This is a genomic window from Sphingopyxis sp. MWB1, assembly GCF_000763945.1.
Classification (GTDB): Bacteria; Pseudomonadota; Alphaproteobacteria; order Sphingomonadales; family Sphingomonadaceae; genus Sphingopyxis.
In genome coordinates, this window is sequence record NZ_JQFJ01000002.1 from 1,644,598 (window position 1) to 1,702,268 (window position 57,671).

Sequence of the window (57,671 nt, forward strand, 5' to 3'; positions counted from 1 at the left end):
GATGCCGATATGCCGGCGAACGAGTGGATGTGGCAGGTCGCATCCGGGCCGCTGGTCTTTGCGCCCTTCAAGGCCGATAGCGACTATTTCCCCGCTGACCGGCAGTTCATGATCAATTTGCGCGTCGACGACCTCGACGCCGTGCTGGCGCCCTTTCGCGCTGCGGGCGAGGAGATCATCACCAAGAAGGAATGGGACGACCCCGCCATCGGACGCTTTGCCCGCGTCCATGATCCGGAAGGCAATCCGATCGAATTATGGGAGCCGCCAACGGGTTGATGCCTGTCTGGCTGACGCCGGAAGCCGCACCGGCCCACTGGTGAAAATATCAACGCCCCTGGCTACGCCAGCGCTTGACCACCCGGTCGAGAATTTCCACCTCGCCGCCCGTGTCGCGCCACAGGCTGGAAAATAGCGGATCATTGGATGCTGGGCGCTTATCCTGTTCCAGCGTATCAAGCTGTAAACGGATCGGAATCGACACGCCCTCCCCGCACACAATACATTCGCGGTTACGCAGCGCGGGGATGGAATCGACAAAGCCGCGCGACCCTTCGGGCATGGCGGCTTTCACATATTGCTGGTCGCGCTCGTTGTTGAGCCGCATCGAAATGATCGTGCCGCATTGCGACAGCACCCCTTCGGCAAGGTCCGACGGACGCTGGGTAATCAGGCCAAGCGACACACCATATTTGCGCCCTTCCTTGGCGATGCGCTCCAAAATCTTGCGGACCGCCTGCCCCTGTCCCTGATCCTTGGAGGGGATATAGCGATGCGCTTCCTCGCAAACGAGCATGATCGGGCGCTGCGGCTCGCCGCGCGACCAGATGGCATAATCAAAGGTCAGACGTGCCAGCACAGCGACCACCACCCCCGTTATGTCCGAAGGCACGCCCGACACGTCGATGATCGAAATGGGGCGTCCGTCCGAGGGAAGGCGGAAAATCTTGCCCAGAAAGCTGGTCATCGTGTCCGCGACCAACATGCCGGAGAACATGAAATTATAGCGCGGATCCGCGCGCATTTCCTCGATCTTGCCCTTGATACGCATAAAAGGCGCCGACGATGTCGCCTTGTCGAGCTTGCCCATTTCATTCTGCAAAATGCTGAGCAGGTCGGACAGCAGATAGGGGATGGGCGAATCGACGGTGATCTTGCTCATGCCTTCGGCAAGGCGGTTTTTCTGCCGCGCCTGTAACAGACAGCGCGCGAGAATATCGCAATCCCCTTGCCGCTCGCGCCCTTCGCTGGTGATGAAGACTTCGCAATGCTCCTCAAAGTTCATCAACCAATAAGGCATCGCAAGATTATCGACGTCAAAGAGAGCGCCGCTGCCCTTGAAGGCCGCCGAATATTCACCGTGCGGATCGACCATCACAATATGGCCCTGCGGGGCCAGTTCGCAAATCTTGTGGAGGACCAGCGCCACCGCGGTCGATTTCCCCGTGCCCGTCGAACCAAGAAGCGCAAAATGCTTGCCGAGCAGGGCATCGACATAGAGTGAACCGCGAATGTCGCGCGTCGGGAAAATGGTGCCGATTTCAACATGCGCCCGTTCGTCGGCGGCATAAATTTGTTTGAGGTCCGAACTGGTCGCAGCGTAAACTTGACCGCCGGGGATGGGGAAACGCGTGACCCCACGCCGGAAATTATGAATGCGACCGGTGATTTTTTCCTCATCACCTTCGCCCAGAAAATCAATGGCCGCGAGAATCAAGCTCTCGCCTTGTTCGTGAAGTTGCTGGTCGCGAATGCTGCCGAGCAGCCAGACCGATCCGACACGAATTTTCACCTGCGCGCCAACCTGCCCTGCCATGGCAACGGCAGGATCGTTCGACCCCGACAAATTGGCCAGCACAGTGGCATCCAGCAACAATCGGGCCGATGCGCCCGATACTTCGATGACCTCCCCGATCAGAAGCTCGTCGCGCCCATGCTGGACCGTCGGCATGGCCGAAACGCTCCCCCCGCCGGTCAGGCGAACCTGCTGTGCGGCCATCATCTCTCCGGTGCCGAAGCCGCCGCCCTGAACGTCCATAGTCGCCCCGTCTTGTCTAATCCCCGTTTAGCTATGCCAGCGGAGGGTAAATAAAGCGCTTATGACGATGCGTCAGAAGTTAACGGCGACGGAAGAGGGCCGAGGCGCCATAGCCCAATATCAAAGACAAGAGGACCGCGCTCAGACCATATAGAAAGCCATGATGTTCGGCCGCTTGGGCAACAAAGCGTTCGAACCCCGCTTTGCGGATTTGCACATCGCGCGAGGCAACGGCGAGGACGCGGCCCTCGCTGACCAAGAAAGTTTCCGCCCGATAGGTGCCAACCGGCACCCGCGCGGGAACCGGAATCCGGGCGCGATACAGAACGCCTTCGGTAATTTCGACGGCCGAGGGATTTTCATAGAAAAGCCCCATGCGCGTATAAAGGTCGATCAGCCCCGCTTCAAAACGAGCCAAGGTCTTTGCTTCGGAAAAACCGGTGGGCGACATGGACAGATTGACAAGGCCCAGTTCGAAAATGGCTGCCGTGCGCTCATCCACCAGTTCGGCGACAGGACGGGAGGAACCAATGGCGTAAAAGCCGGGCGCCGTGCGCAATCGGATGCTGCTGGCATTGACCCATATTCCGGCAACGCGGCGCTTTTCCCGCAATATGATCGGCTGAACCGGCCCTTTCAGGACGACGACAATATCGGCGCGATCCTCCGGCAGGCGCTGGCCGGGATAAAGGATGGCGCCAAAGAGCAGCAGTTCCTCCCCGGTGAAACTATACTGGATATTGATCGTGCGGTTCGACACATCGGGGACGAGCCGCGGGTCCGCCGCCCCGGCTTCACGGCAAGAGAAAAAAAACAGCAGCAGGATGCCGCCGATCAAGACCATGATCCGGGTCATTGCACCGTGTAAATCTCATCGGGCCGCACAAACAAACCGACTGCCATTTGCAAGGCAACAAGCAGCACGATAGCTGCCAGCGCGAGCCGCAAATATTCCGGACGCGCCTTTTGCGCGAAACGCGCGCCAATCTGTGCACCGACCACGCTGCCCAGCAGCAGGAGCCCGGCGAGGACAATATCGACCGCGCCCGTCGTCATCGCATGCACCATTGTCGTCGCAATGGTGACGAATAAGATCTGGAACAGCGACGTTCCCACCACAACCTGCGTTCCCATACCGAGCAGGTAAAGCATGGCAGGCACCATGATAAATCCGCCGCCAACGCCGAGCAGCATCGTCAATATGCCAACCACCATGCCCAGAATGAGCGGCGCCAGCGGCGATATATAGAGCCCCGAACGATAGAAACGCCAACGCAGCGGAAGGTTGGAGACCATCGGATGGTGGCGCCGACGCCGTGCAGGAGGCGGCAAACCCTCCTTCGATGCCCGGAAAGCGCCCCAGGCTTCGCGTCCCATGATCATGCCCACCGTTCCAAGCAGCACGACATAGAGAACCGCAATGACCGTATCAATTTGCCCCCAGGCGGTCAGCAATTCGAACAAAGCGGCGCCCATCAGCGACCCGATCAGACCGCCGACCACCAGCACCGCCCCCATGCGCAAATCGACACCGTCGCGATCGAGATGGGCCATGACGCCCGAGACGCTGGCCCCTGTCACCTGTGTCGCCGCTGAAGCGGCGGCGACCGTTGGTGGAATGCCGTAAAAGATCAAAAGCGGCGTGGTGAGAAAGCCCCCGCCGACGCCGAACATACCCGACAGGAACCCCACTCCGCCGCCAAGCATGATGATGACCAGAGCATTGACCGACAAATTTGCGACAGGAAGATAAAGATCCATGAGTCCGAACAAAGATTGCGGCCCGGTGGACCGTTAACGCCATCCCTAGACCCGCCACCCCTTTCTGGGGAAGGGGAAATAGCGTGACGATAGCCGAAATCAGATCAAAAGTCTGCCGCCAGGCTGAGCGCTATGCCGCTGTCGGGCGCGGCCTTCCCCGCCACGCGTTCGCGCCAATCGAGGGCAAGGCGCGCGCCCTGCCCCACCCCCGGCAAGCGCAGCGTCGCGCGCGGCCCGACGTCCATTCGCGTTGCACCCGGCTGCCCGGCTGCTGCCGCCATCAGCCCCAGGCGCAAGGGCGCATTTTCATTTTTCCCCAGCGCGCGATCAACAACTATTGCCCCGCTTCCAAACAGATCGCGGCGCCGCGCGCCCACCACCCCGGCCTGTCCATAGGCCTCCAACCTGAAATTGGCCGGCATCGATATATTATCAACACCCGCCACCATCATCGCCGCCAAGGCGGTCCGCCCCGCGTCCCCCACGGCGATGCGTTGTTCCACCGCAATATCGACCGGCAGTCCCGGCACCGGTGCCGCGGCCAGACCAAATGCCAGTTCGCGTTGGCTGGGATGTTCCATGGCGATTGTCGCGCGGCTATAGGCCCGCACGCTTGCCTCGCTTCCAAAACCATAAGCCAGGCGCGCGCCCGCCTGACTGGCGCCCAGTTGATGAACAGGGGCTATAGTGGGCGAAGCCGCCGTGGAACCGCGATGAAGAAACATCCAGCCACTCAGGGACCAGCCCGCACGCGGATCTCGCGGGGCCGCCATCCGGCGACCAGGTGCGGCCAGGGCGCCCCTTTCGGGTGCAGGAGCAACAAGGGACCCCGGCTCCGGGGCTGCCAGACGCGTGGGGGATTCAAAACCGACTGGGAACCTTGGCTGCGCCGCCGCGGGGAAAAGGGATGCCGACCCGCCATTCCAAGGCGGGAAAGCCGCTGCGCCATCAGACTTGTCGAAATTTTGCGCCTCTTTCCCCATCGGCTCCGGCCGCGGGAAAAAAAGCGAAGTGAAAGCTGGGGTGGCGGCGGCAGGCGGTTTGACGGGGAGCGAGAAAGGCGGTCGCTTTTCCACCGGATAGAGCAAAATCTTCGATGAAGAAGGCAGCGCTTTCAAGCCGGGAGCAGGCAGGCCGCCTGGCGCGGTGAAAGGCGCTGTGGCCCCCAACTGCGCGACAGACCGCACCGCGCCCCATCCTATAAGGAAGAGAAGCAAAAAACGTAGCGCTGGAGCCTCCGGCTTTCCCAGCCGGCCCGCGAAAGCCCCGATCATTGGACAGGACGCTCCTGCCAACCAATCCCATCATCATAAACATGATGCGAGGTTTTATCCCAATATATCCGTCCGGAACGGAGCATCTGGCAATAGGTGACAAGCGCCCGACCCGCAGCAAAGATAGCGATAAAATTCGCCACAAAAGCCCGCGGCAACGCCAACCAGGCCTGTTTCCAGCCATACCAGCGGCCGGTGAAATGACCGCGTATTCCCAATCGCCAGATCAGCAAGGCGGCGTTGAGCAAAAGCAATCCACTCATAGCCACGTCCCATGGCCGCGTTGGCCACCCCAGGAAATGCTGCCCCAGCAAATCCAGTGCGCCAAGGACAAGAGCGACATAAGCGGCCAAAATGACAATAGCGGCCAAGGGCGCGCGCCGGTCGCGCCACAGCATCCACCGCGTCAGCCACACTCGCTTGCCGCGCCAGCGAAATACCTGGCCCTTGGTCGTAGGCCAGCCAAGCTGCGCCCACCCGGCAAGCGCAATCCCGGTAATCCATCGTGCTTTCTGCCGTATGGCGGCCCGCATATCGCCCGGAAAACTCCCCCGCGAAACAATATGATCCCCCTCCGCGCCGTACCGGTCCGCAAAACAGGATTTCAGTCCATAAGCGCCGATCAAGACGCCAATCTCATAATCCTCTGTCAGGCTTTCGACACGAAAGGGCTGCCCCCCTCGTTCCAGCGCCAGAAGCGCCATGGCATTGCGCGTTATGGCGCAGCCCACCCCAGCAGAGGGAATGGGAAGGCCGAGCGCAGAGCGCAGCACCAATTCTTTCCCATGCGCTTCGGCAAACTCATCGCCATAATGCCCGCCCACCCATCGGCTGCGGGGATCCAGAAACGGCACAACCGGTATCTGAACCATCGCATTCGACACCAGCATCCGCCGATAGAGCGCCAGTTCCTCGGCATGAACATAATCTTCGGCATCGTGAAGGACCACGGCGACGTAGCGCTTATCTTCCACCTGCTCGTCAGCACAGAGTGCATCCCAAAGCCGGTTGAGATTATCTCCTTTCGTGGTCGGTCCGTCGTGCGGGCCAATCACAAGACGGATGCGTGGATCGTGTCGGACCAGACGGGCAATGGAAAAGAGCGTAGCCGAATCATTTGGATAGCAACCAAGATAGATTCGGAAATCATCCCCCCTCCAGGCGTCGAGGGCGCGGCGCAGCATGAGGGGGAGAACCCCTGCTTCATCCCAAGCCGCCACAAAGATCGCAATCCGCCCTTCCAGAGCGGGCATGTCATGGAGCGGCCCCTTCTTCTTCCTCCCGTGCCCTTGCTTCAGCAGCCACAAGATATCAAAAAGCAGATCATCCAACCCGATGACTAATATGCCCACTGAGGCGAACAATAGTAGTTCATGCCCGCTCCATCGGGTGAGCCAGCCAAGCCATTCGACCAGATATTCCATGCGACCCCCACCTGTTACACGAAAATTTCTATCCATAATGACGTCATGGCGCCGAAATGAGGGGGGTAATCATCCCTGTTTTTTTGTAAAGGGTGACGACAAAGACACAGCGCGCTAGTAGATGACGCAACCATCCAACAGACTGAATGAGGCTGCGTATACATGCCCCGAATTGCCCCGACACGCTCAGCATTGCGCGATTTTCTCGAAAGCGAAGCAGCCGGCGGAATGCTGCTGATTTTCGCCGCCATTTTGGCGATGATCGTTGCCAATTCGGGCCTTTATGAAGCCTACAGCCATTTCATTCATGCCGAGACCGGTCCGGTCCTCACCGACAAGCTGGGCCCCATGACGATTCACCTCTGGATCAATGACGGGCTGATGGCGATTTTCTTCCTGCTCGTCGGTCTGGAAATTAAACGCGAATTTGTCGATGGCCGCCTTGCCAGCTGGGAAAGGCGAGTTTTGCCGATGATCGCGGCTGCAGCCGGCATGGCGGTTCCCGCTGCCCTTTATATGATGTCGGCTGGCGACACGCCGGGATTGGCGCAAGGCTGGGCGATTCCGGCGGCGACAGACATCGCCTTTGCCATGGGGGTATTGGCGCTTCTAGGCAAGCGGGCGCCCACTTCGCTCAAGCTCTTCCTCGTGACGGTCGCCATTGTCGATGACATGGGCGCTGTCGCGATTATCGCCCTTTTCTATACGGCCGAGATCAACGTCACCGCGCTGGGTGCCGGGGCGGCCATTCTGGCGGTCATGTATGCAATGAACCGGATGGGTGTCAAAAGCCTCGTCATCTATTTACTGTTCTTTCTGCTGCTTTGGTATGCCACCCTGCTTTCGGGCGTCCACGCGACCATCGCGGGTGTGCTGGCGGCGATGACAATCCCCTTTGAACGCACGATTGCCGCGCCCGACAGCCCGACCTCGCCGCTGCACCGGCTGGAACATGCGCTGCATCCCTGGGTCGCTTTTGCCATTGTTCCGCTCTTTGGCTTTGCCAATGCCGGGGTCAATCTTGGCGGGCTCACCACTGAACAGATTTTTGCGCCGCTGCCGCTTGGCATTGCCGCAGGCCTTTTCTTTGGCAAGCAGATCGGCATTTTCGGCAGCGTCTGGCTGAGCGTGAAGCTCGGCATTGCGAGCAAATTGCGCGGCGCGACCTGGCTGCAAATCTATGGCGTCTCCATGCTATGCGGCATCGGCTTCACCATGAGCCTCTTTATCGGCGGCCTCGCTTTTCCTGGAAATGTCCTGCTGATCGAAGAGGCAAAGATCGGCATTTTGATGGGTTCGCTCGCCGCGGCCCTTGCAGGCTTTGCCGTGCTGCGTTTCGCTCCCCCGCATCGCGACCAGGAGGAGGTCGAGCAGAAAGTGGCGGCCGAAATTAGCCGCGACGGCGATGCCGCTGGTATCACAAGGCCGGAGCCCTCAAAATGATACGGCACCGCATTTCCGCCGCCAGCCTGTTCCTGATAACGGGCGCGGCCCTTGCCGGATGTAGCGCCGCCCCCAAAGGCGGGATTGAGTCTCCAGCCAATGTTGCCAGCATCGAGGTACGCCGCACGCCGCTGTCACCCGCCATTGACGCCATATCCGATGCCTATCTGCGGCTGACATTGGAAGCGGGCACGCATGAAGCGGGCTATATCGACGCCTATTATGGCCCGCCCGAGCTGATGGATGCAGCCAAGGCAGCACCGCGTGACAAGGCCGCGCTGATCAGTGAAGCGCAAAGCCTGATGCAGCGGCTTGATAGCTTGGGCCCGCGCGTCACCGACAAGATGGAAAAGCGCCGCGTCGCCTTTCTGCGCGCGCAGCTTCGCGCCGCCGAAACGCGGCTTTTGATGATGCAGGGGGAGCGCTTTTCCTTTGCGGACGAGGCCGAGCGATTATTCGGGGTGCGTCCTACACTCCATCCGCTCAGCCATTATGACCCGGCGCTCGCCAGGATTGAAGCGCTGGTGCCCGGCGACGGCCCGCTTGCCGACCGGGTCGAGACCTATCTCGACGCCTTTACCATCACCAAGGATCGGCTCCGCCCTGTTTTCGACGCCGCCATCGCCCGGTGTCGCAGCCGCAGCGCCGCCCATATTCCAATGCCCGCGGACGAAAGTTTCCGGCTGGAATTTGTCACCGACAAAAGCTGGAGCGGATATAATTATTATCAGGGCAATTATCACAGCCTGATCGAGGTCAATACCGACCTTCCCATTCGCCTGTCGCGCGCCCTCGATCTCGGGTGCCACGAAGGCTATCCGGGCCATCATCTTTTCAACATGAAGCTCGAAGAAAAGCTGGTCCATGAGCGCGGCTGGAAGGAGTTCAGCGTCTATCCGCTCTACAGCCCGCAAAGCCTGATCGCCGAAGGGTCGGCCAATTATGGCATCAGCCTGTCCTTCCCCGGCCCCGCCAAGGCGGAGAACGAGCGCGATATTTTGATGCCCATCGCCGGAATCGCGGTTCCGGCCGATAATCGCTATTGGGAACTGCTCGATGCGATGAAGGCCTTGAGCGGCGCGCGGCTGACCATTGCACAGCAATATCTGGACGGCGAAATCGACCGCGATACCGCCATTGCCCTGACCCAGAAATATCAGCTCGTCTCCGCCAAGCGCGCAGCCCAGTCCGTCAGCTTCACCGATCAATATCGCAGCTATGTGATCAACTATGGGCTGGGCGAAGCCATGGTGCGCGCGCATGTCGAGCGCGGCGATCCAGGCCGGGATGAAATGTGGCGCCGCATGGCGCATATCGTCAGCGAGCCGACGCTGCCATCGGATCTGAAGACACGGTGAAAAAGGCATTGCCTCTCCTGTGGCTGGGGCAGGCGGGTTCGCCCCGCCGCCCGCCCGCAGGCGTGGCTCCCCGGCGGTGAAGAACCGGGCGCTGCAGGCGCCCCCGTTCATTCATCATCTTCAGGGGAATACCCATGCTTTTGGATAAAGAGGAAGTTCACCGCCGCATCGAAACGCCTGACATGAAGGATTATGGCGTTTACCTCGCGGTCGATACATTGTTGTCGTGCCAGAAACCGCTCGCGGCGCTTTGCACACCCGACGAATTGCAGTTCCAGATCGTCCATCAGGTCGAGGAATTGTGGATGAAGCTCATCGCCTTCACCCTCGCCGAGATCGACGGCCATATGGCGGCTGGCGAAACGATGCGCGTGCTGACCCTGTTCGACCGCGTCCACCGGCTGATGCGGCTGATGACCGACCAGCTATCGCTGCTCGAAACGATGAGCCCCTTTGACTATCAGTCCATCCGCCTGCAGCTCGGCAACGGGTCGGGACAGGAAAGCCCCGGCTTTCAAATGCTGCTCAGCCTGCCGCTGCCCCTCTGGACGCGATATAAAGCCGTCTATCTGGAGCCGCAGGGGCGCAGCGTCGCCGATGTCTATGACACAGGTTATCAGCATGACGACGCCTATATGGTCGCCGAGGCGCTGATCGAATTTGACGAATTGTTCCAGCATTTCCGCGCGCGCCATATCCAGCTCATCCACCGTTCGATCGGCATGGGATCCAAGTCGCTGAAGGGCCGTCCGGTCGAATTGCTCAACGCCGGGGCACGCCACCGCTTCTTCCCCGAACTATGGGATATTCGCGCCGAGATGACCGACCGCTGGGGCGCCGAATATGGGGTGAAGCGCGACAGTATCAGCGGCGGTGCGCCGGGTCATGGCGCTGGACTGTGACCGAGGCCTTGCTTCCCGAAGGCGTCGCGGCGCGCTTTCATTTCCCGCCCGGCGCCACCTACCTTAAAAGTCACAGCGTCGGATGCCAGCCGCGCGAGGCTGGCGCGCTGCTGCAACAACATTATCTCGGTCCCTGGGCGGAAACGGGCGAAGCCTGGCCGCACTGGCTGGAGGCCATCGACGGCTGGCGGGCCGCGCTGGCGGGCTTGATCGGGGCCGCGCCGCAGCATCTGTGCCCGGCGACCAATGTCAGTGCAGCGCTCTCGCGCTATCTCTCGGCGCTGGGCGCGGCAACCGAACGGCGGACCATATTGTTCGCGCCCAGCGCCTTTCCCACGATCGGCTATGTCGCGAGCGGACTCGCGGCGGAGGGCTGGCGGACGCGGATGCTGCCCGCCGACGCCGATGTGCGGGACGCCGCCCATTGGGCCGCGGCGCTGGATGAGGATGTGGCGCTTGCCATCCCGATGCATGTCAGTTCGAACAGCGGGGCGCTTGCCGACATCGCTGGCATTGCCGCCGCCGCCCGCTCCGCCGGTGCGCGCTGTATCGTCGATTGCGCCCAGTCGGTCGGGATCGTCCCCGTCGCGCCCGCCGCATGGGGCGTCGATGCCGCCATTGGCACCAGCGTCAAATGGCTGTGCGGCGGCCCCGGCGCGGCATGGCTGTGGGTGGCGCCGCACGGCGACGCACTCGAACCAACCGAACGCGGCTGGTGGAGCCACGCCAATCCCTTTGAGATGGATATTGGCGATTTCCGCTACGCCCCCGACGCGCGCCGCTGGTGGGGCGGAACCCCCGATGTCGCACCCTTCATCCTGTCCACAGCAGGCATTGCCGAGATTAAGGCGATCGGCGTCGACGCCGTGCGCGCGCATAACCGGGCTTTGCAGGCGATGGTGCGCCGCGCGCTGGAGGATCGGACGCCGCAATGGAGCTGGCCAACGGGCGCCATCGGCGGAACCCTGTGCATCGACACGGGTATCGACCAGCCGCGCGTCGCCGCCGCGCTGGACGCGCACGCCGTCAAGGCCGACTTCCGGAGGACGATCCTGCGATTATCCTTCCACGCCTATAATGGCGCGCGCGATGCCGAGCGCCTGATCGCGGCGCTTTCGGCCCGCTGACATTCCGCGAGGCGCTAAATTTTGAAGCGCACCCGGTTCACATAATAAGAAGCGATCGGCTTTCCGGCGGCATCGAGCGCAGGATGAAAACTGGCCCGGCGCATGATCCCCTTGCACACCGCTTTGTCGAAATCCTCGGGCCGGGTGGATTGCTGAATATGACAGCTTTTCGGCTGGCCTGCCTCATCAACGATCAGGCGAAACCGCACGATCGCCTGCTGGCCTGTCCAGCGCATCGCGGCTGGATAATCTCCGCTGGAAAGCCAATCACGCGGATTCTCGGCCGGCATGGCAGGTCGCATAAGGCTTTGATGCGCCTCGGCATCAATGCCCCACCCCTTGATCAGATTGGACGTGCATTGGCTGAGCGCTTCCAAGGGCGCTCCCATTTTTCCCGTCTGCAGACGGAGGGAGGAACGTCCGGCGACGCGCACATCGATAAAGCTTATACCATCCGCCCGGCTCCGCATTTCTTCAGGTGAGAGCTTGCCGGGATCTTCCGCTTGGGCCTCGGCTTCTTCATCGGAAACATCCGGCGATGTCGGCTTGGCGACCGCCCGCAAGGCACCATTGACCATGATCGCGGGAAGCTTGTTCTCCATTTCCCCCGTCGCAAAGCTGCGCTTCTGTTCCGCGCCCTGTTCGCTAAACTGGAAAATGACCTTCCCTTCGCCCACGGGAGCGCGAACAGGCCGGCCAATCAGCGTCGCATTAAGCGCCGGGCCGGGCCGGAAGCGGTCAAACATCAGCAGGACCTGGGCGTTGCCCGTGCCAAAAGCGCGGGCCAGCCGGCAGCTGTCATCGGCGTAATTAACCACCCATTTGGATGAAGGATTCAAAATCGTCGGCTCTTTTGCGAAAGCATAATTCGGTAAAGCCGTTCCAGATACGGCGAAAAGAATAATTCCGGCGACAGCGTTTCGCATATTTACTCCGATCGTTACACCCGGTTCAGCTAATTCTATTCCAGTGCCGGCTTCATTCAGATGAGCCACTGTGCCTGATCTGAATCAAAGATGGAAGAGAAAGCGCCGGTGCATCGGCTTTCAGAGCGCGCCCCATGATGTATAATCTTCCACATGCGCGTTAGGGCGCTGAAAATTGGTAAAGCTCATGCTCGCCGATAGGTCGAGCGCTTCGACCTGATGCCACCAGCCGACAGGAAGAAAGATTGCTTCGCCGGGCTCAATCACCGCTTCAAGCACCGGAGGCCGATACTCATCGCCCGGTCCCGCGGGCAGGGGATAATTTTCCCAATCCGAAAAACAATGCCGACTGTTTCGCATGCGCTCAAAGGCCCAGGGGGGCGCCAGGCGCACAAGTTTGCGCCCCACCACCTGAACCAGCAAATTATTGGTCAAATCATGGTGCCAGGGCGTGAGAGTCCCGCGCGGTCCCAACCAGAAAAAGCCGTCCCGCTCTGCTTTGGGAGTGAGCAGGTCGATAGGCTCCAGATCATCCCATAGCGGCGCCAAGGCGGCGGCGTTCACGCCGCTGTTATATGCCGTCAGATAAATGTCGTTGCTGCTTTCATCCCGGCGAAGCCAGTCAATCAATTCATCGAAACGGATTTTCTTTCGATGCTTGTCCTTGGTCAGCTCATAATCCGGATCCGCTTCTCGCTCGACCTGGGCTTCAACAATGACCCCTCCGGCCACAGCCGAAAAATGCTCCAACGACCAGCGTGACAGCGCAGGCCAGTGGTCAACCAGCCCCCTGATTTTTGCAGGGCGGTTCGCTTCATAATAAAAGCGGTAAAAATCATCCCCACACGGCTTAACTATTGTATCGAGCCGAAATCCCCTTTCTCCCTCGGTCGCCAGCCGCTGCTGATTGGCGAAGAGCCAAGCCTGTTTCGCGGCTTTCGCCGCTTGGCGACGCAAGGTGGTGGCCATGGGGTCCTTGGCGAGCCGGCCGATCTCATATTTTGCCGAGGCGGCCGATATGCCCGCAGCCACCAGCCGCGCGTGCAGGCCAGCATCATCTTCGCCCGCCGCCAATCCTTCGGCCAATAGCTGGCGTTTATCGGGCTGTCCCAAGCGATACTCCCCTAATTTGCGCTACGACCCGCACCGGACTTGCCCCAAGCGCAGGATAATGACAGCCAAATGACACCGGCTAGTGAGAGGACGGCATTCCGTACGAAGTCTCGGCAACTCTGCTTCGAAATTGGGAGCGTCTCGACGTCGCCACTATCCGTCTTCCTGCCCGCCTCGCGCAGCAGAAAAGATCAGGAAAGGCCGATCCTTGTCGCCAACATCTATGGTACGTCGCCCTGTTTAACCCTCTACGGGCTTTGCTCTGCCGTCTCATCTGCGGCGATGCTCGGGGGTTCTTCAGCCGGAGTCAAAACTCCATTTTCAATCAGCCATTGAGGATATTTGGCCTGCACGGACGCGATGATGCGATCCACAGCCGCTGCGACCTGTTCGCCTTCCGCCTCCCGGTCGCGTTGAACGATAACGCGGCGTGCCTGTCCGTCGACCAAGATATGGTCGCGGGGGACGAGATCGCCGACGACAATGCCTTCGATGATCTTGCGGCTGTCATCCTCACGCTGTTCGAGCGTCGCCAACCTGCGATTGATCTGCTCTTCATATTGAGCCGCGGCGTTCGTCTGTTGGCGAAGCTGGACAATATTGACCCGGACTTTCCGGTCGAGCTTCTTGCCAGCAACAGCGGCAAGCTCCCTGTTGAGGCGCGAGGCGTATTGATCGACGAGCACCACGCCATCGACCGCGACATCCTCTCCCTCCATTCGAACGTTCAGGCTGTCGACGCGGTCATCCTTGCCAAGCAACTCGCTCAATTCCGATTGCACCGTCGTGCGCGCGCCAATCTCCCGCACGATGCTGTTGAGCGAAAGCCCCAGCGGAATCGAAAGGATGCCAAGCGTCGCCAGAATCCCGGCGGCCTGCATCGCGGTATGCTGCGGAGTGAGCGAGGGCCCGAAATGGTTGAGCCGCGCCACAATCGTCGCCGCAAAGGCAATCGCCAGCGTATTGGTCAAAAAGAGAAGGGCTGCACCCAGTGCAAAATCAAACCGCCCCGTCGCCAGACCAAAGCCGATGGTTGAGAGCGGCGGCACCAGCGCCGTGGCGATGGCCACGCCGACCATGACGCCCGACAGTTTGCGCATGATCGCATAGACGCCAGCGATACCGCCAACGACCGCTACTCCAAGGTCCAGCAATGTCGGCTGGGTTCGCGCGCGGATTTCAGGCGTGACGTCCTTGATCGGCGACAGCCAGATGATGAGCATGCCCACCAGAATGGCGACCGCCATTCCCGCCGCCATGGTGACGAGGGACCGCTTGATGAGATTGGTTTCCAGCGTGGCCAGTCCAAACCCGACCCCCATGATGGGGCCGAGCAGCGGGGACACGAGCATGGCGCCGATCACCACGGCCGTGGAGCTTTGCAGCAAGCCCAATGTGGCAATGGCAGCCGAGAGGGTGATCAGAAGCAGGAACTTCTGATTGAGCCGCGCGTCACGCGCGACGCTTGCCAGAATCAGGGAGTGACTGCCGACATCGTCCTTGTGCAGGCCGGTGTCATCGTCGTCCACTTCGCGGCCCGGACCTGGCCTGGCGGACCGGCGACCACCGGCGTTGAACGGTGCGTCGCCCAGTCCGGGCACTCCGGGATGATGACCGGCCATGGCGCGAAAGCGTCAGATCTTACCGGTCAGTTCGGGAACGGCGCTGAACAAGTCAGCGACGAGACCGAAATCTGCGACCTGGAAAATGGGGGCGTCTTCATCCTTGTTGATCGCAACGATCGTCTTTGAATCCTTCATCCCTGCAAGATGCTGGATCGCGCCTGAAATGCCGATAGCGAAATAGACTTCGGGAGCGACGATCTTGCCGGTTTGACCGACCTGATAATCATTGGGGACATAGCCCGCATCAACCGCCGCACGGCTTGCACCGAGGGCAGCGCCCAACTTGTCGGCGAGGGGGACGATGACTTCTTCATATTTCTCGCTCGACCCAAGCGCGCGGCCGCCTGAAACGATCACCTTGGCGCTCGTCAGCTCGGGACGTTCGGACTTGGCGATTTCAGCGCCGACGAAAGAGGAAATGCCCGCATCGCCGCCGCCCGACACGGCTTCGATCGTGCCCGATCCGCCGGTCACAGCGGCCTTTTCGAAAGCCGTGCCGCGAACGGTCAGCACCAACTTCGCATCCGAGCTTTCGACCGTCGCAATGGCGTTGCCGGCATAGATGGGGCGGGTGAAGCTTTTCTCGCCTTCGACCGAGAGAATGTCCGAAATTTGCATCACGTCGAGCAGGGCCGCGACGCGCGGCGCGATATTCTTGCCCGTCGTCGTTGCAGGGGACACAAATGCATCGTGGCTGCCCATCAGATCGGCGATCAGCGGCGCAACATTTTCGGGCAGAGCATGACCGAAAGCAGCATTGTCCGCGACATGCACCTTTTGCACGCCAGCGATTTCAGCGGCCGCCTTGGCAACGCCATCGACGCCCTCACCCGCGACGAGAAGATGAACTTCGCCCAGTTTCGACGCAGCGGTCACCGCCGCGAGCGTAGCATCCTTGACCGACGAACCGTCATGTTCGACCCAAACCAGAGTTTTCATGATCCTGTTTCCTTTACTTCGTCGGGGCTCAGCTATGAACGCCCAGGGCCTTCAGCTTGGCGACCAGCTCATCCACGTCAGCGACCTTGATACCGGCCTGACGCACAGGCGGTTCGGACACTTTGACGGTCTTGATGCGCGGGCTCGTGTCGACGCCATAATCGGCGGGCGACTTGGTATCGAGCGGCTTTGACTTGGCCTTCATGATATTCGGCAGCGACGCATAGCGCGGCTCGTTCAAGCGAAGATCAGTCGTGACAATGGCAGGAAGCTTGAGCTTCACCGTTTCCAGACCGCCATCAACCTCGCGGGTGACGCTGACCTGATCGCCTTCGACTTCGACCTTGCTCGCAAAGGTGCCCTGCGCCCAGCCGGTGAGCGCGGCGAGCATCTGGCCCGTCTGATTATTGTCGCCGTCGATCGCCTGCTTACCCAAAATCACCAGATTCGGCGTTTCGGCATCGGCAATCGCTTTCAGTATCTTCGCTACCGCCAGCGGTTCGACTTCATCGTCGGTCTGGACGAGGATCGCGCGGTCGGCGCCCATGGCAAGCGCGGTACGCAGCGTTTCCTGCGCCTTTGCCGGACCGATGGAGACAGCGACAATCTCGGTCGCGACGCCCTTTTCCTTCAAACGGATCGCTTCTTCGACCGCAATCTCGTCAAAAGGGTTCATCGACATTTTGACGTTCGCCAGATCGACGCCGCTGCCGTCGGCCTTGACCCGCGGCTTCACATTATAATCGAGCACCCGCTTTACGGGGACGAGGATTTTCATGGGCTCAAAGCTCCTCTCAATAAATTGTGCGTCGCGTCATAATTGGCGTTTACGTAAACGTCAAGCACACCTCCTCCACCCTGGAGGAGGTGTGTGGGGCCTTCTACGATCAGGCGGCCTTTGCCACTTCGGCAACAATCTTCTTGGCGGCGTCGCCCAGATCATTGGCGGCAACGATGGGCAGCCCTGACCCCGCAAGAATTTCCTTGCCCTGTTCGACATTGGTGCCTTCGAGGCGGACGACGAGCGGAACCGACAGATTCACTTCCTTCGCCGCCGCGACAATGCCGTCAGCGATGATGTCGCACTTCATGATGCCGCCGAAAATATTGACGAGAATGCCTTCGACCGCGGGGTCCTTGAGGATGATCTTGAACGCTGCGGTGACCTTTTCCTTGCTGGCGCCGCCACCCACGTCGAGGAAGTTGGCGGGGAAAGCGCCATTGAGCTTGATGATGTCCATCGTCGCCATGGCAAGGCCCGCGCCATTGACCATGCAGCCGATGTTGCCGTCGAGCTTGATATAGGCAAGGTCATATTCCGACGCTTCGACCTCGGCCGGATCTTCTTCGGTCAGGTCTCGGAGCTCAGCGATATCGGGATGGCGGAACATGGCATTGCCATCAAAGCCCAGCTTGGCATCGAGCACCAGCAGTTCATCGCCATTGGCGCCTTCGCAGACCGCGAGCGGGTTGATTTCAATCTGCTCGGCGTCGGTCGCAAGGAAAGCCCTGTAGAGACCGGCGAGCGTTTTCGCTGCCTGCTTCGCCAGATCGCCTTCCAGCTCCAGCGCGGCGGCAACGCTGCGACCATGATGCGGCATCAGCCCGGTTGCGGGGTCGATGACGATGGTGTGGATCTTGTCGGGCGTATTGTGCGCGACGGTTTCAATGTCCATCCCGCCTTCGGTCGAGGCGACAACCGAGATACGGCTGGTCGCGCGATCGACGAGGAGCGCCAGATAATATTCCTTTTTAATGTCGGCGCCGTCGGTGATGTAGAGGCGGTTGACCTGCTTGCCGGCTTCGCCCGTCTGGATGGTGACAAGCGTGTTGCCGAGCATGTCCTTGGCATGCGCTTCGACTTCCTCGATGCTTTTGGCGAGGCGAACGCCGCCCTTGGCATCGGGGCCAAGCTCCTTGAACTTGCCCTTGCCGCGGCCGCCGGCATGTATCTGCGATTTCACGACATAAAGCGGCCCGGGAAGCTGCTTTGCGGCAGCAACCGCCTCTTCAACGCTCATCGCGGCAATCCCCTTGGGGACAGCAACGCCAAATTTCGCGAGCAATTCTTTCGCCTGATATTCGTGAATGTTCATGGGATCTGCCGGGCCTTTCGAGTCTGGGGCGGTGACAATTGGCGCCGCCTAAGCACAAGTTTCGCGGCAAGGCTACCCCCACCGCGCCCGCTTTATCCTGTGAAGCCCCCGAAATCGGTGCAATTCAGCCTGACACAGCAGCGCTAGTGCGCGCGACCTAACGCACAGAGCAAATGGCGCCCGAACTGACCGTGACCGCCAATATCTCCGGGTCCTTGAGCGCGCGCACCTTGTGCAGGAAGCGGTCGAACGACAGTTCATCGACCCGCTTTTCCTTCAGGCTGGCAAGCGAGTCGAGACGGCGCAATTGCACCAGCGACAGGCGGTCGATCATTCGTTCGGCCATGCAGGCCGCGATCGTCTTGGAAAGGCCAGCATTTACCAGCCCGTTGCGCAGGCGCGTTTCCGGGGTGGCGCAGGCCGCCAGCATCAGGCTGAGGCCGAGAGGGGCCGCGAACCATTTCATCGCCGTCATCGCCCGTGAAACTCCGCAACGGCGCCCGACACCGCCTGCATCAGCGACATGCGCTCAGGCACCGACGCGGTGGTGTTACCAAGAAGGACGACAATTGCATATCGGGTTCCGTCGGGCGCCGTCGCAATGCCGATATCATTATAGCCCGCCGTCATGCCCTGAAAATTCTGGCCCGTTCCAGTTTTGTGGCCAAATTTCCAGCCCGGCGGCAGCCCCGCCTTCAACCGCTGCGGCCCGCTGCGCGTGCGGCTCATCACATCGAGCAGATAGGATGTCGATTCGGCGGACAGCAACTCCCCGCGCGCGAGCCGCGTCAACGCCGCGGCAATGGCTGCGGGCGAGGCCCCATCGACTGGATCGGCAAGATAACGCTCCATCGCTTCGGCGCGGGTCGATTGCGGCAGCGCCGCCCGCGCCTGTTCAAAAGCACGCCCCACCGAATAGGCCTGCCGCCAACTCAGTCCCGCCGTCCCGCTTTGCAGCAGACGCTCGCCGGGGCCGAAACGAATGGCGCCCAGGTCGTTTTTCCGAATAAAGCTGCGTACGGTATCGGGGCCGCCGATGGTCCAGAGCAGCTTGTCATTCGCCGTATTGTCACTGCGGGTAATAGCGGTTTCGATCAGTTCGCGGACCGTCATCGTTACCGAGCCTTCGGCGCGGACCCGTGCGGCAAGCGGCTGATAAAAAAGCGTCAGGTCATCGGGACCGATGCGCACCGACCGGTCGAAGCTCAAGCGCCCCTGATCAATCGCGTCAAGCGCCGCCAAGGCAACCCAAAGCTTTGACACACTTTGCTGGGGAAAGAGATCGTCGCCGCGCTGCGCCAGCGCCCATTCGCCATCAATACGCTGGACCGCAACGCCGGTTTTCCCGGGGAAGGTGCGCCAAAGCTGAAACAGCCGATCCTCCAGCCCGGGCGGCGGACGGTGAAAACCGGGATCGACAGGCGCCTGCGCCGCACGTGCGGGGGAGATACCTGCGCGCGCGATGGCGGGAGGAGCATTCACTCCGGCGCGCGCGCCCTCGCGTGGCGTCGGCACCACGCCGCTGCCTACGCAGCCAGTCAGGAGCACCGCGCTGGCGATTGCCGCTACGAGCGGCTTCATCCTGCTTGCAAATCGCATTTGCCCCCCGCTGGTTGATGTGCTTCTCGTCCTCACCTGCATGGCCGGGACCGGCGGCGCCAGTCCTTTGCGATGAATGATTCCCCGCATGCGATCAGCGGCGGAACCGCCTGCCATCCAAAATCCGGGGCGCGCCCTGTCGGCTGCCCCTGGCCGGGTCACAAAACCCCGGCGAGCGCCGGCTGCTGAAAGAGAACAAGCAAGCCGCCGACGATAAAGCCGCCGAGCATCACGGGAAACCAATCGGAACGGAGCAAGGACATCATAGGGGGAGAGCCTTATTCATTATCAATTTTCAGGTTCGCGGGCGTCACTCCGCTGCCCGCGCCTGCCTTCTGGCAGAGCTGTCGTGCAGCGATACGTGCCTTTTACCGAACCAGGATTACCAGGTCGTGAACCGCGCCCTTAGCCGCCGTTCAGGCAGGCAGATGGGATCGGTCCGTCTTGATCGCAAGACACCACCACGCAAGATTTGCTATGGACGGCCCGTCTTGCCCTTTAGCAGATCCTTCAGCTGAGCGCGGCGCAAGCCTGCTGAATCCGCACGCATGCCTCCTTGAGCACCGCTTCGGACGTAGCATAGGAGACACGGAAAGCCGGCGACAGGCCAAAAGCCGCACCATGTACCGCCGCAACGCGCGCGGAATCGAGGAAATAGTCGATCAGTGCGGCATCGCTGTCGATCACCACGCCCGCAGGCGTTGTCTTGCCCATGCAGCCGCTAGCATCGGGATAGACGTAAAAGGCGCCATCAGGGACCGGACAGCTGAGGCCAGGGGCGTCGTTGAGCATCGCCACGACCATATCGCGCCGCTTGCGAAACGCCGCATTGCGTTCGTCGAGAAACTGCTGCGGCCCGCCCAGCGCCGCCGCCGCCGCCGCCTGCGCAATCGAGCAGGGGTTCGACGTCGATTGCGACTGCAACTTGCCCATCGCCTTGATCAGCCAGGCCGGACCGCCCGCATAGCCGATCCGCCAGCCGGTCATCGCATAGGCCTTGGAACAGCCATTAACCGTCAGGATGCGGTCAATCAGATCGGGGCAGCGCTGCGCCAATGTCGAAAATGCAAAATCGGCATACCAGATATGCTCATACATATCATCGCACATGACCATGACATGCGGGTGCCGCCGAATGACCTCGCCCAGCGCGTCCATCTCTTCGGGCGAATAGGCCGCGCCCGAGGGATTGGAAGGCGAGTTGAACATCACCCAGCGTGTTTTCGGCGTGATCGCAGCGTCAAGCTGTTCGGGCGTAATCTTGTAATGCTGGTCGGCCGAGGCCTCGATGATCACCGGCTTGCCGCCGCAAAAAGCGACAATGTCGGGATAGCTCACCCAATAAGGAGCGGGGATGATCACCTCGTCGCCGGCATCGACCGTCGCGACAAGCGCGTTGAACAAGGTGTGCTTCCCGCCGACATTGACGCTGATCTGGTCAAGCCCGAAATCCAGCCCATTGTCCCGGCGGAATTTGCCCCGGATCGCTTCTTTCAGCGCGACCGTTCCATCGACCAGCGTATATTTGGTCTGCCCCGCACGAATCGCTTCAATTGCCGCTTCCTTCACGAAATCGGGCGTGTCGAAATCGGGCTCCCCTGCGCTCAGTCCGATAACATCGACGCCATCGGCCTTCAGCTTGGCAACGCGGGCGGTCATCGCCAACGTGGCGGAGGGCTGGATACGCCCAAGGGCAGCGGAGATATGCGGCTGAAGCGACATGAACAGGCTCTTCCTAGCTAGGCAGGCAGACAAAGATTGACAGAAAGTTGCGCGGACGCTGCGCGTAAAGCCTCCTTTGGCAAATCGCAAGCGTCGCTGTGGGTTTTAGCTATGCAAAACCGGCGATACACCCATGATAGGCTCGGCCATCACATCCAGCCGGGCCGGAACAAGTCCCCGCAGGGAGTTTCCAATAAAAAATCCCTGCTCCAGATCGCTCAGGCGCAAGTGCGATTCCACCGCCCGTCCTTTTTCGATCAGTTCCTGTCGCAACACGCCGGGAAGCAGGCCCAGCGACAAGGGCGGAGTTAAAAGCATCCCATCGCGCTCGACGAAAATATTGCTCCAGCTCCCCTCGGTCACGAATCCGGGTTCGTCGACAAAGATGACTTCCACCGCGCCGCTTTGCCGCCGCAGTTCATCATAGGCTTCGCGCTGACTGGTTTTGTGCGACAGACGATAGTCGCCGGGACGCAGCGGCGCGGCACAATATGCTACGCGAACCGGAAGCTCAGCAAGCCGCGGCACCGGCGTCACTTCAATCGCGAGCGCCCCCGACGGCCCCAGACGCATCCTTATACGCGCCGCGTGACGCAGCCGAAACGTTGCCGATTGCAGGCTATTGCGCGCGCCATGCCGGTCAAAGGAAAACCCAAAGCTTTGCGCACTTGCTTTCATGCGTGCCAGATGCGCTTCCAGCCGTTGAATCCCGTCGACAGGATCGAAATGCATCGTTTCCAGAAGGTCGAAGCTTTCGCCCGCTGCGTTCACAAATTCCCCCTTGGCCAGACATTCGCGCCATTCATCGCCGGGCACGCTGTCGGCCACAATTCCGGACCCCAGCCCCAGCGTGGCGCAAGACACCCCTTGGTGCAACCCGCTAGACGGCGGAAAGACCAAGGTGCGGATGGCGACATTGAACGCCGCTTCACCCGTCGGTTCGATAAAGCCGATCGACCCGGTGTAAACTCCCCGCGCCCCCTCCTCCAGCTCGTCGATAATCTCCATGGCGCGAATCTTGGGCGCGCCCGTGATCGAGCCACAGGGAAAAGCCCCCGCCAGCACATCCACCGCGCCCGCGCCTTCGGGCAGGCGCGCGGTGACATCGGATACAAGCTGGTGAATGGTCGGATAGGTTTCGACCCGGAATAATTCGGGAACCGCAACCGTCCCCGGCTCGGCCACGCGCGACAGATCGTTACGCAACAGATCGACGATCATCAGATTTTCCGCGCGCTGCTTGGGGTCCTCGGCCAACTCCCGCGCGGCGCGGCGATCCGCTTCGGCTTCGGCCTGCCGCGCCGCCGTCCCCTTCATGGGACGCGCCAACACCGCGCCGCCGCGCACCGAAAAGAAAAGTTCGGGCGACAGCGAGGCAATCGCCTGCTCCCCCGTCCAGATAAAGCCGCCATAGCCCGCCTTTGCCGTGCGCCGCAGCCGTGCATAGACCGCAAGGGGGCTGCCCGCAAAAGGCACATCGGCACGAAAGGTCAGATTCGCCTGATAAATATCGCCTGCATGGATATATTCGCGAACGCGCGAGACGCTGGTTTCATATTGGTTACGCGTGATGCGGGGATGAACTTTCCCTAACCAGGCGCTGTCGGGGTCAGGCAATTTTTCAGCCACGCCACCGGGAGCAATTCTCTCCATATGTTCGAATAGGCCGAACCAGGCCAGAAGCCCTTCGATGGGCTTGTCGGCGCTGTCCCTCTGCTGGGCAATCAGCGCCTCTCCCGCTTCATAGGCCATATAGCCGGCGACATGCAGCCCGCGCGCTGCCGCGCCGCGCAGTGTCTCCAGCAATGCGGCTATCTGCGTGCGATCATGGGCAACGAGAATATCGACAGGCGCGCTGAAAAAACGGCATGGCTTGCCGCCCTCACTGCGCTCATCCTCGAGCAACACAAAGGGCGGCGCGTCCGTTCCTAACGATGAAAGGCCGTCATCCGGCATCGCGCCTCAAACCATCAACCGAAATGGGGAGGATAAAGGCGGCGGCCCGACATTTATTGCTCGCGCTTGGCGCGAACCGAGGTGCGCCCCTCGACGCTCAGGAAATAGCTACCAAGGGCACCTGCCTTGATGCGTACCGCATCGCCCACTTCGGGATCGCGGGCCAGATTGCGGCTTTCGGTCTGCAGCCAGACCGAGCCATCGGCCATCTTCATGCGAAAGCGGCCACCGCCAACCGGTGATAACGCGGCGATGCTGGTTTCCACCTCACGAATTTCCTCGCCATCCTTATCGCCGAACAGCGCACCTACATTGGGGAGGGAAAATCCGAACAGCCCGCGCCGCCGCTCTTCCATCGCCGCGCGATCGGAAAAGCTGATATCTCCGCGCAATTCCGCGCCCTTCATCTCATCCACTGCGGCATCATAACAACGCAGCCGGGCATCCGCCTCGCCCAAGGCCCGGCAATCATATATTTGGGCAATCGCTGCCGGCGGATTTTTGGAAGCCTCCTTGGCCATTGCCGACATGGGCAGGACCAGGGCGCTCACAACAAGGAAAGCGGGTATTGAATGAGAATGAAACATGGGGCCTCCCGCATAAAATCATCATCTGGACTAAGCTCCACAGGGAGGAAGCGCAACCAGCACATTGCAGGGCCAGCTTATTTACCCTAATGTAAAAAGCTGGGACGAGGATGAGAAGAGGACTTCGATGACGCAGCGTTTTAACTGGTCCACCCATTATAATCACCCGGTGCCCTGGGATCAGTCCTTCGCTCCCCTGTCCCTGCCCGACATGTTCGCCGCCAGCGTCGCACGGCGCAAGGATGCGGTGATGCTCGATTTTCTGGGACGGCATTTCAGCTATGACGAGGTTGCCAAGGGCGCCGCACGGGTGGCCAAGGGCCTGCAACAGCGCGGCATTGGCAAGGGAAGCCGGGTTGGCCTGTTCCTTCCCAATGTCCCCCATTATGTCGCGGCTTATTATGGCGCCATGTCCATCGGCGCGACCGTGGTCAATTTCTCGCCGCTTTACACGGTGGCCGAACTGGCGGCGCAGGTCGAGGATTCGGGGACCGACACGCTCTTCACCCTCAGCGCGTCGGCGCTGCTGCCCACCGCCATGGCGGTGCTCGACGGATCAAGTCTCAGGCAACTGGTCGTCGGATCGGTTGCGGGGGGATTACCGACCGCAAAATCCATCCTCTACCGCCTGTTTCGCCGCAGCGAAGTCGCGCCGCTTCCCGACGATCCGCGCGTCATCCGTTTTTCGGCGCTGGTCGATAATGATGGCAAGCCGGAACCGGTCGCCATCGACCCCGAAAAGGATATTGCGCTCATCCAATATACCGGGGGAACGACCGGTACGCCCAAGGGCGCGATGCTCTCGCACCAGAATCTGACCGCCAATGCGCGGCAGGTGAACAGTATCGACCCCGACCATGATGCCGAGGACCGGATTTTGGGCGTCCTGCCCTTCTTCCACGTCTTTGCGAATACCTGCGTTCTCAACCGGACAGTCCTGAACGGCGGGTCGATCACCATGTTGCCGCGCTTCGATGCCAAGCAGGCGCTCGCGGCGATCACCCGGACACGCACCACCGCGCTTCCCGGCGTTCCGACCATGTATCAGGCGATGCTCGACCATCCCGATCTTGGCAAAACTGATTTTTCCAGCCTTCGCGCGTGCATTTCGGGCGGCGCCCCCATGGCGGCGGAGCTTCGCGAAAAATTTGTGGGACGCACGGGCGCCTCGCTCGTCGAGGGCTATGGGCTGACCGAAAGCTCGGGCGTGGTCTCCACCAACCCCTATCATGGCCCGGTCAAGGCGGGGACGATCGGGCAGCCGCTGCCCGCGACACGCATCCGCCTGCTCGACAAGGAAGACCCCGGCCGCGACGCGCCCGATGGGGAGCCGGGCGAGCTGGCGGTCAAGGGACCGCAGATCATGCAGGGCTATTGGAACCGGCCCGACGCCGACAAGGACAGTTTCACCGACGACGGCTGGCTGCGCACCGGCGATGTCGCAACCGTCGATGATGATGGCTATATCCGCATCGTCGACCGGCTGAAGGATATGATCTCGGTCGGCGGCTTCAAAGTCTATCCGAGCGTGATCGAGGCGCATCTTTACGAGCATCCCGCGGTCAAGGAAGCCATCGTGCTCGGCGTTCCCGACGCCTATCGCGGTGAGGCGCCCAAGGCCTTCGTCACGCTGGAGGAAGGCTTTGAAGTGACGGGCGAGGCGCTGGCGGGCTGGCTCAACCCCCAGCTTGGCAAGCATGAGCGGGTTCAGGGCGTCGAGGTCCGCAGCGAGCTTCCCAAGACGATGATCGGAAAGCTCGACCGCAAGGCGTTGCGCGCAGAGCAGGGATAGCCCGCTACGCCGCGCGGCGCCTGCGGATCAGCGAAGGCGCGTCCAGACTTTCGTGCGGCAGAAAAAGGCGACGCAACCTTTCAGTTCCAGCTTGTTGTCGGACAGCAGCTTCAGATAGCCGGTCTTCGCGCCGTCGCCCGATTCCGGGTCATAAACCGGCCCGCCCTTCCATTCGCGCGGCCCCCCGGTGAAGCCCTGGAGCACCACCAGCCCCTTCAGCCGCCGGTCGCGCAGTGCGGGGTTGGAATTGCGTACATCGCGCAGGTCCGGGTTGATGCGCAGCCGCGCCGCGTCGGCGACCCGCCCGCAATAAGCCTTGCCGCAGCGATAGATTTCGACGCGCCCGCCCTCGCTGCCCGTTGCCCACAGACCCGTAATGTCGGCGGCCAATGCGGGCGATGTGGTCGCGGCCGCCGCAGCGGCAAGGGCAAAGAAGCGCGCGCTCATACCCGCTGCACCTTGGCAGCAGGCACGCGCAGGCTCGCGAGCGACTGGGTGACCAGCGCGCGGTCATCGAGCTCCCAGGGATGAAAACCCGGCCGGATATAGGTGAAAACCCCTTTCAGCAGCAGGCGCATCGTGCCGGGCCTGCCGTAGAGAAAGGCCAGCAGTTTGCGCCAGGTCGCGAAATCATTGCGCCCATCCTGGCGCAGCAGATCGGCGGTGTTGCGGAAAATGACATAGTGAAAGCGCAGCGTGGTCACCCCCATGACGATGCTGCGCTTCAGCCAGCGGCGAAAGGGCGTCATGTGCCGGGTGGCGTGCAAATAGGTGTCGAACGCAACCGCCTTATGCTCCACCTCCTCGATCGCATGCCATTGCCACATGCGCCGCGCCTCCTCGCTCGCGCCCGCCAGATGTTCAGGATTGGCGAGCGCATCATGGGCCAGCGTGGCGGTGAAATGTTCAAGCGCGCAGGTCGCGGCCAATTGCTGCAGCGGCGAACGCCGTTTGACCCAGGCAATGGTGCGCCGCGCGCGATCTTCCAGCGGCGCGATGTCGAAACCGGCATCTTCGGCCTGCCGGTTGAACACGACATGTTCACGCGTGTGCATCGATTCCTGATAGAGAAAATCGTCAATCTGTCCGCGCAAGGGCTGGGGCGTCCCCTCCCGATAATGGCGCACCGCCGTCATGAAAAACTTCTCCCCCACCGGAAAGGTCGAAGACAGAGCGTTAAAAAAGGCCGTACGCCCCACATCCCCCCCGTGCCACCAGCGGGGTGGCGGGTCGTTGCGTCCGAATTTCAGGTCGCGCTTCTCAATATGCAAATCAGCAGGTGTGCGAGTGGAAATCGACATGGGCATCTCCGATGCGAATCATTACATTTACGTCAATGTAAATATCATGCTTTCATCGCACGAGCAAGGGAGGCGGGACCACCATTATTTTCCTTCATTTGCCTCGCTCCCTTCCATCCCCGACCGAACTAAAAGCGAAAATGTGACATTCTCACCCGTTGCTTTAAGAGGTCCGTTAAGCAGGCCCTTGTGGCGGTGCGAGGAAAGACAAAATTATGTACAAGCAAGCGCGACCCCATCAGAAGCGCCGCAAGCGGGCGGGCGCTGAAGTGCGCGAAGAGGGGCTGGCCGCAGCGCGCGCTTTGTTGCTCGAAGGCGGACCGGGGGCCGTCACCTTGGCCGCAGTCGGCCAACGCCTCGGTATGTCACACGCCAATGTGCTCCATCATTTTGGCTCTGCTGCCGCCCTGCAATCGGCACTGATGGGATCGATGATCAACGATCTCACCACGGCGCTGGACGATGTCGTGCGCCTGCTCAAAACCGATGCAGCAGCGCCGCGTACGGTGGCCGATATGGTTTTTGATGCCTTCGATAAGGGGGGCGCGGGCCCTTTGGCCGCGTGGATCGTCTTGTCCGGCGATGTCCAGCAACTGGAACCGGTCCGCGAGGCGGTGCGCGCACTGGTCGCCGCCATCGTCGGCCAGGCCAAGGATGAAGGCGCGCCTGATCGCGTCCGCCTTGCCGTGCTGATGATGGCCGTCACCGCCTTTGGCGATGCGGTTATCGGGCCCCATGTGCGCGACATGCTCAATCAGCAAGACGATGCGATGCGGGATTTGATTGCGCGGATATTACCGCTCTTTCTGCTTCCCGGGGGTATTCCGCCGGCGCTGCCGCCTGCCCCGTCCGACGGCGCGGAATGATATAATATTGCTTCCAGGGTCATGTTATGCCATATCCTTAAGGCTATCGCTCGCCTTGGAGACTGGATTGACCCTCGCCGCTGCCTCTTTCCCGCTTATGGCGCGCCTTGGCGCGCGGGTGCGGGCTGCGCGCGATTCGGGGCCGCTGGCGGCGCTCGACGGCGACCGGCTGGCGATGGGTGTGTCGGGGCTTTGCATCCTTCATTGTCTGGCGACGACGATTTTCTTCGCCTCCATCGCCTCGGTCGGCGGCGTGCTGTTCGACAATCATCTGTTCCACGAGATCGGCCTGGTCGTGGCGGTCGTCTTTGCCCTGCTTACGCTGATTTCGGGCGTATTGAGCCATGGCTATATGATGCCCTTTGCCATCGGCAGCTTTGGCATCGGCATCATGGCGGGCGCCCTGGCGCGCCCGCATGACGGAAGCGAGATCCTCGCCACGATGATCGGCGTCGCGATTGTGGCGCTGGGCCATGATCTTAACCGCCGCGCGCGCCGCGGCTGACCGCCCTCCGCCCGGCCATGCTTGCGAGCATGCGGCAAAAGGCCTACATCCCATAAAGATGTTGACCCCCCGCGCGCCTTGTCGCCCGCGCAAAGGAAAAACCGATGGGCAAGCATGATCATCCGCATGTCGAAGCGAGCGGTGCCTCGCTCGCCAAGGCGGCGCAGGCTGCACTGGAACAGTCCGGCGAGGCCTGGACCGATATGCGCGCGCAGATTTTTGCCGTGGTCGCCGAAATCGGCAAACCAGCGAGCGCCTATGACATTGCCGACATCGTTTCGCAAAAACGCGGCAAGCGCGTTGCCCCGAACAGCGTTTACCGCATCCTCGACCTGTTCGTCGCCAATAACCTCGTCCGCCGGGTCGAAAGCGCCAATGCCTTTGTCGCCAACAGCCACCCCGGCTGCCTGCATGACTGTATTTTCCTGATCTGCGACCATTGCGGCGCGGCGGTGCATGTCGATGACGACAAGCTGGCAAGCGGCGTCCGCGCCGCTGCCGAAGCCACCGGCTTTGCCGCTGAACGCCCGGTGATCGAAGTGCGGGGCAAGTGCACCGACTGCCAATAGGCGCGCGCACCCCGCTTTCCCGCCAGCCAGTCAATTCTGTCCGCCCCCTTTTCGCGGGCCGTTGCCGGGTCTAGGGATGCCCCCGAATCCGAAGAACGGACAAGTAAGGGCTGCACGCATGAACACCGTCATCATCCGCGAAGACGATCTGATCGAAACGATCGCCGACGCGCTCCAGTACATCAGCTATTTCCACCCGATGGATTATATCCGCGCGCTGGGCGCGGCCTATGAGCGCGAAGTGTCGCCCGCCGCCAAGGATGCGATGGCGCAGATTTTGTCGAACAGCCGTATGTGCGCCGAGGGGCACCGCCCGATCTGCCAGGACACCGGCATTGTCACCGTCTTCATCAAATGGGGCATGGACTGCCGCCTCGACAGCCCGCGCAGCCTGCAACAGGTCGTCGACGAAGGCGTGCGCCGCGCCTATCTCCACCCCGAAAACAAGCTCCGCGCCTCGATCTTGGCCGACCCCGCCTTCAGCCGCGTGAACACCAAGGACAACACGCCCTCGGTGCTCAACGTCGAGATGGTGCCGGGCGCCAAGGTGCAAATCGACGTCGCGGCCAAGGGCGGCGGCAGCGAGAACAAGTCGAAGTTCAAGATGATGAACCCCAGCGACTCGATCGTCGACTGGGTGCTCGAAATGGTCCCGCAAATGGGCGCGGGCTGGTGCCCGCCCGGGATGCTCGGCATCGGCATCGGCGGCACCGCCGAAAAGGCGATGCTGCTCGCGAAACAGTCGCTGATGGACCCGATCGACATGACCGAGCTGCTCGCGCGCGGACCCGCCAACCCGACCGAGGAGCTGCGCATCGAGCTCTATGAAAAGGTCAATGCGCTCGGCATCGGCGCGCAGGGGCTGGGCGGCCTCGCCACCGTGCTCGACGTCAAGATCGCCGACTGGCCGACGCACGCGGCGTCGAAACCGGTGGCGATGATCCCCAATTGCGCCGCGACCCGCCATGCGCATGTGACGCTCGACGGCTCGGGTCCCGCCTATCTCGAGCCGCCGGTGCTGGCAGACTATCCCCAGATCGACTGGGCGCCCGACAGCGCGGCAAAGCGCGTCGACCTTGACACGCTGACGCCCGAAACCGTCGCGAGCTGGAAACAGGGCGACCGCCTGCTCCTCAATGGCAAGATGCTCACCGGCCGCGACGCGGCGCACAAGCGCATCGCCGACATGCTGGCGAAGGGCGAGCAATTGCCCGTCGAATTCAAGGGCCGCGTCATCTATTACGTCGGCCCGGTCGATCCGGTCGGCGAGGAAATCGTCGGCCCCGCCGGCCCGACCACCGCGACGCGCATGGACAAGTTCATGGACATGATGCTGGGCCAGGGCCTGCTCGCCTGCGTCGGCAAGGCCGAACGCGGACCCGCCGCGACCCAATCGATCGCCAAGCACAAGAGCGCCTATCTGATGGCGGTCGGCGGCGCCGCCTACCTCGTCGCGCGCGCGATCAAGGGCAGCAAGGTCGTCGGCTTCGCCGACCTCGGCATGGAGGCGATCTACGAATTCGAGGTCCAGGACTTCCCCGTCACCGTCGCGGTCGACAGCGAAGGCCAGAATGTCCACGTCAACGCACCCTCGCTGTGGCAAAAGCGGATCAAGGACGAAGGGCTACTCGAACGCACCTGACGGGAGCAAGCGGCTCAAACCAACAAAAAGGGGGCGGGTGCCATTGGCACCCGCCCCAAATTCCCGGCTGCCCCGACAGGGCCCCTTCCCCAGGACAGCCGGGGCCGGGTCAACCGATGGTCACGCGGCCGCCGCGATAACCTTTGCGGCGCATCTTTTTCACATAATCCTTGTCGGCATCGACGACCTCGCCTGCCCATTCTTCCCAAGCGTCGCGGCGATCCTCGGCATCGGTCGCGCGCATCAGATCGCTGCCCAATTCCTTTTCCGCCTCCAGAATGTCGGCGCGATAATTATACCAATATTTATTATAGACCCCCGCGATCGGGTGATCGCGAATGGTGGGGGTTTCAAACCCTGCCGGCGGCGCATAGCGCATGTCGGCTGCAACGGCGGCGCTGGCCGGAAGCGCAAAAAGCAGGGCGAGAGCAGTCCATTTTTTCATTGTCGATCTCCTCAGCAATACGCCCGCAGGGGGCGCCCGGAGAGAGAACGAGACGCGGTGATATTTTATTCCGCGGCGCGTGAAAAAATCGTCACCGGCAAAGGCGCCTGCTTTTCAGAGCGCGGCCAGAAAGGCGTGCATGGCACCCGCCGTCGCGCGCGGCGCCTCGATCATCGGCACATGGCCGACATCTTCGAAAATATGGCTTTGGCTATTCGCTATACCTTGTTCGAGCACAGGGACGCAGCTTGCGTCGATCACCTGATCATGCCGGCCCCACAGGATCAGCGTCGGCGCCCTCACCTCCCCCAGCCGGTCATTGAGCGGCTGGTCGCGATTCTCGCGCGCGATGATCCAGAAAATATGGTCGAGCTGATCGCGATAGCGCAGCGCCTTGGCATAAAAGGCGGGTTTGAGCCGGGGGAGCATATAGGGCGGTTTATGCACCACCAGCGCGACCAGCCGCTCGGCATCTTCCAGATTGGCGAGGACGAGCGGATTATAGCTTTCATCCGCCGCCAATTCTTCGAGCAGGCTTTGCCCCTCCCCCCGCACGCCCGCGCTGTCGAGCAGGATCAGCGCGCCGAGACCGGCCGGATAGTCGAGCGCATAGCGCAGCGCGATCCAGCCGCCCATGCTGTTGCCCGCGATATGCGGACGCTTGAGCCCCAGCGCATCGACAAAGGCCTTCAGCCGCGCGGTCTGCGCCGCAATATCATAGGCGATCGTGGTGCTGCGTTCATTGTCGCCAAAACCGGGAAGGTCAGGCGCGATGAGATGATAGTCGTGCTTCAGATAGCGCGCGATCATCGGCCAATGGTCCTTGTCGGCGCCAAAACCATGGACGAGCAATAGGGTCGGTTTTGCCGGGTTGCCGCCCTCCAGATAGGGCCAGCTTCGCCCGTCGACCGAGACCATTCGCCGCCGCATTCCGCCCCGAACGCGAAGCAGCGCGCGCATCAGCGCCACCAGCCGGTCGGGAAAGAGGGAATAAAGCAGCAAAAGCGCGATCAGCAGCGCGCCGACCAGCCACAAGAGCAACGTCATAGGGTCGCGGGCCTTTCGATATGGCTGTCGAACCAGCGAACCAGTTCGTTGAGCACCGCCTCGCGTTCGGGCTCATTATAGATTTCATGGAACAGGCCCGGATAGAGTTTGAGCTGTTTCTGTTCGGAACCCAGCCGGTCGAACAGATTTTGCGACCCGGCAGGATCGGCGAGCCGATCCTCTGCGCCATGCTGGATGAAAATGGGCAGCTTGATATGCTGCGCCAATTGCTGGGCGCGGTTCATCGCCTCCAGCAATTCCTGTCCCAGCCGCGCGCCGATCCGCCCGCGATAAACCAGCGGGTCGGCGTGATAGGCCGCGACCACATCGGGATCGCGGCTGACCGCGCTCGCATCAAGCGATGCCACCCCCATATGTGGAAAAAAGCGGGACAAAAGCCCGCTGAGCGCCAGCAGGAAGCGTGATGGCGGCTGCGCGGGCTGGATCGCCGGCCCCGACAGCGCCGCGGCGGCGAAGGTGGACTGGCGTGCGGCAAGCACATGGGTAGCAATAAGCCCGCCCATGCTGTGCCCCAGAAGCAGGCGCGGCAGCGCGGGATGCTGACGCTCCACCCAGAGGATCAGTTCCGCCAGCCCATCGGTAAAGGCCGAAAAGCGCGGTACATGGCCCGCGCGTCCGTCCGAGCGGCCATGACCCCAATGATCGATGGCATAAATGGCATAGCCCGCATCATTCAGCCGCCGGGCGACATGAGCGTAGCGCCCGGCATGTTCACCATAGCCATGCGACAGCAGCACGACGGCTTTCGCTTCCTCCTTCGGCATCCAGCGATGAATATGGAGCCGCGCCCCGGCGCCCGCGCTGTGCCGGGGCAGCCGGATCGAAGGGGCGCTCACCGTCGAGGCTCCGCTGAGGGTTGATCCATCATCTCTCCCTCCCTCTCGGCCACCGGGGAGGCGGACCATGACAGCCTATGCGGATTCGCGCAAATATCGGGGCCGCGCGCCGCGCGCGCCTTCGCTCAGCCGGTGGCCAGCGCCGCCGCCTCGCGCGCCAGCGATTCGACTTTTGCAGGGTCGAGCGGACCCGACGGCACAACCCAGCTTCCCCCAACACACAGCACGGCATCGAGAGCGAGCCATTCGGGCGCGCTGGCGGGCGTGATGCCGCCGGTCGGGCAGAAACGCGCCTGACCGAACGGCCCTGCGAGCGCTTTCAGCGCTGGGATGCCGCCGCTGGTTGCGGCAGGGAAGAATTTGAAGCGGTCGAGCCCCAGGTCCATGCCGCGCATGATATCGCCCGCATTGGCGATGCCCGGGAGGAAGGGGATGCCGCTCTCCACCGCCGCCTTGCCGAGATTGTCGGTGAGGCCGGGCGAGACGATAAACTCCGCGCCCGCCGCAATCGCGCCGTTCAGCATCGCGGGGTTGAGCACGGTGCCCGCACCCACGACCGCGCCCTTGACCGCTTTCATCGCCGTCAGCGCATCGAGCGCGGCGGGGGTGCGCAGCGTGACCTCGAGCACGGGCAGGCCGCCCGCGACGAGCGCCTCGGCCATCGGCACGGCGTCTTCGGCCCGGTCGATGACGATCACCGGTATGACGGGCGCAAGGCGCATGATTTGGTCGATGGAGTGGTCGGTCATATTATTTCCTTCGGCGCCCCCGTGAAGCAGAGGCCATTAACAGGGTGGCGCAAGGCCGATGGCGGCCCCGCTTGTGCGGGGGCGACGGTTAAACGACTTGCTCCATCGCCGCCAAAATCGCCGACCCGCCCTTTTCGGCTTCGTCGGCGTGGTGGCGAAAGAGCGCGAAAAGTTCGCGGCCGACGCCGAGCGCGGGCGGCGGGGCCGTGGCGGGGGTGCGCGCGGCCCATTCGGCCTCGTCGACGAGCGCAACGACCTCTCCCTTGCGGGCGCAGACGCGCACCATGTCGCCGTCCTGCAGATAGGCGATCGGACCGCTGGCGCCCTCTGCGCCGGGCAATGCCTCCGGCGACAGGTGGATCACCGCGGGGACCTTGCCGCTCGCGCCCGACATGCGCCCGTCGGTGAGCAGCGCGACGCGAAAGCCCTTGTCCTGGAGCACGCCCAAGGCAGGGGTCAGCTTGTGGAGTTCGGGCATGCCGTTCGCGCGCGGCCCCTGGAAGCGGACGACGACGACGACATCGCATTCGAGTTCGCCGGCCTTGAAGGCGGCGAGCACCTGGTTCTGATCGTCGAAGATGCGGGCCGGCGCCTCGATCGTCCAGCGATCCTCGTCGACCGCGCTTGTCTTGAGGATCGCGCGGCCCAGATTGCCCGCAAGCAGGCGCATGCCGCCATCGGGTGAAAAGGGTGCGGCGACGGGGCGCAGCATCGTGTCGTCGCGCGTTTCGGCGGGCGCTGCCTGCCAGTGCAACTCCTCGTCGACGAGGCGCGGCTCGGCGGCATAATCCGCCATCGTTCCGCCGATGGTCAGAATGTCGCCGTGGAGCAAGCCGGCGTCCAGCAGCTCGCGGACGACAAAGCCGATCCCGCCAGCGGCGTGGAAATGGTTCACGTCGCCCGCACCGTTGGGATAGACGCGCGCGAGCAACGGGACGACGCGGCTCAGCTCGTCGAAATCCTGCCAGTCGATGACGATGCCCGCCGCGCGTGCGATGGCGGGCAGGTGAATCGCATGGTTGGTCGAACCGCCCGTCGCGAGCAGGCCGATAACCGCATTGACGATCGCCTTTTCGTCGACGCAGCGCGCGAGCGGACGATAATCGTCACCGTCCCACCCGATCTCGGCGAGGCGGTGCGTCGCGGCGCGCGTCAGCTGCTGGCGCAGCTTCATTCCCGGATTGACGAAGGCGCTGCCGGGGACGTGCAGCCCCATCAGTTCCATCATCATCTGGTTCGAATTGGCGGTGCCGTAAAAGGTGCAGGTGCCCGCGCTGTGATAGCTCGCCGCCTCGGCCTCGAGCAGTTCGTCGCGCGTCGCCTTCCCCTCGGCATATAGCTGGCGCACGCGCTGCTTTTCCTTGTTCGCGAGGCCCGAAGGCATTGGTCCCGCGGGAACAAGGATCTGCGGCAGATGGCCAAATCGCAGCGCGCCGATCAACAGCCCCGGAACGATCTTGTCGCAGATGCCGAGCAGCAGCGCGCCCTCGAACATCGCGTGGCTCAATGCAATCACCGTGGCCTGCGCGATATTGTCGCGGCTGAACAGCGACAGGTCCATGCCGGCCTGCCCCTGCGTCACCCCGTCGCACATCGCGGGAACGCCGCCCGCGACCTGCGCGGTTGCGCCGACCTCGCGCGCGAACAGCTTTATCTGTTCGGGATAGCGGCCATAGGGCTGATGCGCCGAGAGCATGTCATTATAGGCGGTGACGATCCCGATATTCATCGCGGCGCCGGTACGAATGACGGGCTTGTCGTCGCCCGCCGCGGCAAAACCATGCGCGAGGTTGCCGCACGACAGCATCCCGCGGTTGGTCCCGGCATCGCGCTGGCGATCCATCAGGTCCAGATAGGCGGCGCGGTTGGCCGCGCTGCGTTTGACAATGCGGTCAGTGACCGCAGCGATGGTGGGGTGAAGCTTCGTCATAAATATTCCTTGTCATCCCGGTCCGCGCCGGGATCGCATTGGCCCAAGGGCCGCTCAATCATCCCAGCTTGCGCCGTCGCGCTCGATCAGCGCGATGGAGGAGCTGGGCCCCCAGCTTCCCGCCGTGTAGCTTTGGGGTGTCATATCGACCGCCGCCCAGGCGTCACGGATGGCGTCGATCCACTCCCATTGCGCCTCGACCTCGTCCCGGCGAACGAAGAGCGTCTGGTCGCCCTCGATAAAATCGAGCAGCAACCGCTCATAAGCGATGCGCCGCCGTTCCCCGGCAAAGCTGTGCGAGAGCGAGACGTCGAGATTGACGTCGCGCAGCTTGACGCCCTCGCGGTCCAGTCCGGGCTGTTTCGCCATGACGCGAACGCGAATATTCTCCTCGGGCTGAAGGTTGATCACCATCAGATTGGCATCGAGCTTGGGCGCGCCCACGCGCGCGAAAATATTGTGCGGCACGGGCTTGAACTGGATCAGCACCTCGGATTTGCGGCGCGGCATGCGCTTGCCGGTGCGCAGGTAAAAGGGCACACCCTTCCACCGCCAATTGTCGATATAGGCCTTCAGCGCCACAAAGGTTTCGGTATTCGACGCATCGCCCAGCTCGTCGGCATAGCCCGCGACCGCTTCACCGCCGACCGCGCCCGCAGCATATTGCCCCTTCACACTGTGCGTGCGCACATCGGCCTCGGTCAGCTTGCGCAGGCTGCGCAGCAGCTTGACCTTTTCATCGCGCACCGCGGTCGAACTGACGCTGGCGGGCGGCTCCATCGCGATGATGGCGAGAAGCTGGAGCATATGATTTTGCACCATGTCGCGCAGCGCGCCAACGCCGTCATAATAGGAAACGCGCCCTTCCAGCCCGACGGTTTCCGCAACCGTAATCTGGACATGGTCGATCGCCTGTGCATTCCAGAGCGGCTCGAAAAGCATGTTGGCAAAGCGCAGCGCGAGCAGATTCTGCACCGTTTCCTTGCCCAGATAATGATCGATACGGAAAATCCGATCCTCGGCGAAAGCCGAACCGACGTCGGCATTGACTTGCCGCGAGGAGGCAAGATCATGGCCGATGGGCTTTTCCATCGCGATACGGCATTCGGCGCAGGCGATGCCGGCATCGTTCAGCCCCCGGGCAATGGGACCGAACATGGAAGGCGGGGTCGAGAGATAAACGCCGATGGGCCGCTCCATCCGCGCGCCCAAAAGCGCGGCGAGATCGTCATAGCCCGTGGCGGCCTTGGCATCGATGGCGCAATATTCGATCCGCGCGAGGAAGGCATCGGCAACCGTGCTGTCGAACCGGTCCTGCGCCAGATATTCCGCCAGGCTGGCGCGCACCTGGTCCTGAAAGGCGGCGCGCTCCATCTGCGAGCGGCCCGAAGCGATGATCGTCAGCCCATCGGCGAGCAGCCCGTCCATGTGGAGATTATAGAGGGAGGGGAAGAGCATCCGCTGCGCGAGGTCGCCCGTGGCCCCGAACAACACCAATGTTTCAACTTTGACGCTCACAAAATTCCCCTTGGATATACTTATGCAAAATTGGCGGATGCGCCCCGCGATTGCAACGCGCATACGTAAGCCGGTCTATGCGCTTATTATCAAAGGATCGCGTGCAAAAATGGTTCAATCATCGGCGCGCGGCGATTAGGAAGCTTTGAATGGCAATGGCAGATGCACCTTCCCCCTATGACCTGATCGTGATCGGCGGCGGCGTGAATGGCGCCGGGGTTGCGCGCGATGCGGCGGGGCGCGGGGCGCGCGTCCTACTCCTCGAACAAGATGACCTCGCCGCCGGGACATCCTCCGCCTCGACCAAGCTCATCCATGGCGGACTGCGCTATCTGGAACATTATGAATTTGCGCTGGTGCGCGAGGCGCTGAAGGAACGCGAGATCCTGTGGGGAATCGCTCCGCACATCATCTGGCCGATGCGCTTCATCCTGCCCTATCGCGATGGCCTGCGCCCGCGCTGGCTGCTGCGGCTCGGCCTGTTCCTCTATGATCATATCGGCGGGCGCAGGAAACTGCCCGCGACACGCTCGATCGCGCTTGCGGGGCATGAGGCGGGGGCTGCGCTGAAGCCCGATTATGTCCATGGCTTTGAATATTCCGACGCCTGGGTCGATGATGCGCGGCTCGTCCTCCTCAACGCCCGCGATGCCGCCGACAAGGGCGCGCGGGTGCGCGTGCGGACCCGCGCCGAAATGCTGCGCTGCGAGGGCGGACAATGGATTGTCGAGGCCCGCGATGACAAGGGCCATGCCTATCGCTTCACCGCCCGCAGCATCGTCAATGCTGCCGGCCCTTCGGTGATCGACCTGTTGAAACGCGCCGATGCCGATGCCGATTATGGCATGCGGCTGGTGCGCGGATCGCATATCGTCGTGCCCCGGAAGTTCGAGCATGACCATGCCTATTTCTTTCAGCTGCCCGATGGCCGGATTTTCTTTGCCATTCCCTATGAGCGCGACTTCACGCTGATCGGCACCACCGATGCCGACCATGAGGGGACGCTCGCCGATATTCGCGCCAGCGACGAAGAAATCGCTTATCTGTGCGAGGGGGCGAGCGAATATTTCCGCACCCCGGTCACCCCGGCCGATGTGGTGTGGACCTATTCCGGCGTGCGCCCGCTGGTCGACGATGGGTCGGGCAAACCCGAAGCGGCAACGCGCGGCTATCGCATCGATGTCGATCTGGAGGAAGGCGCGCCCTTGCTCACCATCTATGGCGGCAAGATTACCAGCTATCGCCATGTCGCCGAAGAAGCCGTCGATGCGCTGGCGGCGCATGTTCCCGCCCTGTCGGGCAAGCCATGGACGGCGCGCACGCCGCTGCCCGGCGGCGATTTTCCGGTGGAAGGTCAGGCGCTGCTCGCAGAGGAATATCGGCGCGCGCACCCCTTTTTGCCGCCAGCCACCATCGACCGCATCGCAAAAGCCTATGGCACCGACGCCCGGCGCTGGCTGGGCGGCGCGCAGGATTGGGATGCGCTGGGCGGCGAAATCGCCCATGGATTGTCGCAGGCAGAGCTGCGCTGGATGATCGGGCGCGAATGGGCGCGCACGAGCGAGGATATTTTGTGGCGGCGCAGCAAGCTGGGGCTGCTTTTCAATGCCGAGGAAAAAGCAAGGCTCGATGCGCTGGTCGCCGGCCTCGTCGCGCGGCTGCCCCCGGAAGAGTGACTATCGCGGTTTGCGGGTGGGCGGGGGTGCGCGCTCGGCTTTCCTGCTGTCCCGCGCCGCCTGGGCACGCAGGCGATTTTCGCGCTCGGCCAGCTCTTCAAAGCGGCAAAGCGCTATGGGTGGGGGCGTCTTTTTCCTGACCATCCGCTCTCCTTCTGTCGTTCCCCAGCCCCGATGGGGTGAAGAGTGCGGACAAAAGCGATGGCGGGTCAAGTCCGGGGTGCCCCACGCCGCGCCTCTCCCGCCAGCAAGGCAGGAGAGGCCGGGGTCTTCAAGCCATTTCGAGTTCGGCCTCGGCGGGCAGACGGATCATATAATCAAACGCCGACAGCGCCGCCTTTGACCCTTCGCCCATGGCGATGACAATTTGCTTATAGGGGACGGTCGTGCAATCGCCCGCCGCGAAAATGCCGGGCTGGCTGGTTTCGCCGCGATGGTCGACCTCGATCTCGCCGCGCTGCGACAGCGTCACCGCGCCCGCCAGCCATTCGGTGTTGGGGACAAGGCCGATCTGGACGAACACGCCTTCCAGTTCGATCTGGTGCAGCGCGTCCTTGTTGCGATCCTTGTACGTCAGCCCGGTCACCCTGGCGCCATCGCCCACCACTTCGGTGGTCAACGCCGAGGTGATGATCTTCACATTGGGCAGGCTGGCAAGCTTGCGCTGGAGCACCGCATCGGCGCGCAATTCGCTGTCAAATTCGATCAGCGTGACATGGGCGACGATGCCCGCAAGGTCGATCGCTGCCTCGACCCCCGAATTGCCGCCGCCAATCACGGCGACACGCTTGCCCTTGTACAGCGGGCCATCGCAGTGCGGGCAATAGGCCACGCCCTTGTTGCGATATTCCTCCTCGCCGGGAACGCCCATCTGCCGCCAGCGGGCGCCGGTCGACAGGATGACGGTGCGCGCCTTCAGCGAGGCGCCATTGGCGAGCACCACTTCGTGCAGCCCGCCTTCGCGCGCCGCCGGGACCAGCTTTTCGGCGCGCTGCAGATTCATGACATCAACGTCATAATCCTTCACATGTTGCTCAAGCTGCGCGACGAGCTTCGGCCCTTCGGTATGCTGGACCGAGATGAAATTTTCGATCGCCATGGTGTCGAGTACCTGCCCGCCAAAGCGTTCGGCGGCGATGCCGGTGCGAATGCCCTTGCGGGCGGCATAAATGGCCGCCGCCGCCCCGGCGGGACCGCCGCCGACGACGAGAACGTCGAAGGGATCCTTGGCGGCGATTTTCTCCGCAGCCCGTGCCTCGGCGCCAGTATCGAGCTTGGCCAATATCTGTTCCAGCTCCATCCGGCCCTGGCCGAAATTTTCGCCGTTAAGGAAAATGGTCGGCACCGCCATCACCTGCCGCTCTTCGACTTCCGCCTGGAACAGGCTGCCGTCGATCGCGGTATGGGTGATGCGCGGGTTGATCACGCTCATCAGATTGAGCGCCTGAACGATGTCGGGGCAATTCTGGCACGACAGCGAAAAATAGGTTTCGAAATGATAATCACCGTCGAGCGCGCGCACCTGCTCGATCAGCTCCGCGTCGGTCTTGGGCGGGTGCCCGCCAACCTGCAGCAGCGCCAGGACGAGCGAGGTAAATTCATGGCCCAGCGGAATGCCGGCAAAGCGGACCGCGACCGCGGGATCGCCGGTGCGACGGATCAGGAAGCTGGGGCGGCGCGCGTCATCGTCGGCGCGGGTGACGCTGACCTTGTCGGACAGCGACGCGATTTCGTCGAGGAGGCTCGCCAGCTCGGCCGATTTGGCGCCATCGTCGAGCGACGAGACAAGTTCGATCGGTTCGCGAATATTCGCAAGATAGGCTTGAAGCTGCTGCTTCAGATTGGCGTCGAGCATGGGGGAGAGCTCCTGCTGGAAGGGGAGAAAAGAGCCGCGTGCCCCCGCACAATTGCGGGGACCCAGAGCTGGATTGCGCTTGGTTGCGCTTGGGCGCTCCGGGCTCCCGCCTTCGCGGGAGCACGCTGGCATTTTTCGATATGTTAGATTTTGCCGACGAGGTCCAGCGAGGGAGCCAGCGTCTCTGCGCCTTCTTCCCACTTGGCGGGGCAAACTTCGCCGGGGTGGCTGACCCAATATTGCAGCGCCTTGATCTTGCGGAGCAATTCGGCAGCGTTGCGGCCCACACCTTCGGGCGTGATTTCGAGAAGCTGGATTTCGCCCTGCGGATCAAGGACGAAGGTGCCGCGGTCGGCCAGGCCGACGCCGGGACGGAGCACTTCGAAATTGTTCGAAATCACATGGTTCTGGTCGCCGACCATATAATAGTCGATCTTGCCGATGGCCGGCGAGGTGTCATGCCAAGCCTTGTGGCAGAAATGCGTGTCGGTCGACACGGCATAAACTTCGACGTCCATTTTCTGAAGCTGCGGATAGATGTCCGCCAGATCTTCGAGTTCGGTCGGGCAAACGAAGGTGAAGTCGGCGGGGTAGAAGAAGAAGACCGCCCATTTGCCCTTCACATCCTCGTCGCTGATGTCGACGAACTTGCCCTGCTTGTAGGCCGTGGCCTGGAAAGGTTTGAGGGTGGTGTTGAGAACCGACATGGAGAGCTCCTTTTTTGCTGATTGGAGCAGCCATATAGGGACGGATACTGCAATGAGACAATTGATAAATTGACGATCTTTGATCGAATTTATCAATAAGTTGATCAGCCTTTCAAAGCCGTTTCAAAGAGATGGCGAAAACTTTCGGCGCACACGTCGGCTTCAGCATCGTCCGCGTTGAACCGATCCACCTTCATGATGGTTCGCAGAACGCTGATCCCCATTAATATGGCGAGCATCATATGCGCGCGCATTTCGCCATGCTCGTCGTCGATCAGGGCGGTGAGCGGTTCGAGCACCTGTTGCTGAACGAGATCGCGAATAATAGCGCCCGCTCGCGGCGAAGAAGCCGACCGTAGCATGATGATGAACATTTCCATGCGCCGCATGCGGTCTTCATCGGCGTCCTCCAGCACCACCTGCGCCAAAACCGCAGGGAGTTCGGCGGCGCTCTTGGCGTCTTGGAAAGGCGCGCCCCCTTCCTTTTGGTGCAGGACTGTTTCGCGAAAAAGTCCTTCTTTCCCTCCGAAATAGCGGCTGATCAAGGCGGCATCGACGCCAGCATCGCCCGCAATATCGCGTAACCCGACACTGTCATAATTTTCGCGAAGAAAGCGCTGATGCGCCGCCTCCAGGATCGCGGCGCGCGTCGCCGCCGCATCGCGTCTGCGGATCGTGGGAATCTTGGCCATGGGTAAAGTTCTAGTTAGCATTTTACCTAAATCAACAAGTGTTGACTTAGTTCCCGGGGCGGATTAATCCACCAACCCGGCATCGAGCGGCTCCCCCTCCCTCCTCCGTCGCCCGGTGTCGGAACGTCCACAATATAAGAATAAAGGCCATGTCCATGCGCCCGCTCCTTGCGCCCCTGATGTTGCTGCTGTCCTTGTCGCTTGCCGCCTGTTCGAGTGGGGAGGAAGCGCAAGGAGGTCCGCCCGCTTTGCCCGTGACCGTGGCGCAGCCGCTGGTTCGCGAAGTGACCGAATGGGATGATTATGTCGGACGGTTCGAGGCCGTGAGCAGCGTCGATGTACGCCCGCGCGCCACGGGCTATCTGCAGCGGTCACACTTCACCGATGGTCAATATGTCCGCGCAAGGCAATTGCTTTTCACCATCGACGCGCGCCCGACACAGGCAGCCCTCGATCAGGCACGCGCGCAGCTTGCGCGGGCGAAAGCGACGCTGGTCAATGCGCGCACCGAATTGGCGCGGTCGGAAACCTTGGCCAAATCGCAGGCCGCGAGTGTCGAGGAAGTCGAACAGCGCCGCGCCACTGTGCGCGCGGGCGAAGCCGATGTCGCCGCCGCCCAGGCCGCCGTGCGCGCCGCGCAGCTCAATGTCGGCTTCACCCGCGTTACCGCCCCCATTTCGGGCCGCGTGTCGCAGCGCATGGTCGACCCCGGCAATGCGGTTACCGCCGACCAGACGGTGCTGACCCGGATCGTTTCGACGAATCCGATGCATTTCCTGTTCCAGGGGTCGGAAGCCAGCCTGCTGCAATATGAACGGCAGGGCGATACGCTGCAAAATGCCCCGGTCCGCATCCGCCTGCAGGGGGAGGAGGATTATCGCATCCATGGCCGCATCGACTTTGTCGACAATGCGCTGTCCGACGGGTCGGGCACGATTGCGGTGCGCGCAGTTGTTCCCAATTCGGACGGGAAATTGCGTCCCGGCATGTTCGGCCAGCTCCAGCTTGCCGCATCGGCCCCGCGCGCCTCGCTGATGGTCCCGGCAACCGCCATCGTAACCGACGGCGCGCGCCGCCTTGTCTATGTCATCGGCAAGGGCGATGTGGTGCAGGCCCGTGCTGTCGAGCTTGGCCCCGTGATCGACGGACTGCGCGTTATCCGTTCGGGCATCACCGCCCAGGACCGGGTGATCGTCAACGGCATTCAGCGCGCCCAGCCCGGCAAGCCTGCCAAGGTGCAGCCCGGCCGCATCGGCCCCGATGGCAAGGTCGGGCCCGCAGCGGGTGGCGGTCAGGCCGCCCCGGCAGCGAAAGCGCCGGAAAAGGCCGCGCCAGCCGCCGATAGCGAAAAGGGCGCCGCAGAGGCCCCCGCCGCCAAGGCAAAGGAAGCCGCTCAGTGAATTTCAGCCGCTTTTTCGTCGATCGGCCGATCTTCGCGGCCGTCATCGCGATCTTCATCACGCTGCTGGGCGCCTTTGCCTATCCGCAGCTTCCGCTCGCCCAATATCCCGACATTGCGCCGCCGACGATTGCCGTTACGGCGGCCTATCCCGGCGCCTCGTCCGAAACGATCGCGGAGACGGTCGCATCGACGCTGGAACAGGAAATTAACGGCGTTGAAAATATGCTCTATCTGCAGAGCAGTTCGACACAGGGCGCCGCGCAGATCACCGTCACCTTCCATCCCGGAACCGACCTCGATGCCGCGCAGGTGCTCGTGCAAAACCGCGTCGCTTTGGCCGAACCCCGCCTGCCCGAACAAGTGCGCCAGATCGGCGTACAAGTGAACAAGCAGGAAACCGGATTCCTGATGATCGTCGCGCTGACGTCGACCGATCCCGCGATCGACATCGACTATGTCGGCAATTACGCCAATTCCACCCTGCGCGACCGGCTGCTCCGCCTCGACGGGGTGGGCGGCGTGCAGATTTTCGGCGGCGGCTATTATTCAATGCGCGTGTGGATCGACCCCGACAAGGCGGCCGCGCGCAACATGACCGCGCCGGAAATCGTCTCCGCATTGCAAAGCCAGAATGTGCAGGTCGCGGGCGGCAGCGTCGGCGCGCCGCCTTTCGGCAGCGGCAATCCCGCTTTCGAGCTGCCCGTCGAAGTCCCCGGTCGCCTCGTCACGCCCGAGGAATTCCAGAATGTCGTCGTCAAGACCGACACCGCCACCGGCGCGATTACCCGGCTGAAGGATGTCGCGCGGGTCGAGCTGGGTGCGCAGGATTATGGCGTGCGCGGCGTGTTCAACGGACGCCCCGGCATTGGCATGGCCGTCATCCAGCAGCCCGGCGCCAATGCCCTCGACGCCGCCAATCTGGTGTTGAAAGAGGTGGAAGCCGCGTCGAAGGATTTTCCGCCGGGGATGGAATATGAAATCCCCTTCAACCCCACCGAGTATGTCCAGGCATCGGTGTCGGCGGTGCAGAGCACTCTGGTCGAAGCGATTTTCCTTGTCGTGCTCGTCGTCCTTGTCTTCCTTCAGACGTGGCGCGCCGCGATCATTCCCATCATCGCCATTCCGGTTGCGCTGATCGGCACTTTCGCGGTCCAGCTCGCGCTCGGCTTTTCGATCAACTCGCTGTCGCTGTTCGCGCTCGTGCTGGCCGTGGGGATTGTCGTCGACGACGCCATCGTCGTGGTCGAGGCGGTCGAGAAACATATTCGCGAAGGGCTGAGCCCGCGCGAGGCTGCGCACCGAACGATGGACGAAGTCTCAGGCGCGCTGATCGCCATCGGGCTGGTGCTCGTCGCGGTCTTTGTCCCGACCGCCTTCATGCCCGGCATTCCCGGCATCTTCTATCAGCAGTTCGCGGTGACCATCGCCGCCGCCACCGTCTTTTCGACGCTGACGTCGCTGACCCTGTCGCCCGCGATGGCTGCCCTGTTGCTGAAACCGCATCAGGAAGGCGCGCAGGAAGAGCCGAAAAATCCGGTCCTGCGCACACTTCGCCGCGCGGCGGACAAGTTCAACCATGGCTTTGACAAATTGTCGCAGCGCTATGGCCGCACCACCGCCTCGCTGGTTCGCAAGACAGGGCTGATGCTGGGGATATATGCCATTCTCCTTGCTTTCACCGGCTGGCGGATGCTCGACACGCCGACGGGCTTCATTCCCGATCAGGACCAGGGCGTGCTGATCGGCGTGGTTCAGCTTCCCCCCGGCGCAGCGCTCGACCGCACGAGCGAGGTGCTGGAGCGCGCGCAGCAAAATGTGTCGCAGATGGACGGGGTCGCGAGCATCGCCACCTTTGCCGGCCTCGACGGCTCCAGCTTTTCGACCGCCTCCAACGCCGGCACCATGTTTATCCGCCTGACCGACTGGAGCGAACGCGGCGATGATATGAGCGCTACCGCCATGTCGCAGAAATTGTCGGGGCTGCTCGTCAATCTTCTGCCCGAAGCCAATGCCTTCGTCATCGCGCCTCCTGCGGTGCAGGGTCTTGGCAATGGCAATGGCTTCATGATGATGCTGCAGGCCCGCGACGGGCAAAGCTATCAGGAGCTGGAGCAGGCGACTTTCGCCATGATGGGCGGCGCGCAGCAAATACCCGAAGTCACGCAGGTCTTCTCGATGTTCAACACCGGCAGCCCGCGCATTTTTGCCGAAGTCGACCGCGACAAGGCACAGATGCTGGGGGTGGACCCAAGCCAGGTTTATGCCGCGCTCGGCACCTATCTCGCCTCCACCTATGTCAATGACTTCAACTTTCTTGGCCGCACTTTCCGTGTGACGGCGCAGGCCGAGCCTGCGGCGCGCGCCAGCATCGAGGATGTGGGCCGGTTGCAGGTGCGTTCGACATCGGGCGAAATGGTGCCGCTGTCAGCAGTCGCGACCTTCCGCAACGACAGCGGCCCGACGCGTGTCGTGCGCTATAACCTCTTCCCGGCGGTGGAATTGCAGGGGCAGGCAGCACCCGGCGTTTCCTCGGGCGCGGCGCTCGCCGCGATGGAAGGACTGGCCGCCAACGCCCTGCCCCCCGGCTTTGGCTATGAATGGACCGGCCTTGCCTATCAGGAAAAGGCAGCGGGCAGCAGCGCCGTGCTGATCTTCCTGTTGGCGGTGGTGTTCGTCTTCCTTGTCCTCGCCGCCCAATATGAATCGCTGCCCCTCCCGCTGGCGGTGATCCTAATCGTGCCCATGTGTTTGCTGGCCGCGATGCTGGGGGTCAATTTGCGCGGGATGGACAATAATATCCTCACCCAGGTCGGGCTGGTCGTGCTTATCGCCCTTGCGGCGAAAAACGCGATCCTGATCGTCGAATTCGCCAAACAGGCCGAAGAGGAAGAAGGGATGAGCATCTATGATGCCGCCGTCCATGCCGCACGCTCGCGTCTGCGTCCGATTTTGATGACCAGCTTTGCCTTCATCTTTGGCGTCATCCCGCTCGCCGTCGCCAGCGGGCCGGGCCAGGAAATGCGTCAGGCGCTGGGCACCGCGGTCACCTTCGGCATGTTGGGCGTGACCTTCTTCGGGCTGATCTTCACCCCGCTCTTCTATGTGCTCTGCCGCAAGCTGGGCGACAAGACGCGCGCCCTCGCGCAGCGGGGCAAGCACAAGGCCGCCGCGCAATCGACGCAGGAGACGCAATAATGACCCGCAGCCTGCTGATCACGGCAAGCGCGCTGACCTTGTCCGCCTGCGCCGTTGGCCCCGCCTATGTCGCGCCGACCCCGGCGGTCCCGGCCGAGGCATCCTTTGCCGAAGCGGCCAAGTCGCCGGCCTTCACCGGCGAGCAGCCGCCGGGCAAATGGTGGAGCCTGTTCGGCGACCCGACGCTCGACGCGCTGGTCGAGGAAGCGCTCGCTGCCAGCACCGACCTGCGCGTGGCCGCCGCCAATCTGGCGCAGGCACGCGCCGTGCTGCTCGAATCGCGCGCCGGACGCCTGCCCACGACCGGCATCAGCGCCAGCGGCGCCTATGCGCGCCAGCCGGGCAGCCAGACCGGCGGGCTCGGCCCGATCGAGGGCGACAGCTATGACGCCGGGCTCGATGTCGGATATCAGATCGACCTGTTCGGGCGGGTGGAAAGTGCGATCCGCGCCGCGCGTGCCGATGCGGATGCGGTGCAGGCCGCCTTTGACCTCACCCGCATCAGCGTCGCGGCGGAAACGACCCGCGCCTATACCGACATATGCGCCTTTAATCGCCAGATTGCGGTGGCGCAGGAAACGCTGCGGATTCAGGAAGAAACCTTCGACCTGACCCGCCGCCTGTTCGAAGGCGGGCGCGCGACGCGGCTCGAAACCGGGCAAGCGGGCGCGCTGCTTGAACAGACGCGCGCCGCGCTGCCGACGCTGGAGGCGCAGCGCTCCGCCGCGCTCTACCGTCTCGCGGTCCTCACCGGCAAGCCGCCCGCCGAAGCGCCGCAACAGCTTCTCGCCTGTCAGGCGCCGCCCCATCTCGACCGGCCCATTCCGGTCGGCGACGGCGCCAGCCTGCTCGCACGCCGCCCCGATATTCGCCGGGCCGAGCGCCAGCTCGCCGCGGCCGCCGCGCGGGTCAATGTCGCAACCGCCGACCTTTACCCCAGCATCCGGTTGGGCGGGTCGATCGGATCGACCGCAGGCTCGATCGGCGATCTGGGTTCAAGCGACGGCTTCCGTTTTTCAATCGGGCCGCTGATCTCGTGGAATTTCCCCAATATGGCGACCGCCCGGGCGCGCGTCGAACAGGCCGAAGCGGGCGCCGATGCCGCGCTCGCCGCCTTTGACGGCACATGGCTGTCGGCGCTCGAGGAAAGCGAAAGCGCGCTCGCCCGTTATGCCGGGGAACTCGACCGGCTGGCCGCGCTTCGCCGGGCGGCGGACGAGGCTGGAGAAGCCGCCCGCATCGCGCGCCTGCGCTATCAGGCAGGACGCGAGGGGTTTCAGATCGTCCTCGATGCCGAACGGTCACTCGCGCAAATTCAGGCAAGCATTGCCCAGTCCGAACAGCAACGCGCATCCTATCTGGTCGCCCTTTTCCTCGCGCTTGGCGGCGGATGGCAGGAAAATGGATAAAAAAATCCCAATTTCCAGGCACAGATCAATAACGCCGCGGTGAATAAATCTATAATTACTTGTGGCAATAGGATGAGCGCGGCGGACACTTAACGGCTTTTTCAAATTTGAGCGGTATCGGGATTTGCAACCTCCTTTCGTTGGGATGATTGCAAGGACCATGCCGCTCATCGCCGATTCCAGTCTCCAGAGCCTGTCGCACGCCTATCCCGCGGCTCCCGCACTGCTGCATCATTCGCTGGAAGGCCATCCGCTACTGGACTATCCGGCGCTGGCGGAGGCGGCGCGCGCCTTGCCGCAAAGCCATGTCGAACGCCGCGTCGCTGATGCCGTCAATGGCGGCGATTTCGCGCATGACAGCGCCAGCGGGCAAGATGCCGCAACGCTCCTCGAAACAATGCAGGTAGATGGCAATTGGATCATGCTGCGCTGCGTCGAGCAGCTCCCGGCCTACCGCAAGTTGCTGGAGGAGCTTATCGCGGTCATTGCGCCCGCCATCTCGCCCGCCACTGGCACAGCGCGCAATATAAAGGGCTTTGTCTTCATCTCCGCGCCGGGAACGCTCACGCCCTTTCACTTCGACTGCGAGCATAATATCCTGTTCCAGGTGCGCGGCGACAAGCAATTCGCCACCTACCCTCCCGCCCCGCCGTGGCTGCCGCTCGACCGGCATGAGGCCTATTTTGCAGCGGGTGACAATATGCTGCCCTGGCAGGAGGATTATCTCGGCGATGCGCGCGTTCATTCCCTGACTGCGGGCGACGCATTGTTCGTTCCCTATGCCTCACCCCACTGGGTGAAGGCGGGATCCACCCCTTCGATCTCGCTGTCGATGACATGGCAATGCGACTGGAGCCATATCGCTGCCGACGCGATGCTCGCCAACCCGCTACTACGCCGCATTGGCGCAGGGATGGACCGGGCGCCCGCATGGCCCGCCCGTCCCCGCTGGCGCGCCTGGTGCGGACGCGTCGCGCGCCGGGCCGGGCTGGCATGATGCACGCGCCGTCCACCCTGTTCCTCACCCATTCTGCCCCCGTGATCGGCCCCTGTCAGGTGCGGCTGATCCCGCCGGGACAGCTTGGCGAGGAGGATCGCGCGCGGTGGGCGCAATTGTCGCGTGCGGCGGACGAGGGAAATATCTTCGCGCAGCATTGGTTCATGGACGCCGCACTGACCCATGCGCCCCGCGAAGAGGATGTTCATCTGGCGGTTGTTCAGGACCGGCATGGCCGCTGGATCGGCGCCCTGCCCCTGTTCCGCGAAAAATCTTTCGGGCGCTGGCCGGTGCGGATCTGGACAAGCTGGCTGTCAACCAACCAGTTTCTGGGCACGCCCCTGCTCCTGCCCGATCATGGCGAATTTTTCTGGCGTCAGCTTTTCGCCCATCTTGATAGCCACAGCGAGGGCGAGATTCTGCTTTTCCTGCGCCAGCTCGCTTTCGACGATTCCGCCAGCGCGGCGCTCTTTGCCCATTGTGCGGCGACAGGCCGGCCGGTTCGCATGACGCAGCGCCACGAACGGCCGGCGCGCCGCCCCGATGCCCCGGAAGGCGCGCCGGGCGACCGCAAGACCGCCAGCCGCTTGCGCGGCCTGCGCCGCAAGCTGGAGCGCGACCATGGCAAGATATGTATCGATATCATCGCGGACGGTCAGAACATCGAACAATGGGTCGACCAGTTTCTGCCGCTCGAAAAATCGGGGTGGAAAGGGCGGCGGGGCAGCGCGCTCGGCTGCGACCAGGCGACCGAGGCGCTTTTCCGCAATGTTATGCAGCATGGACAGGGCAATGGCAGCCTCCGCCTCGCCTCGCTGCGCGCGGGGGGAAAAGACATTGCCATGACCAGCTGGTTCGAAACCCGCACCCATGGCTATGGCTTCAAAATGGCCTTTGACGAAGCCTATCGCCGCTATGCTCCCGGTCAGCAATTGATGCAGGAAATTGCAGCCCACATTGCCCGGCGCGCTCATCTTTATTTTGACACCTGCGCGCCGGAAGGAACGACCAGCTACCACAAACTCTGGCCCCACCGCCGCATGATCTTCGACGCCGCCATCGCCCTCGGCTCGACGCCACGCCGCCTTGCCTTCGAAACCCTGATGAATGCCCGTACATTTTATGCAAACATCACGGCCCCTTGGCGCCGGATCTAGAATCGGGTTTCATTCATTTGTTCTAGCGGCTGTAAGGGTGCGAGCGATCAAAGAACCCGGCGCAATGCCGAGCGTTGTTCAGCTATGATGCGACCAAGATGATGAGATAAGAACTGGGATATTCTCGTTTCCCAAGCGCAGCAGAGAGAAAAGGGCAGCTTTACGCTCTGCTGCGCTCGATTCCTCAACGACCCCTGACTCTGTCTTCCAGAACAGCACGACAGAACCCGCTTTCCGCTGCGTGTCGCTTGGCTGAAAAGCCTTACGGTTCAGTGAATTCGATCGTGGTGGCCAACGCGTGATATGCTACGCGCCCGTGGAGCGCAATCCGGGGTCCTTCAGACCACAGGGACGCCATGGATATTGGCTTGTTTATTAAGCCAGAACGCTTCGTTCTCGAATCGACGGAAAATATCCGGCGGCAATATCGTCTTGCGCTCTTGCGCAGCTACTTTGCGGCCGACTGCATGCAGTCCCGGCATCCCCGTGTGCGCATCGAACGCTTCGGTATCGAGATGCACATTGTTGAAATCATGCTGGAATGGCGCTTCTCCGATGAAATCATAAACCGCCGCCATCGCCTTGGCGGGATCGCGCGCCAATGTTTCATACTGAAGCAGCATCAAATGACCTGCATACTCGCCAAAAAAAGCATTTTTCAGCGCATTGTAGGAGTAACCCACCAGCCCATCGCCCATGGTGAATCCATCCGCCCGGTGATAGACAGTGCTGCCGGTTTGGAAATTGGACATGAAAGATGGGCGCAAGGCGTTTCTTTGCATCGCCCGTTCCAAGCTGTCGATGATCCAGGACAGATGGCGCACGCAGGCAATGATCTTGAAGTCCGGATAAAGCTCGCTCAGCACAGGCAGCTTGGCGCACCATGTGCGGTTTGTGTCAAAAATGACGTCGCCTGCGAAATCCTGGCCATAATAACCTTCAAAAAGGCCTCGCAATACGCGCCGGCGCTGTTCATCGCTAATGAAGACGGACAATTCATTGCGATCGCTCATCTCCCCCAGCATGGCATCGACCATGCCCGCCAGCGGGCTGCTCATATGCGCGTGGAATCGCGGGTTCTGCCGCAACAATGCGGCCAGCAAGGTCGATCCCGACCTGGGCAGGCCAGAGATGAAATATATCGGCCGCACGGCTTCTCCCTTTTTCCAATCGCCAGATCCGGTGATAGCGTGCGCAGACTTCATTGGATACTCTCGGCATTCATATACCCCTGCGGTAAGGCTTGGTTCTGCAGGGGAGCATTTCGTGGTCAGAACTTCATCCGAAATCCGGTATCGCCCCTGAGACTGTTGCTGTCGCCGAAATCGTCGATCGCGGTGTCGAGCGAAAGCTCCGTGAACAGGGTGAAGCGGTCGTCGCTCCAGCTATAGCTGCCGCCTATGCCGACCTCGCCCCACAGGCGTTCGTCGCGGCGCGCAAGCGGTGTGCCGGAAACGCCGACGATGCTGCCATCGAGCCATTCGTACCGGAGGTTGACGATGCCGTAGAGATGGCTGCGACGGGCGCCGTCGCTGCCGTCCCAGATGCGCTGATGATCGAGCGCGATGCCCCAGCGGGTCTGGAGGCTGCCGCTCATGTCGGAGGAGACGTACGCCTCGCTGGGGTCTGTGAAGGAGCCGAACCGTACATGCGAATAGATCATCTGGATCTGCGGTGTAACACTGAGACCGCCGCCTACGGGCGAACGCTTGCCAACCTCGAGGCTGAACGTCTCGCCCGATCCATGATTATTGTCGATGAGCGTGCCGAGCACATCCGATGCGAGGTCGCTGCGATACCAGCTGACCTGCGCCTGCGCGTCAGCATAGAAGCCGGTACTCTCATACCAGGTCAGCGTCGCACCAAGGCCGTAGCCCTGGGTGTCGATCGAGCCATCGCCAAAGCGCGAGCCTATGCTGGCATCGGCTGTGCCATACCGCCCGTTGATCCCTGCGATGATGATATCCTCGGCATTGTCGACCAGTGCCTTGTCGAACCCTGCCTGGAGCGACCAATTGTCAACGTCGAGATCCGCGCGGCTGGTCGAGAAGGCCGCATCGGGACGATGACGGGTGCTTTCGATGCGCCCCCACATGCCGACCCCGCCTTGCGTAAAGCCCGACCATTGGCGGTTGCCCACGCGTTGCTGCAGGGTAGGCAGGCGGTTGAGTGTCTGGAGCGTGGCCGCATAGCTTTCATAAAGCGGTACGCCGGGCTGGTAGAGCGGACCAAGGGGCCCGATGGGGTCGAGCAAAGCTGAGCGCAGATACCAGTCACCGTCGTCGGGTGCGGAAACCCCGCCCTGAAACAACCGGTAGCCGTACGCGCCGGCGATCACCGCCGGACTGCCTTCAAAGTCATAGTCGCCATTGAGCGTAAAAATGCCCGCGGAGAGTCCGCCGGTGACGTCGATGATCTTGATGCCCTCCATAGTCTGCGCGCCGAGGCCGCCGCGATTGACGAGGTTGATCGCGGTGGTTCCCGATGTGCCATTTGCAACGACAAGGCGGTCGGTCAGCGAGGCATCGCCCCCGAGGGCGGCTTCGATTTCCAGCGTGCCGCCCGCGCCGGTATAGCTGCCCGTGACGGTCAGGGTCCCGAATCCTTCGCGGCCCGGCGCCACCACCCCGCTGTTGGCAAGGTCGCCGACCGTGCCGGTTCCCTCCAGGCGACCGTCCCTGTTGACGCTCACCGCGCCGCCAAGAACCCCCGTAACCGCAAGCGTACCCGCCGCCACATTGGTCGCGCCCGTGAAGCCCGCATTGTCACCGGTGACGAGCAAAGTTCCCGCGCCCGACTTGGTCAGCGCGCCAGTACCGGAAAAAGCACCGCCATAGGTGAAAACGGTATCGGCGGCGGTGGCGATTGTCCCCGCGCCCGCCATCAGGATGTCCCGTGTACTGGCCAGGCTGGCGCTGGTCGCAAGCGTTCCACCGTCAAGCGTCACATTGCCCGTCGCCGCACCAAGGCCCGCGTCGGCTGCAATCTGCACCGTGCCGCCGGTGATCGCAGTGCCACCGGTATAGCTGTTGACGCCGGAGAGGATAAGCGTTCCGGCGTCGCTCTTCACGAGCTGTGCATCGCCCGACAGAACCGCCGCGATCGTCGCGGTGATGCCCGCACCGCTGGCACTGCCGTCGCCGACGCGGATGATCGAGTTCGGCGCCGCAAGCAGGATGTTGCCGCCGGTGATCATATAGCCGTCACTTGCGAACTGCATCCCCGATGCCGCCACTTGTCCCACGCCGTTGTCGACCGTTACAATACCGCCGGTGCCGCCAAACACCGCGAAGGCGGCATCCGAGTAAGCGGCGTTGGGATTGCCATTGGCGTCCGTCCAATTATCATTGCCGCCGCTCGCCTGCCAGATGCCATCGCCGCCGTTGACGATGCCGTCATTCTTTGGCCCCGCCCCGCCGTCCCAGAAATTGAGCGTGAGGCCCGCTGCGTTGACAAGGTTGACCTGGCCGGCGACGGATGTCTGCACAGCAACATCGCTTCCGGCCGGCATGATGCCGAGGCCTAGCCCGTTGTTGGTGAGTGTCCCGCCATAATTGAACAGACGATAGACGCCGACGTCGAAGGCGCCGCCGGTTGGCACGGTCACATCGAGCGTCCCGTCGAGGATCAGATTGCCGCCAACATTCACCAAATCATTCAGGGATCCGCCAACGACACCGGCCTCGCCGAGCTCCCAGGCAAGTCGCGTGCCGCCCCCAAGCGACAAATTGCCGCCAATGTTTAATGTGCCCGCGCCGCCCGCGCCCGGCGCCAGCATGGCGCCGTCCGCCAGCGTTACGTCGCCGCCGAGCGTGCCGGTGCCGCCCAGGCTCGCGCCCGAAGCGACGCTGGTGAGGCTGCTAACCCCGGCATAATTGCCGTTGACGAGCAAAGTGCCCGCCGTGACCGCTGTGCCGCCGCTGTAGCTGCCGACGCCGCCCAGCACCAGCGTCCCTGCGCCGCTCTTGGTCAGGCTGCCGCCGCCCGAAATTGTGCCGCTGAGACCCAGGGTCGTTCCGCCATCGGTGGAAATCGTCCCGATACCGGCCAAATCAACTGCGCGGACCGCGTTGAAGCTGGCGGTTGTATTGAGCGTGCCACCGCCAAAAACCAGCCCGCCTGCGGCGTCGCCAAGATTGGCGTCGCTTGAAATTTGCAGCGTCCCGCCGTTGATCGCGGTACCGCCACTATAGCTGTTGGAGCCCACCAGAATGAGCGTGCCGGCATCCGTCTTGACCAGTTGGCTGCCGCCCATGATCGCACTGGCGATGGTTGTGGTATAGCCTGCGCCCGCCGCCGTGCCGTCGCCGACGCGGACCACCGATTGCGCCCCCGTCAGAGTAAGGTCACCACCGATGAGGCTGTAGCCATCGACCGCGAATTGCATTCCCGAAACGGTGACCGCGCCCAGACTATTGTCGATTGTGACCGAGCCGGGCGCGCCGGTAAAGATGGCGAAGGCGCCATCGTCGAATGACGCGTTGACCGCGCCGGTCGCGTCCGCCCAGTTATCATTGCCGGTGCCGCTCTGCCATACGCCGTGGCCGCCATTGACGGCGCCGTTGAATTTGGGCCCAGCAGCGCCATCCCAGAAATTGAGGGTCACGCCGCCAGTATTGATCAGGTTGATCTGGTTCGCGACCGCCGCTTGGACAAAAACATCAGAACCCGCCGGCATGGTGCCGATCGCAAGGCCGTTGTCGGTAAGTGTCCCGCCATAGTTGATCACGCGATAGAGGCCGATGTCAAAAGAGCCTCCCGGGGTTACTGTGACGTCGATTGTGCCGTCGAGCACAAGGTCGCCCACCACATTTACCACGTCGTTAAGCGGACTGCCCGGCGCGTTTGCGAGGCCAAAGTCATACCCCAGCGACGCCCCCGCCGCGAGAGACAGGTCGCCGTTGATGGTAAGCGCACCTGCCCCGCCAGCGCCGGGCATCAATGCGGCGCCATCCGCCAAGCTGACGTTCCCGCCGATGATCCCCGTGCCGCCCAGGGTCGCGCCAGCCGCAACATTCGTCGCGCCGCTGGCGGCGCTCTGGTCGCCATTGACCAGCAGCGTCCCCGCAGCAACGCGCGTTACGCCAACATAGCTGTTGGCGCCGGTGAGAGTCAGGATGCCGCCGCCTGTCTGGGTCAGCGTGCCATTGCCCGAGATCAGACCCGCAAAGGTTACGCCGTCTGAGCGGTCGAAGGCCAATGCGGCGTTATTGAGGACGTTACCGGTGATGCTGCCGGTCGTGCCGCCATTGCCTATCTGGAGCGTGCCTGCCCCGATCGTCGTGCCGCCGCCGTAACGGTTGTCGGCGGCGAGGATCGTCGTACCGCTGCCGATCTGGCTGAGCGCGCCATTGCCGGTAATCGCACCTGCAAAGACGACGCGGTCAGAGCGATTGAACGCCAGAAGGCCGTCGTTTGCGACATTGCCCACGATGCGGCCGGTCGTGCCGCCATTGCCTAGTTGCAGCCTGCCAGCCGCAATGCTGGTCCCGCCAGTATATGCATTATCGGCCGCCAGCACCAGCGAACCTGCGCCGTCCTTGGTCAGCAATCCGCCACCGGTGATTGTGCCATTCAACGTCAGCACCGTGCCCCCTTCGGTAAGGAAGCTGCCGGCACCCGCCAAATCGACCGCACGGTTCGACCCCATATCGGCGGTCGTGTTCAGCGTGCCGCCATCAAGAAGCAAGCCGCCTGCCGCATCACCGAGATTGGCATCGTTCGAAACCCGCAACGTCCCGCCGGTCACCGCGGTGCCTCCGCTGAAGCTGTTCGCGCCCGTCAATATGAGCGTACCGGCGTCCGTCTTGACCAGACCCGCTGTGCCCGCCAGCTCGGCGGTGATGCTTGCGCTAAAGCCTGCCCCTGCCGCGCTGCTGTCGCCGACCTGGACGATCGCTCGCGCGCCAGTCAGCGTCAGCGCATCTCCGGTCAGGATATATCCGTCGCTGGCGAACTGCATTCCCGACGCCTGGACCATGCCTCCAGCATCGTCGATCGTCACTGTCCCCGGCGCGGCCGAAAAAATCGCGAAGCTGCCCTGCGCATAGTCGGCGTTGACCGACCCGTTGAGGTCGGTCCAATTGTTCGAACCGCCGACGATCCGCCATACGCCGTCGCCCCCGTTGACAGCGCCATTATTCTTTGGGCCGGCATTGCCATCCCAAAAGCTCAGGTTCAGCCCAGCGGTATTGACCAGATTGACTTGTCCCCCGATCGCGGTCTGCACCGACACCATGCTGCCCGCCGGCATCGTGCCAAGCGTCAGGCCATTGTCGGTCAACGTGCCGCCATAGTTGAACGCACGGTAGATGCCGGGGCCGAAGCTGCCGGTGGCGGGCACCGAAACATTCACCGTCCCGGCGAGGGTCAGGTCGCCGCCGACATTGACGAGATCGTTGAGTGACCCGCCCGCGACATTCGCCGCGCCGAACTCGAAATCAAGTACCGACCCGGCGGAAAGCATAAGGTTGCCGCCCACCGAGAGCGTGCCGACATTCCCGGCGCCAGCCGCCAGCGTGGCGCCATCGGCCAGCATAACATTCCCGCCAATGATGCCCGATCCACCGAGCAGGGCACCGGACGCAATGCTCACCAGCCCCGTTGCCGCCGATTGGTCGCCGTTCACGAACAGGCTGCCCGCTGTCACGATGGTGTCGCCCGCATAGCTGTTCGTGCCGGTCAGCACGAGATTTCCGGTTCCGACCTTGGTGACGCCGCCAACGCCGGAGATCACCCCGGAAAGCGTCAGAAAGGTCCCGGTTTCGGTTGCCAGGGTGCCGGCCCCGATCAGATCCACCGCCCGACTGGACGTGACGTCTGCCGTGGTGTGGAGTGTGCCGCCGTTGAAGCTGAGCCCAGACCCCGCCGCACCAAGGTTGACGTCGCTCGCGATACGCAGCGTTCCGCCGTTCATCGCGGTGCCGCCGGTGTAGCCATTGGTTCCGGTCAGCACCAGCGTGCCCATATCGGTCTTGACGAGCTGGCTCGCACCCAGAAGGTCAGAGGCAATCGTGGCGGTGATCGCGGCGCCGGACGCTGAACCATCGCCGACACGGATCACTGAAACCGGTGCGCCGGTCAGGTTGATCGGATCGCCTTCGATAGCATAGCCTTCGCTCGCAAACTGCATGCCCGCGACGTTAATCGCACCGAGGCCCCCGTCGACCGTAACGGTCCCGCCGATACCGCCGAAAATCGCGAAAGCGCTGTCGAGGAACGGAGCGTTGATCGACGCATCGTCCAGCGTCCAGTTATCGTTGCCCGATATGTTCTGCCACACACCGTCGCCGCCGGTGATAATAGCGTCGTTGCGGCCACCGCTCGCGCCGTCCCAGAAGCGCAGCGCCAGGCCATTGGTGTTGATCAGATTCACCTGATTGGGCACCGAGGTCTGCACAAAAAAGTCGGTCCCAGCGGGGATGGCACCGATCATCAGGCCGTTATTGGTCAAGGCGCCAGCATAGTTGA

45 protein-coding genes (2 of these 45 only partly in view) are annotated in these 57,671 nt (G+C 62.5%); 16 read left to right on the plus strand and 29 right to left on the minus strand.

What is annotated here, in order from left to right; genetic code table 11:
* A protein-coding gene (locus JV18_RS0108395; protein WP_033074154.1) for a VOC family protein crosses the window boundary here: on the plus strand, positions 1-279 show its 3' portion. It extends 108 nt beyond the left edge of the window; 279 of the gene's 387 nt are visible here — the last part of the coding sequence; the start codon falls outside the window, past its left edge; it ends in the stop codon at positions 277-279.
* 49 nt (positions 280-328) lie between these two features.
* On the opposite strand, the gene JV18_RS0108400 is transcribed toward JV18_RS0108395, so the two are convergent.
* The 5 genes from JV18_RS0108400 to JV18_RS0108420 all read right to left on the minus strand — a co-directional run bounded on the left by JV18_RS0108400 (position 329) and on the right by JV18_RS0108420 (position 6,497).
* Positions 329-2,038, minus strand: coding sequence for an ATP-binding protein (locus JV18_RS0108400; protein WP_081944744.1), 1,710 nt, complete (start codon positions 2,036-2,038; stop codon positions 329-331).
* A 79-nt stretch (positions 2,039-2,117) separates the two neighbouring features.
* Positions 2,118-2,894, minus strand: coding sequence for a TIGR02186 family protein (locus JV18_RS0108405; RefSeq protein WP_081944745.1), 777 nt, complete (start codon positions 2,892-2,894; stop codon positions 2,118-2,120).
* Positions 2,891-3,799: a sulfite exporter TauE/SafE family protein gene (locus JV18_RS0108410; protein WP_033074155.1), complete on the minus strand. Its 909-nt coding sequence runs from the start codon at positions 3,797-3,799 to the stop codon at positions 2,891-2,893. Before JV18_RS0108410 ends, JV18_RS0108405 begins: the two co-directional genes overlap by 4 nt.
* 104 nt (positions 3,800-3,903) lie before the next feature.
* The gene (locus tag JV18_RS0108415) at positions 3,904-4,380 is read right to left on the minus strand and encodes a hypothetical protein (RefSeq protein ID WP_144243903.1); all 477 of its coding nucleotides are present in this window, start codon (positions 4,378-4,380) and stop codon (positions 3,904-3,906) included.
* A gap of 689 nt (positions 4,381-5,069) precedes the next feature.
* Positions 5,070-6,497, minus strand: coding sequence for a glycosyl transferase family protein (locus JV18_RS0108420; protein WP_033074156.1), 1,428 nt, complete (start codon positions 6,495-6,497; stop codon positions 5,070-5,072).
* 162 nt (positions 6,498-6,659) lie between these two features.
* Between JV18_RS0108420 and nhaA the strand changes: the two genes are divergently transcribed.
* The 4 genes from nhaA to JV18_RS0108440 all read left to right on the plus strand — a co-directional run bounded on the left by nhaA (position 6,660) and on the right by JV18_RS0108440 (position 11,327).
* Positions 6,660-7,940, plus strand: a complete 1,281-nt coding sequence (gene nhaA / locus JV18_RS0108425; RefSeq protein WP_052071836.1) for a Na+/H+ antiporter NhaA — start codon at positions 6,660-6,662, stop codon at positions 7,938-7,940.
* Positions 7,937-9,298 carry a hypothetical protein gene (locus tag JV18_RS0108430; protein WP_235302999.1) on the plus strand — a complete coding sequence of 454 codons (1,362 nt, stop codon included), beginning with the start codon at positions 7,937-7,939 and terminating at the stop codon, positions 9,296-9,298. The genes nhaA and JV18_RS0108430 overlap by 4 nt, the downstream gene beginning before the upstream one ends.
* A gap of 134 nt (positions 9,299-9,432) precedes the next feature.
* On the plus strand, positions 9,433-10,200 hold the full coding sequence (locus JV18_RS0108435; protein ID WP_081944746.1) for a tryptophan 2,3-dioxygenase family protein: 768 nt from the start codon (positions 9,433-9,435) through the stop codon (positions 10,198-10,200).
* Positions 10,197-11,327: an aminotransferase class V-fold PLP-dependent enzyme gene (locus JV18_RS0108440; protein WP_052071837.1), complete on the plus strand. Its 1,131-nt coding sequence runs from the start codon at positions 10,197-10,199 to the stop codon at positions 11,325-11,327. The genes JV18_RS0108435 and JV18_RS0108440 overlap by 4 nt, the downstream gene beginning before the upstream one ends.
* 14 nt (positions 11,328-11,341) lie before the next feature.
* Here the strand turns inward: JV18_RS0108440 and JV18_RS14670 are convergent, their stop codons facing one another.
* From JV18_RS14670 to JV18_RS0108495, 11 genes are all read right to left on the minus strand, one after another.
* Complete coding sequence (locus JV18_RS14670) at positions 11,342-12,322, minus strand: energy transducer TonB (RefSeq protein WP_144243904.1); 981 nt, start codon at positions 12,320-12,322, stop codon at positions 11,342-11,344.
* Positions 12,323-12,373: 51 nt separating this feature from the next.
* Positions 12,374-13,366, minus strand: a complete 993-nt coding sequence (locus tag JV18_RS0108450) for a cupin-like domain-containing protein (RefSeq protein ID WP_033074157.1) — start codon at positions 13,364-13,366, stop codon at positions 12,374-12,376.
* Between the two features lie 248 nt (positions 13,367-13,614).
* Positions 13,615-14,988, minus strand: coding sequence for a DUF389 domain-containing protein (locus JV18_RS0108455; RefSeq protein WP_033074158.1), 1,374 nt, complete (start codon positions 14,986-14,988; stop codon positions 13,615-13,617).
* 12 nt (positions 14,989-15,000) lie between these two features.
* Positions 15,001-15,930 carry an electron transfer flavoprotein subunit alpha/FixB family protein gene (locus JV18_RS0108460; RefSeq protein ID WP_033074159.1) on the minus strand — a complete coding sequence of 310 codons (930 nt, stop codon included), beginning with the start codon at positions 15,928-15,930 and terminating at the stop codon, positions 15,001-15,003.
* 28 nt (positions 15,931-15,958) lie between these two features.
* Positions 15,959-16,708 (minus strand): electron transfer flavoprotein subunit beta/FixA family protein, encoded by a 750-nt coding sequence (locus JV18_RS0108465; protein ID WP_033074160.1) that lies wholly within the window; start codon positions 16,706-16,708, stop codon positions 15,959-15,961.
* A gap of 109 nt (positions 16,709-16,817) precedes the next feature.
* Complete coding sequence (gene sucC, locus JV18_RS0108470; RefSeq protein WP_033074161.1) at positions 16,818-18,026, minus strand: ADP-forming succinate--CoA ligase subunit beta; 1,209 nt, start codon at positions 18,024-18,026, stop codon at positions 16,818-16,820.
* A gap of 157 nt (positions 18,027-18,183) precedes the next feature.
* Positions 18,184-18,501: a hypothetical protein gene (locus JV18_RS0108475; RefSeq protein ID WP_033074162.1), complete on the minus strand. Its 318-nt coding sequence runs from the start codon at positions 18,499-18,501 to the stop codon at positions 18,184-18,186.
* Positions 18,498-19,607 (minus strand): class A beta-lactamase, encoded by a 1,110-nt coding sequence (bla, locus tag JV18_RS0108480; RefSeq protein ID WP_200879081.1) that lies wholly within the window; start codon positions 19,605-19,607, stop codon positions 18,498-18,500. The genes JV18_RS0108475 and bla overlap by 4 nt, the downstream gene beginning before the upstream one ends.
* Before the next feature lie 528 nt (positions 19,608-20,135).
* Positions 20,136-21,347 (minus strand): pyridoxal phosphate-dependent aminotransferase, encoded by a 1,212-nt coding sequence (locus JV18_RS0108485; RefSeq protein WP_033074164.1) that lies wholly within the window; start codon positions 21,345-21,347, stop codon positions 20,136-20,138.
* Positions 21,348-21,452: 105 nt separating this feature from the next.
* On the minus strand, positions 21,453-23,303 hold the full coding sequence (pabB, locus tag JV18_RS0108490) for an aminodeoxychorismate synthase component I (protein WP_200879082.1): 1,851 nt from the start codon (positions 23,301-23,303) through the stop codon (positions 21,453-21,455).
* A gap of 53 nt (positions 23,304-23,356) precedes the next feature.
* A complete protein-coding gene (locus tag JV18_RS0108495; RefSeq protein WP_144243905.1) occupies positions 23,357-23,854 on the minus strand; it encodes a hypothetical protein in 498 nt (165 codons plus the stop codon).
* A 163-nt stretch (positions 23,855-24,017) separates the two neighbouring features.
* Between JV18_RS0108495 and JV18_RS0108500 the strand changes: the two genes are divergently transcribed.
* Complete coding sequence (locus tag JV18_RS0108500) at positions 24,018-25,682, plus strand: long-chain-fatty-acid--CoA ligase (protein WP_033074166.1); 1,665 nt, start codon at positions 24,018-24,020, stop codon at positions 25,680-25,682.
* A 27-nt stretch (positions 25,683-25,709) separates the two neighbouring features.
* Here the strand turns inward: JV18_RS0108500 and JV18_RS0108505 are convergent, their stop codons facing one another.
* Entirely contained in the window at positions 25,710-26,129 is a 420-nt protein-coding gene (locus JV18_RS0108505; RefSeq protein ID WP_033074167.1) for a DUF2147 domain-containing protein, read from the minus strand.
* The gene (locus JV18_RS0108510; RefSeq protein ID WP_033075142.1) at positions 26,126-26,983 is read right to left on the minus strand and encodes a metal-dependent hydrolase; all 858 of its coding nucleotides are present in this window, start codon (positions 26,981-26,983) and stop codon (positions 26,126-26,128) included. Before JV18_RS0108510 ends, JV18_RS0108505 begins: the two co-directional genes overlap by 4 nt.
* A gap of 215 nt (positions 26,984-27,198) precedes the next feature.
* On the opposite strand from JV18_RS0108510, the gene JV18_RS0108515 reads away from it, so the two are divergent.
* From JV18_RS0108515 to JV18_RS0108530, 4 genes are all read left to right on the plus strand, one after another.
* The gene (locus JV18_RS0108515; RefSeq protein WP_033074168.1) at positions 27,199-27,849 is read left to right on the plus strand and encodes a TetR/AcrR family transcriptional regulator; all 651 of its coding nucleotides are present in this window, start codon (positions 27,199-27,201) and stop codon (positions 27,847-27,849) included.
* Positions 27,850-27,946: 97 nt separating this feature from the next.
* Positions 27,947-28,354: a MerC domain-containing protein gene (locus tag JV18_RS0108520; RefSeq protein WP_052071839.1), complete on the plus strand. Its 408-nt coding sequence runs from the start codon at positions 27,947-27,949 to the stop codon at positions 28,352-28,354.
* Between the two features lie 104 nt (positions 28,355-28,458).
* On the plus strand, positions 28,459-28,923 hold the full coding sequence (locus JV18_RS0108525) for a Fur family transcriptional regulator (RefSeq protein WP_033074169.1): 465 nt from the start codon (positions 28,459-28,461) through the stop codon (positions 28,921-28,923).
* 118 nt (positions 28,924-29,041) lie between these two features.
* Positions 29,042-30,565, plus strand: a complete 1,524-nt coding sequence (locus tag JV18_RS0108530; RefSeq protein ID WP_033074170.1) for a fumarate hydratase — start codon at positions 29,042-29,044, stop codon at positions 30,563-30,565.
* Positions 30,566-30,674: 109 nt separating this feature from the next.
* Here JV18_RS0108530 and JV18_RS0108535 read toward each other — a convergent pair whose 3' ends face one another.
* The 6 genes from JV18_RS0108535 to zwf form a co-directional block, all read right to left on the minus strand.
* The gene (locus tag JV18_RS0108535) at positions 30,675-31,010 is read right to left on the minus strand and encodes a hypothetical protein (RefSeq protein WP_052071840.1); all 336 of its coding nucleotides are present in this window, start codon (positions 31,008-31,010) and stop codon (positions 30,675-30,677) included.
* A 114-nt stretch (positions 31,011-31,124) separates the two neighbouring features.
* Positions 31,125-32,057, minus strand: a complete 933-nt coding sequence (locus JV18_RS0108540; protein WP_033074171.1) for an alpha/beta fold hydrolase — start codon at positions 32,055-32,057, stop codon at positions 31,125-31,127.
* A complete protein-coding gene (locus JV18_RS0108545; RefSeq protein WP_052071841.1) occupies positions 32,054-32,914 on the minus strand; it encodes an alpha/beta hydrolase in 861 nt (286 codons plus the stop codon). The genes JV18_RS0108540 and JV18_RS0108545 overlap by 4 nt, the downstream gene beginning before the upstream one ends.
* Positions 32,915-33,039: 125 nt before the next feature.
* Positions 33,040-33,663, minus strand: coding sequence for a bifunctional 4-hydroxy-2-oxoglutarate aldolase/2-dehydro-3-deoxy-phosphogluconate aldolase (gene eda, locus JV18_RS0108550; RefSeq protein ID WP_033074172.1), 624 nt, complete (start codon positions 33,661-33,663; stop codon positions 33,040-33,042).
* Between the two features lie 88 nt (positions 33,664-33,751).
* Complete coding sequence (gene edd, locus JV18_RS0108555) at positions 33,752-35,593, minus strand: phosphogluconate dehydratase (RefSeq protein WP_033074173.1); 1,842 nt, start codon at positions 35,591-35,593, stop codon at positions 33,752-33,754.
* Positions 35,594-35,647: 54 nt separating this feature from the next.
* Positions 35,648-37,051, minus strand: coding sequence for a glucose-6-phosphate dehydrogenase (gene zwf / locus JV18_RS0108560; RefSeq protein ID WP_052072160.1), 1,404 nt, complete (start codon positions 37,049-37,051; stop codon positions 35,648-35,650).
* A gap of 209 nt (positions 37,052-37,260) precedes the next feature.
* Here zwf and glpD point away from each other — a divergent pair, with 209 nt between their 5' ends.
* Positions 37,261-38,787: a glycerol-3-phosphate dehydrogenase gene (gene glpD / locus JV18_RS0108565; RefSeq protein WP_033074175.1), complete on the plus strand. Its 1,527-nt coding sequence runs from the start codon at positions 37,261-37,263 to the stop codon at positions 38,785-38,787.
* A 271-nt stretch (positions 38,788-39,058) separates the two neighbouring features.
* On the opposite strand, the gene ahpF is transcribed toward glpD, so the two are convergent.
* The 3 genes from ahpF to JV18_RS0108580 form a co-directional block, all read right to left on the minus strand.
* Entirely contained in the window at positions 39,059-40,642 is a 1,584-nt protein-coding gene (gene ahpF, locus JV18_RS0108570) for an alkyl hydroperoxide reductase subunit F (protein ID WP_033074176.1), read from the minus strand.
* Positions 40,643-40,785: 143 nt separating this feature from the next.
* On the minus strand, positions 40,786-41,349 hold the full coding sequence (ahpC, locus tag JV18_RS0108575; protein ID WP_033074177.1) for an alkyl hydroperoxide reductase subunit C: 564 nt from the start codon (positions 41,347-41,349) through the stop codon (positions 40,786-40,788).
* A gap of 104 nt (positions 41,350-41,453) precedes the next feature.
* Complete coding sequence (locus tag JV18_RS0108580) at positions 41,454-42,041, minus strand: TetR/AcrR family transcriptional regulator (RefSeq protein WP_052071842.1); 588 nt, start codon at positions 42,039-42,041, stop codon at positions 41,454-41,456.
* 149 nt (positions 42,042-42,190) lie between these two features.
* On the opposite strand from JV18_RS0108580, the gene JV18_RS0108585 reads away from it, so the two are divergent.
* The 5 genes from JV18_RS0108585 (at position 42,191) to JV18_RS0108605 (ending at position 50,201) form a co-directional block, all read left to right on the plus strand.
* Positions 42,191-43,441: an efflux RND transporter periplasmic adaptor subunit gene (locus JV18_RS0108585; RefSeq protein WP_200879083.1), complete on the plus strand. Its 1,251-nt coding sequence runs from the start codon at positions 42,191-42,193 to the stop codon at positions 43,439-43,441.
* Positions 43,438-46,638: an efflux RND transporter permease subunit gene (locus JV18_RS0108590; RefSeq protein ID WP_033074178.1), complete on the plus strand. Its 3,201-nt coding sequence runs from the start codon at positions 43,438-43,440 to the stop codon at positions 46,636-46,638. Before JV18_RS0108585 ends, JV18_RS0108590 begins: the two co-directional genes overlap by 4 nt.
* Positions 46,638-48,047: an efflux transporter outer membrane subunit gene (locus JV18_RS0108595; protein ID WP_033074179.1), complete on the plus strand. Its 1,410-nt coding sequence runs from the start codon at positions 46,638-46,640 to the stop codon at positions 48,045-48,047. Before JV18_RS0108590 ends, JV18_RS0108595 begins: the two co-directional genes overlap by 1 nt.
* Before the next feature lie 160 nt (positions 48,048-48,207).
* Positions 48,208-49,044, plus strand: coding sequence for a cupin-like domain-containing protein (locus JV18_RS0108600; RefSeq protein ID WP_033074180.1), 837 nt, complete (start codon positions 48,208-48,210; stop codon positions 49,042-49,044).
* A complete protein-coding gene (locus JV18_RS0108605; RefSeq protein WP_081944749.1) occupies positions 48,978-50,201 on the plus strand; it encodes a GNAT family N-acetyltransferase in 1,224 nt (407 codons plus the stop codon). Before JV18_RS0108600 ends, JV18_RS0108605 begins: the two co-directional genes overlap by 67 nt.
* 338 nt (positions 50,202-50,539) lie before the next feature.
* On the opposite strand, the gene JV18_RS0108610 is transcribed toward JV18_RS0108605, so the two are convergent.
* Together JV18_RS0108610 and JV18_RS15225 are read right to left on the minus strand one after the other, a co-directional pair.
* Positions 50,540-51,406, minus strand: coding sequence for a sulfotransferase family protein (locus JV18_RS0108610; protein ID WP_081944750.1), 867 nt, complete (start codon positions 51,404-51,406; stop codon positions 50,540-50,542).
* A gap of 65 nt (positions 51,407-51,471) precedes the next feature.
* Positions 51,472-57,671 carry the 3' end of an autotransporter-associated beta strand repeat-containing protein gene (locus tag JV18_RS15225; protein WP_033074182.1) on the minus strand. 8,284 nt of this gene lie beyond the right edge of the window, so the window shows 6,200 of its 14,484 coding nt (coding positions 8,285-14,484); the start codon falls outside the window, past its right edge; its stop codon occupies positions 51,472-51,474.

What these genes read in the sequence shown, in the direction of transcription:
- JV18_RS0108465 (WP_033074160.1), bottom strand. Translation starts at nt 16,708, where the DNA reads ATGAAAATCCTCGTCCCCGTAAAGCGGGTGCTCGATTATAATGTGAAG.
- nhaA (WP_052071836.1), top strand. Translation starts at nt 6,660, where the DNA reads ATGCCCCGAATTGCCCCGACACGCTCAGCATTGCGCGATTTTCTCGAA.
- JV18_RS0108535 (WP_052071840.1), bottom strand. Translation starts at nt 31,010, where the DNA reads ATGAAAAAATGGACTGCTCTCGCCCTGCTTTTTGCGCTTCCGGCCAGC.
- JV18_RS0108540 (WP_033074171.1), bottom strand. Translation starts at nt 32,057, where the DNA reads ATGACGTTGCTCTTGTGGCTGGTCGGCGCGCTGCTGATCGCGCTTTTG.
- JV18_RS0108510 (WP_033075142.1), bottom strand. Translation starts at nt 26,983, where the DNA reads ATGTCGATTTCCACTCGCACACCTGCTGATTTGCATATTGAGAAGCGC.
- JV18_RS0108460 (WP_033074159.1), bottom strand. Translation starts at nt 15,930, where the DNA reads ATGAAAACTCTGGTTTGGGTCGAACATGACGGTTCGTCGGTCAAGGAT.
- JV18_RS0108580 (WP_052071842.1), bottom strand. Translation starts at nt 42,041, where the DNA reads ATGGCCAAGATTCCCACGATCCGCAGACGCGATGCGGCGGCGACGCGC.
- JV18_RS0108515 (WP_033074168.1), top strand. Translation starts at nt 27,199, where the DNA reads ATGTACAAGCAAGCGCGACCCCATCAGAAGCGCCGCAAGCGGGCGGGC.
- ahpC (WP_033074177.1), bottom strand. Translation starts at nt 41,349, where the DNA reads ATGTCGGTTCTCAACACCACCCTCAAACCTTTCCAGGCCACGGCCTAC.
- JV18_RS0108455 (WP_033074158.1), bottom strand. Translation starts at nt 14,988, where the DNA reads ATGGCCGGTCATCATCCCGGAGTGCCCGGACTGGGCGACGCACCGTTC.
- eda (WP_033074172.1), bottom strand. Translation starts at nt 33,663, where the DNA reads ATGACCGACCACTCCATCGACCAAATCATGCGCCTTGCGCCCGTCATA.
- JV18_RS0108475 (WP_033074162.1), bottom strand. Translation starts at nt 18,501, where the DNA reads ATGACGGCGATGAAATGGTTCGCGGCCCCTCTCGGCCTCAGCCTGATG.
- JV18_RS0108585 (WP_200879083.1), top strand. Translation starts at nt 42,191, where the DNA reads ATGTCCATGCGCCCGCTCCTTGCGCCCCTGATGTTGCTGCTGTCCTTG.
- JV18_RS0108505 (WP_033074167.1), bottom strand. Translation starts at nt 26,129, where the DNA reads ATGAGCGCGCGCTTCTTTGCCCTTGCCGCTGCGGCGGCCGCGACCACA.
- JV18_RS0108520 (WP_052071839.1), top strand. Translation starts at nt 27,947, where the DNA reads ATGGCGCGCCTTGGCGCGCGGGTGCGGGCTGCGCGCGATTCGGGGCCG.
- JV18_RS0108610 (WP_081944750.1), bottom strand. Translation starts at nt 51,406, where the DNA reads ATGAAGTCTGCGCACGCTATCACCGGATCTGGCGATTGGAAAAAGGGA.
- JV18_RS0108605 (WP_081944749.1), top strand. Translation starts at nt 48,978, where the DNA reads ATGGCCCGCCCGTCCCCGCTGGCGCGCCTGGTGCGGACGCGTCGCGCG.
- JV18_RS0108600 (WP_033074180.1), top strand. Translation starts at nt 48,208, where the DNA reads ATGCCGCTCATCGCCGATTCCAGTCTCCAGAGCCTGTCGCACGCCTAT.
- JV18_RS0108405 (WP_081944745.1), bottom strand. Translation starts at nt 2,894, where the DNA reads ATGACCCGGATCATGGTCTTGATCGGCGGCATCCTGCTGCTGTTTTTT.
- sucC (WP_033074161.1), bottom strand. Translation starts at nt 18,026, where the DNA reads ATGAACATTCACGAATATCAGGCGAAAGAATTGCTCGCGAAATTTGGC.
- edd (WP_033074173.1), bottom strand. Translation starts at nt 35,593, where the DNA reads ATGACGAAGCTTCACCCCACCATCGCTGCGGTCACTGACCGCATTGTC.
- ahpF (WP_033074176.1), bottom strand. Translation starts at nt 40,642, where the DNA reads ATGCTCGACGCCAATCTGAAGCAGCAGCTTCAAGCCTATCTTGCGAAT.
- JV18_RS0108500 (WP_033074166.1), top strand. Translation starts at nt 24,018, where the DNA reads ATGACGCAGCGTTTTAACTGGTCCACCCATTATAATCACCCGGTGCCC.
- JV18_RS0108410 (WP_033074155.1), bottom strand. Translation starts at nt 3,799, where the DNA reads ATGGATCTTTATCTTCCTGTCGCAAATTTGTCGGTCAATGCTCTGGTC.
- JV18_RS0108420 (WP_033074156.1), bottom strand. Translation starts at nt 6,497, where the DNA reads ATGGAATATCTGGTCGAATGGCTTGGCTGGCTCACCCGATGGAGCGGG.
- zwf (WP_052072160.1), bottom strand. Translation starts at nt 37,051, where the DNA reads ATGCTCTTCCCCTCCCTCTATAATCTCCACATGGACGGGCTGCTCGCC.
- bla (WP_200879081.1), bottom strand. Translation starts at nt 19,607, where the DNA reads ATGAAGCCGCTCGTAGCGGCAATCGCCAGCGCGGTGCTCCTGACTGGC.
- JV18_RS0108485 (WP_033074164.1), bottom strand. Translation starts at nt 21,347, where the DNA reads ATGTCGCTTCAGCCGCATATCTCCGCTGCCCTTGGGCGTATCCAGCCC.
- JV18_RS0108525 (WP_033074169.1), top strand. Translation starts at nt 28,459, where the DNA reads ATGGGCAAGCATGATCATCCGCATGTCGAAGCGAGCGGTGCCTCGCTC.
- JV18_RS0108400 (WP_081944744.1), bottom strand. Translation starts at nt 2,038, where the DNA reads ATGGACGTTCAGGGCGGCGGCTTCGGCACCGGAGAGATGATGGCCGCA.
- pabB (WP_200879082.1), bottom strand. Translation starts at nt 23,303, where the DNA reads ATGCCGGATGACGGCCTTTCATCGTTAGGAACGGACGCGCCGCCCTTT.
- JV18_RS0108415 (WP_144243903.1), bottom strand. Translation starts at nt 4,380, where the DNA reads ATGGAACATCCCAGCCAACGCGAACTGGCATTTGGTCTGGCCGCGGCA.
- glpD (WP_033074175.1), top strand. Translation starts at nt 37,261, where the DNA reads ATGGCAATGGCAGATGCACCTTCCCCCTATGACCTGATCGTGATCGGC.
- JV18_RS0108530 (WP_033074170.1), top strand. Translation starts at nt 29,042, where the DNA reads ATGAACACCGTCATCATCCGCGAAGACGATCTGATCGAAACGATCGCC.
- JV18_RS0108435 (WP_081944746.1), top strand. Translation starts at nt 9,433, where the DNA reads ATGCTTTTGGATAAAGAGGAAGTTCACCGCCGCATCGAAACGCCTGAC.
- JV18_RS0108430 (WP_235302999.1), top strand. Translation starts at nt 7,937, where the DNA reads ATGATACGGCACCGCATTTCCGCCGCCAGCCTGTTCCTGATAACGGGC.
- JV18_RS0108595 (WP_033074179.1), top strand. Translation starts at nt 46,638, where the DNA reads ATGACCCGCAGCCTGCTGATCACGGCAAGCGCGCTGACCTTGTCCGCC.